Raw genomic sequence first — 56,085 nt, 5'->3', positions numbered from 1 at the left:
AATGCGTTGCATCATGAGTTATGGGCGCTGATGGAGACGACGGTCATTGTCTGGCGCCCCTTCCCTTAACGGCAATCGGCCGAAGCGGCAGAAGCAAAGGCAGTCCTGCCAAATAGAGCGTTTACAACGCCTCGATAGGCTGCGGACTGTTTTCGCCAATCGGCACGACCGCAACAGTCAAACGCGAGATGCAGCTCAGCTTGCCGTCATCCCCGTGCAGCCGTATGTCCCAAACATGGCTGGACCGTCCCAGATGAACCGGACGACAGACCGCGGTGACACGACCGCTGCGTACCGCGCGGATATGGTTGGCGTTCACTTCGAGGCCAACACAATAAAATCGGCTCGGGTCGATACATTGGTAGCTGGCCATCGACCCAACGGTCTCGGCGAGCACTACCGAAGCACCGCCGTGCAGCAACCCATAGGGCTGGTGAGTACGGGAGTCCACGACCATGCTGGCCGTGAGGCAATCCTCTTCGACGGCTTCGAAACGAATATCGAGCAGCTCGACAATGGTGTTCTGACGGTTGGCGTTGAGTTGTTCGAGGCTCGGTGGTCGCTGCCAAATGCTCACATATCGCTCCTGTCTTTCTTTGTTTTATCTGCGGCAAGTCACTTGCAGTTGCAAGCGCAGCATCGATCGTAGCTAGTTGCCGTCAGACTGGATGCCGCAGCGCAACCAGGCGCATCAACCCCGCCGCAACGTGCTCCCCTTCCAATTCGGCCAGGCTGGCGGTGGCCATCGCAATAGGCGCGTCACGGTGACCACTGACCAGCCACCCGCCGAACACACCGACAAAGGGTTGATGGGTGACCAGCAACACATGCTGTTCGCTTCGACGATCGAGATAGAGCAGCGCATCGGCCGGATCAGATTCCGGCGTCAACCAGGGTACGGTTTCTACCGATCCGGTAAAACCGAGCGCCTGCCGGACGATCTCAGCAGTCTGCTGGGCTCGCTGATAGGGACTTGCCAGAATGGCCTGCAGCGGTTGCCCTTGTAGATGCGCGGCGGCGCGCTCCACTTCGACTCGGCCCGCAGCGGTGAGGTTACGCTCGGCATCGGTCCGGTTACGGGGCTCCGCTTCGCCGTGGCGCAACAGCCACAACATCATGGCTGCGGCTCCTGTTTTGGCGGGGCCGGCTGCACAGGAGGCACCGATTCCCTGTCGGCCGGACGCGGTTTCGGCCAATCAGACATCGGCCACGGTTTGCGATCGGTATTGAACGTGCCGAAACGGCCTATCTGCGCCACGTACTGGCTGAGGCTGTCACCCAGCTCCAGCAAGCTGTCATTGGCTTTGCCATTCACCGCCTGCAGCACTAACTGCGCCACGATTACAACCAGCAGAGCCAGTTCGGCCAGCTGCCAGACAAAAAAGAAAATCAGCATCCAGAGTGCGCGCAGAATCAGCGACTCGCGCTCTGCGCTACGTTGTGATGTGTTCATTGGTAGCTCCGTTGTCGTATCAGAAACCGTCGGTGGAAATGAAATCCACGTCGGTCTTCGGTTCGCCGCGCATCAGCAGCGCAATCACCTGATCCAGCGTACGCCCCTCATACAGAATGGCATGCAGACCCGCGACCAGTGGCATGTAGACCTGTAGCTCCTCTGCCTTGGTCTTCAATACCTTGATGGTATTGACGCCTTCGGCCACTTCACCCAGCCGCGACACCGCCTCATCGAGACTCAACCCCTCACCAAGAGCATGGCCCACCTGAAAGTTGCGACTCTTCGTCGAGGTGCAGGTGACGATCAGGTCTCCCACTCCTGCCAGCCCGAGGAACGTCATCGGATTTGCGCCGAGCCTAACAGCAAAGCGAGTCATTTCAGCCAGGGCGCGCGTGATCAGCATACTGCGGGTGTTTTCGCCCATGCCGAGAGCCGCGGCCATACCAGCCATGATCGCGTAAACGTTTTTCAATGCTCCGCCAAGCTCAACGCCAAACCGGTCGGAACTGGCATAGACACGAAAGGTCCGCCCATGCAGCGCCTGCTGCACGCAACGGCAAAGCGCCTCATCGTCGCTGGCGACAACCGTCGCGGTCAGTGCATGCTCGGCTACTTCTCGCGCCAGGTTAGGTCCTGAAATCACCCCGATTCGAGCCTGTGGCGCGATTTCTTCGAGGATCTGGCTCATCAGCATGAAGCCCTGTGCCTCGATGCCTTTCGTAGTGCTGACCAACATCTTCCCCGATAGATGATCAGCGAAAGGTGATAAGGCTTGGCGCAAGGCGCTGGAAGGCAATGCTACGAAGATCAGCTGACACTCAGCCAGCGTCTGCCCTAGATCGGTGACAGGGCAGACGCCTGGCAGCAGCGTCACACCTTTCAGATAGCGCGGATTCTGGCGGTGCGTGCGAATGCTCTCGGCCTGCTCGGCATCGCGCATCCACAATCGGACGCTGTGGCCGTTCTCGGCAAGCAGGTTTGCGATAGCGGTTCCGAAGCTGCCGCCGCCAAGCACCGCAATGGGTTGCTGTTCAGTCATGGGGGATCCGTTTAGGCACCGAGTGCAATGGTCAGCATTATACGTAGCGCTCCGCACGCAACCAGTGCAAACCCTGATGGCAGCTGAATCATCCGATTACAATTTCCGATCGCGCCGAGCGATGGCGAAAGACCGTGTATCCAGGCTTGCGTTGTCAGCATCCTGGGGAGGCATTCCACAATGGTCTATAAGAGGCAGAACGTCACATGGTCGTTGTCACGGATCAGGAGTGTTAAAGTATCGGCCCGTTTCTACCATGGTCGTCTCGTGGTTGGTCGAAACGAGCGGTACCCATGTCCCTGTGCTGTGACTTTCAGCGCAAGGCGGCAGTCTATGACTAGTCTTATGACCGGACTCGCTTATTCGAGTCGGATGAACGCAGCAAGCCCTCCATAAAGGGACCATTGAGGAATACGCATGACCAAACAACAGGCCTTTACTCGGGAAGATCTGCTCCGTTGCAGCCGCGGCGAGCTGTTCGGCCCCGGTAATGCGCAACTGCCCGCGCCGAACATGCTAATGGTTGACCGCATCGTTCATATCAGCGAAGTCGGCGGCAAGTACGGCAAGGGCGAGCTGGTTGCAGAGCTGGATATCAACCCTGATCTCTGGTTCTTTGCCTGCCACTTCGAAGGTGACCCGGTCATGCCTGGCTGCCTGGGCCTCGATGCCATGTGGCAGCTGGTCGGCTTCTATTTGGGCTGGCAGGGCAACCCGGGCCGTGGTCGTGCGCTGGGTTCTGGCGAGGTCAAATTCTTCGGTCAGGTCCTGCCGACCGCCAAGAAGGTTACCTATAACATTCATATCAAACGCACCATCAGCCGCTCTCTGGTCCTCGGAATCGCCGATGGAACCGTTAGCGTGGATGGTCGCGAGATTTACAGTGCCGAAGGTTTGCGTGTCGGCCTGTTTACATCTACTGATAGCTTCTGAAGGACTTCCGCATGCGTCGCGTCGTAATCACCGGCCTGGGTATCGTTTCCTGCCTCGGCAATGACAAAGACACCGTTTCCGCCAACCTACGGGCCAGTCGCCCCGGTATTCGCTTCAATCAGGCCTATGCCGATATGGGCCTGCGTAGCCAGGTCTCCGGCTCGGTTGACCTGAACCTGGAAGAGCTGATCGACCGCAAGGTTCTGCGCTTCATGGGCGATGCGGCGGCCTACGCCTATCTGGCGATGCAACAGGCTCTGGAAGACTCAGGCCTCAGTGCTGAGGATATTTCCAATCCGCGCATCGGCCTCATTGCAGGATCCGGTGGCGCCTCTACCATCAATCAGATGGAAGCCATCGACATTCTTCGCGAAAAGGGCGTCAAGCGCATCGGCCCATACCGCGTGCCGCGCACCATGAGCAGCACGGTTTCCGCCTGTCTGGCTACGCCGTTCCGTATCAAGGGCATCAACTACTCCATCGCCTCGGCCTGCGCGACCAGTGCGCATTGCATCGGCCATGCCATGGAGCAGATTCAGATGGGCAAGCAGGACGTCGTCTTTGCCGGTGGCGGCGAGGAAGAGCACTGGAGCCAGAGCTGCCTGTTCGACGCCATGGGCGCACTGTCCAGCCAGTACAACGCGACGCCGGAAAAAGCCTCGCGTGCTTACGACGCCAAGCGTGACGGCTTCGTCATCGCGGGTGGTGGCGGCATGGTGGTAGTCGAAGAGCTGGAGCATGCGCTCAAGCGCGGCGCTAAAATCTACGCGGAAATTGTCGGCTACGGCGCTACCTCCGATGGCTACGACATGGTCGCGCCGAGCGGCGAAGGCGCGCTGCGCTGCATGCAGCAGGCGATGGCCACGGTTGAAGGTGATGTCGATTACCTGAACACCCATGGCACCTCCACTCCGGTGGGCGACGTCGCTGAGAGCAAGGCCGTACGCAACATGTTCGGTGACAAGATCCCAGCCATCAGCTCGACCAAGAGCCTGTCAGGTCACTCATTGGGCGCCGCAGGTGTTCATGAAGCGATCTATTGCATGCTGATGATGCAGGGCAACTTCATTGCCGGCTCGGCCAACATCGAAGAGCTCGATGCAGAAGTCGCTGACCTGCCGATCGTTCGCGAAACCCGCGAAGATGCCAAGATCGACACCGTCATGAGTAACAGCTTTGGCTTCGGTGGCACCAACGCAACGTTGGTACTGAAGCGCTGGAAAGGCTGATCAGCACAGCTAGTAAACGACAACGGCGCCTCAGGGCGCCGTTGTTGTTTGTGGATGTTTATATGTCGTCATCATCAGATCGCGTGACCGGACCGGAACGCGACCTGGACGAAAGCAGTAGATCAGGAGGCCTGCACCTGTCCTTCCACATCTCCATGCGCTATGCATGATGCTGCTGTAAAGAGCGCATCCGTCGAGGAGTTCAGCGCCGTCTCGGCCGAATCCTGAATTACTCCGATGATGAATCCGACTGCGACGACTTGCATCGCCAAATCGTTGGAAATCCCAAACAGGCTGCAAGCCAGCGGAATCAGCAACAGCGAACCGCCAGCGACACCAGAGGCACCGCAGGCACAAACCGCCGCAAGCAGACTGAGCAAGATCGCCGTCGGGATATCCACAACGATGCCCAGCGTGTTCACGGCTGCCAATGTCAGCACTGTAACGGTAATAGCCGCCCCACCCATATTGATGGTCGCACCAAGCGGGATCGAAACAGAGTAGGTGTCCTTATGCAGCCCGAGCCGCTCGCACAACTGCATGTTCACCGGGATGTTGGCTGCTGAGCTGCGGGTAAAGAACGCAGTGATACCGCTCTCCCGCAGGCAGGTGAACACCAGCGGGTAAGGGTTGCGGCGAATCTGCCAGAACACGATCAAGGGGTTAACCACCAGCGCCATGAACAGCATGCTGCCCACCAGCACCATCAGGAGCTGCAGGTAACCGACCAGCGCGGCAAAGCCGGACTCGGCTAAGGTCCCGGCTACCAGACCAAAGATACCCAGCGGAGCAAACCCGATGACGACCTTGACGATCAAGGTAACGCCTTCCGAGACATCGGCGATTAGATCGCGAGTGCTCTCACGCGCATGCCTAAACGCAAACCCAAGTCCAATCGCCCACGCCAGGATGCCGATGAAGTTACCTTCGATCAGCGCATGGACCGGATTATCCACGACGTTGAACAGCAACGTCTGCAAAACAGCCGCGACACCTGCTGGCGGTACGACGTCATTTGCCTGGCTGACCAACGTCAGGCTGGTCGGAAACATGAAGCTGGCGATAACGGCAACGGCTGCCGCACTGACCGTGCCCAACGCATAGAGCATCAGAATCGGGCGAATGTGCGTCGGCTGTCCGCGCTTGTGATTGGCCAGCGACGCAGTGACCAGAACAAACACCAATACCGGCGCAACCGCCTTCAATCCTGCGACGAACAGACTTCCCAGCAAGCTGACTGACGCTGCGGCCTCGGGCCACAGCCAGGCCAGAAGACAGCCAGCAACAAGCCCGACCACAATCTGCGTGACCAGACCGATACGGTTATAAGCTCGAATTAGAGGAGATGAGGGATTGGACATAGCGAAGTCTCGGCGTAGACGGCTGGATCAGGCGAGGCCCATCGCCCTGGAAGCGACAGCCGAAGCCCTGCGAAAAACGCCGGATGGTACGCATCTCCACCCGTTCTGCCCAGCTTTGGGGCAAAACGGATGGACTGACGCCTTGTAGCACAGTGCAGAACATGAAGCCCCTTGCGGGGCGTCGCCGAAACAAAGCGGGTCAGATAGGAAGTCGCGCTACCCGCTCGTTAAGATCAATCCCAGCGATGCCCGTACCTGGCTCGCCGCGCTGGCCTGAATAGCACCCAAAGATGGCTAAAAAGACAGGTCACGAATCTTGATCAATTAGCAGGAACGGACACCTCGAAATCCTGGTGTCGAGAAGGGGCGAATCAGGGGTGACGCCGGACGAGCGGCCATGGAGCCAACCCGACGCTACGCCCGTGTTTACCGCACCTCCGCCTGCCGCTTACGCGGAAGTACAGCGAGAAAATTGTCACGCGCCACTTTGCGTGCCACCGCCTCGGGCAACGCATCGAGGAAAGGATCAAAAGCGCGCATCGCCTCCCTCAAACCTTCGAAGCGCCCCACCACATCTGAACCAATCATGAAGCGTGTAGGATGCCGCTCGACCAAGGCCACCCAGTCGGGATCGGGTCCGCCTGCGCTATCCAGCAGATACGGACGAAGCATGGTCCATGACAAATCGACGTATAAATTCGGATAGTCATCGAGCAGGCGTTTGACGGTAGGTAGCAGGAAGTCCAGCTTCTTCTGGTGACGATGCAGCTCCTTGCTGGTACCAGCATGCGCCCAGATAAAGCGCGTATGCGGGTGGTTACGCAGCGGCTCTTCCAGTTCAGCCAGATAGAGCGGATTGCGCTCGCGCTTGGAGGTGATGTTTGAGTGCAGCATGACCGGCAGATCGAACTCGGCTGCCAGGTGGTAGACCCGCGTTAACGCTTCGTTGTTGGCACGGGGCGTATCGCCCTGAGTCAGAGCCGTCACATCATCATGCCGCGTGAAGATCTCACCAAGTCCCTGCCATAGACCTGGATCCATATCGAGCATCCGACGGATATGCGCATCGGCGTTCTTGTCATTCGGATTGAAGCCCGACAGAAACGGATGGAAGCGCTTGCGCTGCTCTTCGTCTAACTCCTTAAGTGCCGCAGCGACCACCACATCGGTCGCACTGTACCAGTAGACGGCCGCGTCATCGCCCGCGTAGTAGCGAGGGCGTTTGGGCTCATTCTCATGCCATTTCTTAGCAACCGGTATGCCGCTGATCATCACGTGATCGATATCGCCCTTGTCCATGGCCTTAAGCAGCTGGTCCATGCCAGCGCTTTCCTGAAAAAAGTCGACGAAGTGCAGATGGGCGTCGCTGTAGTGGTAGTCCCGTGCCTGTACCGGTGCGGCCGAGACAACCAGGCAAAACGCGGCGAGACAGTTTCGTATGTTGAGCAACCGATGTCCTCCTGATGGCACGCAGATAGACCGTCCCGTCGCTTGGCGGTTCATAACGCGGTGACGCTGTTACAAGCGAGCCGCGCTTTTAGCCTGACTTACCCTGGTTCTTTCAGCAAACGCAGCTGAACGAAAAAGGCCCGTCAGTGACGGGCCTTTTTTGCGGCAGATCAGGTTAAGCGGATAACTCAACCAGCAGCTTGTTGAGGCGCTGCACATAAGCTGCAGGGTCCTTCAAGCTGTCCCCTGCCGCCAAGGCTGCCTGATCAAAGAGGATGTGCGAAAGATCGGCGAAGCGGTCTTCATCCGGCTCGGCGTCGAGTTTTTCAATCAGCGGGTGTGCCGGATTGATCTCGAAGATCGGCTTCGATTCCGGCACCTTCTGTCCGCTGGCCTCGAGGATCTGGCGCATTTGCAAGCCCAGGTCTTGCTCACCAATCGCCAGAATTGCCGGCGAATCAGTCAGACGGTGCGATACGCGCACTTCAGCAACCTCATCGCCAAGCGCTGTCTTGAGACGCTCTACCAGGCCTTCCTTTGCTTTGGCGATATCTTCCTGAGCCTTCTTGTCCTCTTCGGAGTCCAGCTTGCCGAGGTCCAGGTCACCGCGGGCGACATCAACGAACTGCTTGCCATCGAATTCGGTCAGGTAGCTCATCAGCCACTCGTCGATACGATCGGTCAGCAGCAACACCTCGATACCCTTCTTGCGGAAGACTTCCAGATGCGGGCTGTTCTTGACCTGCGCATACGACTCGCCGGTGAGGTAGTAGACCTTGTCCTGCCCATCCTTGACACGGCCCAGATACTCAGCCAGCGACACGCTTTGCTCGCCGGAACCATCGTGGGTGGAAGCGAAACGCAGCAGACTGGCTATCTTCTCCTTGTTCGCGAAATCTTCCGCCGGGCCTTCTTTCAATACCTGACCGAACTGCTTCCAGAAGTTCTTGTAGTCCTCCGGCTTGTCCTTGGCCAGCTTGTCCAGCATGTCCAGCACGCGCTTGGTCAGCGCCGACTTCATCGAATCGATCACCGGATCCTTCTGCAGGATCTCGCGGGACACGTTCAACGATAGGTCGTTGGAATCGACTACGCCTTTGATGAAGCGCAGGTACAACGGCAGGAACTCATCGGCCTGATCCATGATGAAGACCCGCTGGACGTAAAGTTTCAGTCCTTTGGGTGCTTCTCGCTGATACAGGTCGAACGGCGCGCGGCCAGGAACGAACAACAACGACGTGTATTCGAGCTTGCCTTCAACTTTGTTATGACTCCAGGCCAACGGATTCTCGAAGTCGTGCCCGACGTGCTTGTAGAACTCCTGATATTCCTCGTCCTTCACCTCGGTGCGTGGACGGGTCCAAAGCGCACTGGCTCGGTTGACGGTTTCCCACTCGGTCTCGGCCGGCTTGTCTTTCTCCTCACCATGAAACTCTTTCGGCAATTCGATCGGCAGCGCGATGTGGTCGGAGTATTTCTTGATGATGTTGCGAAGGCGCCAACCGTCGGCAAACTCTTCTTCGCCAGACTTGAGGTGCAGAACGATGCGAGTGCCACGTTCCGGCTTCTCGATGTTCGCAACCTCGAAATCGCCCTCGCCTTTCGAGGACCAATACACGCCTTCTTCTGCAGACGTACCGGCGCGGCGGCTGAACACCTCAACCTGCTCCGCGACGATGAAGGCGGAATAGAAGCCAACGCCGAACTGACCGATCAGGTGTGAATCCTTCTTCTGGTCACCGGTCAGGTGCTTCATGAAATCAGCCGTACCCGACTTGGCGATAGTGCCCAGATGGGTGATAACGTCTTCGCGGTTCATGCCGATGCCGTTATCTTCGAGAGTGACGGTCTTGGCATCTTTATCGAAGCTGACACGAATCTTCAGATCGGCTCCGCCCTCAAGCAGCTCAGGCTTCGCCAGCGCTTCGAAGCGAAGCTTGTCGGCAGCATCCGAGGCGTTGGAAATCAGCTCGCGAAGGAAGATCTCCTTATTTGAATATAAGGAATGGATCATCAGGTGAAGCAGCTGCTTCACTTCGGTCTGGAAGCCCAGGGTTTCTTTGTTTTGAGTCTCCACACTCATCGTCTTGCAAACTCCACATCGTCAATGGCACGGACCGCAACTGCGGCGATGACAAGCAGATGGGGGCTTGGCGCTAAAATTCAAGTGCGACGCATGCCTGGTGCGATTGCGAACCTTCGTACAGCGACCTCCCCCAGGCCGACTAAGGCTCGAGTAGCTCAAGCCGAACGATATCGTCGGGGCTGAGATTGAACACTGCCTCCCCCGGCCCTTTCAGCCGTTGTCTGATAGACAGGTTGCCGTCCCGATCGAGCCCTTTGAAGCGCCCTTCCGCAACACCACCGCGCTTGGTATGGGCGCGTATTTGCAGATGTTCGTAGCGCTCTGGATTGCGCAGCAACCGCGCCAGAGAGAACCGCTGCCGGCGATCGATTCGGGCCGAAGCGGTGCTATCGGGCAGTGGTGCTGCTTGGATAGTAGTAACCTTTGGCTGGGTTTCGACTGTAGCCTTCAGCGGCGGATAGGTATCGTCGACGACCGCCCAGCCTTGGTCACCCTTGTACATATTGAGTTCGAAAAGACTCGGCGAACCTTCAACTTCGGCTTGCACCGAGAGGATCATGCTCGACGCAGGGAAGGTAACAGCAGGCAGCGCCCCGATGGTCACTGCCCGCGTCTCGAAGCGTCGCTGCAGATGATCCTTGGCCACATAAGCGAGTGTCTCAGCCGAGTCATGCGTCAGATCCACCTGGCCTGAACGATAACGCAGGTTGTCGGTGAACAGTTCGATGTGTCCACTGAGGCTCGTGTGGTAATGGGCGGGCAAGACCAGATGGAAGTCACCGGCCAGCTTGTTCGGCGGCACCGGCTGCAGATCCAGATGTAAGGTGTAGCCGCTTCGAACTCGGCGCGCCTCAGGTAGCTCTTGTTCTGGACGCATCCAGTTGATTTCGATCTCCGGGACAGCACCGGTGTCCTCGGGCAGCACATCGACCTGCACAGCTCCAGGCGGCTTTTCGCCAAGGCGAATGCTCACTTCCTGCTGGGCAAACAGCTGATCCCCTTCACGTAGTGTAAGTACGCCATCCGTGAAACTGCCAACCCTAGGCTCGAACGGCCTGCCATCGAGCTGCCCGTGCAAGCGAAAACTAAGCTGCTGGCCCTGCATCTCATCCGGCTCAAGCCATTCAAGACTGGTGATGGCTGCGATTCGCCCCGGATCGTGGTTAGCGAGCAACGTAAACCCAACTACAAGAGGGATAAAGCCCAAAGCGGACAGCCCCACCGCCTTCCGGGCGTTACTCCAGTGGCGCGCGATATAGAGCAGAGTCACCGGGGGTAGCAGACAGCCGACGCCCCACAACAAGCCCGTACCGAACGCCAGAACGATCAACCAGACCAGACCCGCTACAATCAGCAGTAGCCCACCCAGTATCAGCAACGCATCCATTCAACACCTTCGAGACAACTACAAGTGACACCGGCCAGGCCTATCAGGGCTCGTTGACCTTGAAGTGGCAACGTGCAGTAGCGATCGGTTCGGCCTGATTGGTTTGCCAGGCCGTCACGGCAACATTGGCCACACGGCGTCCCTGGCGCCAGACCTGGCAGGCGGCGAAGGTGTCACGATAGTGACCCGCTCGAAGATAATCTATCGAGAAGTCGATGATTTTGGGCAAATGTGGCGCGCCCATGAACATCAGCAGATGGAGCATTGCCGCATGCTCCATGAAGCCAGCAATCACGCCGCCGTGGATGGCTGGAAGCGTAGGGTTGCCGATGTTGTCCTGGTTCTTTGGCAGCCGAAACACCATCTCATCGCCCAGCCGCAAACACTCGATACCGATGAGCCTGGCGTACGGCACCATGTTCAGAAGCACATCGTAATCATTGCTGGCGTGAGCCTCACGGACCAGCGCGTCCAGGTCCGGAACACTCATTGCGGTGCCTCCGGCGCTTTCATTAGGCTGTTCTTGCCCATGCGCATGAAAGCACCCACAACGTGTGCAATCGGTTCGTTGATATCACGCTGATAAGCGACCCCACGGGTGAAAATGACTGTCGGTGTTACGCGGTAGCACTCAGCAAAGCCAAACACATCATGATTTGGTTCGGCGGGATGCATGTAATCAATGCGGAGATCAAGCGTGGGACAGATCTCGAGCTCAGGTAGCGCGCACGCCGTGGAGATACCGCAAGTGGTGTCCATCAATGTCGTGATCGCCCCGCCGTGGACGCGTCCAGTCTCAGGATTGCTGACGATCTTTTCGCTATAGGGAAGGCACAACGTAAGCCCCTTGGCGCTCGCATGCTCGACGCGCATGCCCAGGACCTGACAGTGGCGTAACAGGGAAAGAAACCGCTGGGTGCGCTCCAATATCAAACTATCGCTCATGCGAACTCTCGAAAGTCCAAACCACACAGTTTACCGGCTCTACTGGCTAGCCCCTCACTCCTTGGGCGGCTCGATAGGCAAGGTTGGCGTGAACACCATGACTTCAAGCACATCGGAATGAAACTCTCGGCGATACAAGACCAGTACCACCCCGGTCGTTACCGTCATGAAGAACCAAGGATGAATGAACCAGGACAAGGTAGCCATTCCGAAGTAATAAGCTCTCAGGCCGAAGTTGAACTGGTTTGCCGCCATCGAGATGACCCTAGCAGCCCGCTCGGCGAATGACTTGCGCTCAAGGTCACTCACGTTGCGCTCACCCGCCATCGGTGCCGAGGCAACCAGCACAGCAGCGAAGTTGTACTGCCGCATGCACCAGCTGAACGTGAAAAACGCATAAACGAACACCACCGCCAACGCCAACAGCTTGATTTCCGAAAGCCCACGGCTGACTGGTTGCGCGAACGGCAGATCTGCCAACAGCGAAACAGCACGCTCGGACGCGCCCAGCGCAGTCAGTATGCCAGCCAGGATGATCAAGGTGCTGGATGCGAAAAATGCCGCGTTGCGCTCCAGGTTGCCGATCACGTTGGCATCCGCGATGCGGTTATCGCGCAGCAGCATGCGTCGCATCCAGTCCTGCCGATACAAATGCAGGACGCTGGCCAGGCACGCCGTGTCCCTGCCCCGCCAGCTTGCGTAGCGGGTGTAACCGGCCCAGCACAGCACGAACCACGCGACAGCAATCAGATGAGGCAGCAAATGATTGGGAATGAGCATGTAGACCCCTCTGGACGCATGCGCCTAATTATAGCCAGCGAAACCGCTTGCTAGACGTCTCGAGAACCAATCGTGCGCCCGGGTCAACCGGCATCTGATGCGAGTCGGCGTTGACCAAGCAGCCGATCCACGGCGAACGCGATCGCCAGAGTCACCAGCACAGGAACCAGCCAGCCCATGCTCTGCGCGGCTAAGGGGAGCCTGGTAAACAACACGGGAACCAGGTCGGTGAAGCCCGCCGCAGACAACCCATCGGCAACACCGAACACCAGCGTGACGGCCATTACCGGGATAAACACCCGGCTGGGCGAAACCCAGCAGCGATCCAACAGACTCAATGCGACCAACATGATCGCCAGCGGGTAGAGCCCGACCAGCACGGGCACGGACACACTGATCAGCTGGGTCAGGCCCTGATTGGCCACCAACAGACTGAAAAGCGTGAATACCACGGCGACAGTGCGATAGCCGACGGGCATCAAGCCGCTGAAGAATTCGCCACAGGCGGTCGTCAATCCGACTGCGGTTGTCAGGCAAGCCAGCGTAATCACGACTGCAAGCAGCAGACTGCCCGTAGTACCAAAGGTGTGTTGCACGTAAGTCGTGAGGATCTGCACGCCGTTTTGCGCCTCGCCGGCAATGCCCTGACTAGTTGCGCCCAGGTAGAACAGCGCGAGGTACACCAGCGACAGACCAAGCGCGGCTATGGCGCCAGCAATCATAGAGTAACGGGTCACCAGCGCCGGCTCGGATACGCCTCGATCACGGATGGCGGTCGCGATCACAATGCCGAATACCAGCGCGCCCAAGGTATCCATGGTCAGATAGCCTTCTAGAAATCCCTTCAGCAGGGGACCGTTACGGTAGCTCTCAGCTGTGGTCCCGATGTCGCCAGCCGGCGCGAACACCGCAGCGCCGCCCAGCACCAGCAATGCAGCCAGTAATACAGGCGTGATGAACTTGCCGACCCGGTTCACCAACTGACCTGGATTTATCGCCAGGAACAATGTCGCCGAAAAAAACAGAACCGTATAAACGAAAAGGGGGATAGCTGCGTTGCCGGTAAAGGGCGCAACGCCCATTTCAAACGAAACCACTGCCGTCCGAGGCGTAGCGAACAGTGGGCCAATGGCAAGGTACACCGCTACCGCCAGCAGCGTGCCGGCGCCACGCCCCAGCGGGGCGGTCAAGCGATCCATGCCGCCGCCGACCCGTGCCAGCGCGACCACAGTCAACAAAGGCAACCCGACGCCGGTTAACAGAAATCCCAGTGCAGCAAACCAGAGCGAGTGCCCTGCAGCCAGCCCGGCACTGGGTGGAAAGATAATATTGCCTGCGCCGAGAAACAGCGCGAACGTCATGAAGCCTAGGGCCAGCAGATCAAGGCCTTTCAGTCGAATCATTGAATTATCACCACTACAGAAGGTTCTGGCACGACACGCACCAAGCGTGAACTCCCGGATACGGCTCATGCTGCGCCGCATGAAAAAAGCACGCACCTTAATCGAAATGACTAGTGAGGGCGAAGAGTCGTACTTCCCAAAACGAGATGGTGCGAGAAGACGGACGCCGCTTGGCATATTCGGTCGGACCAAGCCAGAACGCCGTTTATCATCCTGCAGAAACGAGGATGCCAGTCAGACGAGCTGACTGGCATCGGGTGACGCTAGGAGGGGATCAGGCCAGCTTGGCGTCCCAGCCAGTGACTTCCGCCAGCGCCTTGCCGATATCGGCGAGCGAACGAACAGTCTTCACGCCAGCGTCTTGCAGCGCAGCGAACTTCTCGTCCGCGGTGCCCTTGCCGCCGGAAATGATCGCACCGGCATGCCCCATGCGCTTGCCCGCCGGAGCCGTCACACCAGCAATGTAGGAGACTACCGGCTTGGTGACATTGGCCTTGATATAGGCAGCTGCCTCCTCTTCGGCGGAACCGCCGATCTCACCGATCATGACGATCGCTTCGGTCTGCGGGTCTTCCTGGAACAACTTGAGGATGTCGATGAAGGTCGATCCTGGAATAGGATCGCCGCCGATACCCACGCAGGTGGACTGACCGAAACCAGCGTCGGTGGTCTGCTTGACCGCTTCGTAGGTCAGAGTGCCCGAACGAGACACGATGCCAACCTTACCCGGCATGTGGATGTGACCCGGCTGGATACCGATCTTGCACTCGCCAGGCGTAATCACACCTGGGCAGTTCGGGCCAATCAGGCGAACACCCATTTCGTCACACTTGATCTTCACTTCGAGCATGTCGAGAGTTGGGATGCCTTCGGTGATGCAGACGATCAGCTTGATACCGCCGAACACTGCTTCAAGAATGGAGTCCTTGCAAAACGGTGCCGGAACATAGATCACTGACGCATCCGCGCCAGTCGCTTCGACTGCTTCTTTAACCGTGTTGAATACCGGCAGGCCCAGATGAGTTGTGCCGCCCTTGCCAGGAGTCACGCCACCGACCATTTTGGTGCCGTATTCGATGGCCTGCTCGGAGTGGAAGGTACCTTGCGAACCGGTGAAACCCTGGCAGATAACTTTGGTGTCTTTATTGATCAGGACGCTCATTACTTGCCCTCCGCGGCTTTGACGACTTGAATGGCCGCATCGGTCAGGCTCGTCGCACCGATGATATTCAGACCACTTTCACCCAGCATCTTGGCGCCGAGTTCAGCATTGTTGCCTTCGAGACGGACGACCACAGGAACCTTGACGCCGACTTCCTTGACCGCACCGATAATGCCTTCAGCAATCATGTCGCAACGGACGATGCCGCCGAAGATGTTAACCAGGACAGCCGCGACGTTTTCATCGGACAGGATGATTTTGAACGCTTCAGTCACGCGCTCTTCTGTAGCGCCGCCGCCGACGTCGAGGAAGTTCGCCGGCTTGCCGCCGTGCAGATTGACGATATCCATGGTGCCCATGGCCAGACCTGCACCATTGACCATGCAGCCGATGTTGCCTTCCAGTGCAACGTAGTTGAGCTCCCACTTCGCTGCGTGAGCTTCGCGCGGGTCATCCTGGGACGGGTCCTGCATACCGCGCAGCTTGGGCTGGCGATAGATCGCGTTGCTATCGATATTCAACTTGGCATCAAGGCAGTGCAGATTGCCGTCTTTCTTGACGACCAGCGGATTGACTTCGAGCAGAGCCAGATCGTAGTCGACGAACAGCTTGGCCAGGCCCACGAAAATGTGGACGAACTGCTTGACCTGATCACCCTTCAGGCCGAGCTGGAATGCCAACTCGCGGCCCTGGAACGGCTGAGCGCCGACGAGCGGATCGATGGTTGCCTTGAGGATTTTTTCCGGCGTGTCGTGAGCGACCTTTTCGATGTCGACGCCACCTTCGGTGGAGGCCATGAAGACCACCCGACGAGTAGCACGGTCAACCACGGCGCCCAAGTACAGTTCTCTATCGATGTCTGTGCAGGCTTCAACGAGAATCTTGCTGACCGGTTGTCCGTTGGCGTCGGTTTGATAGGTCACCAAGCGCTTGTCTAGCCACTGCTCGGCGAATGCGCGGGATTCGTCCTTGCTACGGACCAGCTTGACGCCACCCGCCTTGCCACGACCGCCAGCATGTACCTGAGCCTTAACTACCCACTCGGTACCGCCAATCTGATCACAGGCTTCAGCCGCTTCTTTGGGGCTGTCGATCGCATAACCCTTGGAAACCGGCAATCCGTACTCGGCAAACAGTTGCTTGCCCTGATATTCGTGAAGATTCATCTTAGCTACCGTTCGGTTTGATGTGCATCAGACGCCACATTGCAGCGGCGTCACCTCAAGTCGCTGAAAACTATCGAAGATACCTTTCAGGGACCTGTCATACCTTGCTTGAAGGTATTCGGCGGCCGCGCCAGGCCTATAAAGCCCAGCGCGAGCCGCCGCTTGTTGCTGCGCTATTAGCGCTTCTTGCGGTTGGCGATGTGAATCGCGTGACCATTCACCGCCAGCGCAGCTTCGTGCAGCGCTTCGGACATGGTCGGGTGCGAGAAGACCATCATGCCCAGATCTTCGGCGCTGGTGCCGAACTCCATGCCGATGGCGCCCTGCTGAACCAGCTCGGCTGCAGCCGGCCCCATGACATGCACACCCAGTACACGGTCGGTCTTGGCGTCAGCGATGACCTTGACCAGGCCCGCCGTATCGTTGGCAGCCATGGCACGGCCACTGGCGGCGAACGGGAAGGTGCCCACGTTGATTTCTACGCCTTCGCTTTTCAGCGCCTGCTCAGTCTTACCGACCCATGCGATTTCCGGATGGGTATAGATGACCGACGGAACCAGGTCGTAGTTCATTTGCGATTTGTGGCCCGCGATCCGCTCGGCAACCATCACACCCTCTTCCGATGCCTTATGCGCGAGCATCGCACCACGGACCACGTCACCAATGGCATAAACGCCTGGAACACTGGTCGCGCACTGATCGTCAACAAAGATGAAGCCTCGCTCATCCATGTCGACGCCCGCGTCAGCGGCCAGCAGATCGGTGGTCACAGGACGGCGACCAACTGCAACGATCAGTTTGTCGAAGGTCTGCTGCTGCTCTCCCTCAGCGTTGGTGAAGTTGACGGTGACCTCGTCACCCTTCACTTCCGAACCGGTCACACGGGCGCCCAGCAGAATATTCAGGCCCTGTTTGCTTAGGACCTTGAAGGCTTCCTTGGAAATTTGTTCGTCGGCAGCCGGCAGGAACTTGTCCATGGCTTCGAGGACGGTGACTTCTGCACCCAGGCGAGCCCAGACCGATCCCAGCTCGAGGCCGATGACACCGGCGCCGATAACGCCAAGCTTCTTCGGCACGCTCTGGAAGTCCAGAGCGCCTGTCGAGTCGACAATGATCTTCTGATCGACCGGCGCCGGCGGGATATCGACCGGCTTGGAACCGGAGGCGAGGATCACATTCTCGGCACCTAGCACCTGCGTGTTGCCATCCAGGCCAGTGACTTCGACCTGCTTGCCACTGAGAAGCTTGCCGTGACCCTCGAACACGGTCACACCGTTTGCCTTCATAAGACCGGCTACACCGCCAGTCAGGTTTTTAACGATCTGGTCCTTACGGGCCACCATGGTCGGAACGTCCATGGCCACTTCGCCAGTGCTGATGCCGTGAACCTTGAAGCTCTCGTGGGCTTCATGGAACTTGTAGGAGCTGTCCAGCAGCGCCTTGGACGGAATGCAACCGACGTTCAGACAGGTTCCGCCAAGCGCGGTCTTGCCTTCCTTGCCCTGATATTTTTCGATACAGGCGGTCTTCAGACCCAGTTGCGCTGCGCGAATGGCGGCAACATAACCGCCGGGGCCGGCACCGATCACGACGACGTCGAATTTCTGGCTCATTACGAATCCTCTTGAGTGCAGCTAAAAAATCAAAGGCCGCAGACAGCAGGCCCGGCACTTGCCTAGCCTGCCAACTGCAGCCCGTGACGCTTGTTAGATGTCCAGCAGCAAGCGGGCCGGATCTTCCAGCAGGTTCTTGATGGTCACCAGGAAGCTGACCGCTTCTTTGCCATCGATAAGGCGATGGTCGTAGGACAACGCCAGATACATCATCGGTCGGATGACCACCTGGCCATTAACGGCCATCGGACGCTGCAGAATGTTGTGCATGCCCAGGATAGCGGCTTGCGGCGGGTTGACAATCGGGGTCGACATCATCGAACCGAAAGTGCCGCCGTTAGTGATGGTGAAGGTGCCGCCAGTCATCTCATCAATCGACAGCTTGCCATCACGCGCTTTCTTGCCAAAAGTGGCGATGCCGCTTTCAACTTCGGCCAGGTTCATCAGCTCGGCATTGCGCAGTACCGGAACGACCAGACCACGATCGCTGGAGACAGCGACGCCGATGTCCTGATAGCCGTGGTAGACGATGTCGGTACCGTCGATCGACGCGTTAACCGCGGGGAAGCGCTTCAGCGCCTCGACGGAAGCCTTGACGAAGAAGGACATGAAGCCCAGACGCACGCCGTTGTGGGTCTTTTCAAACAGATCCTTGTACTTCGAGCGAAGCGCCATGACCTCGGTCATGTCGACTTCGTTGAAGGTGGTCAGCATCGCCATGTTCGACTGTGCTTCAACCAGGCGCTCGGCAACCTTGGCGCGAAGGCGCGTCATCGGCACGCGCTTCTCGGTGCGGTCACCAGCAGCAGAAACAGGTGCCGACGCTGCACTAGTGGCGGGCTTGGCGGCTGCCGGAGCCGATTTTTTGGCCTCGATGGCAGCAACCAGATCTTCTTTTGTTACCCGCCCATCCTTGCCAGTGCCCTTTACGCTGTTCGGATCGATGCCGTTTTCTTCGGCCAGCTTGCGCGCGGCAGGCGCGAGGATCGCGTCTTCTCCACCCGCTGCAGGTGCCGATGCTGGAGCGGCAGCCGGAGCGGCGGCTTCTGCAGGCGCAGCAGCTGGAGCTGAAGCCGTAGCGCCAGCGTCCAGCTTGCCAAGCAGCTCACCGCTGAGCACGGTGTCGCCTTCGTTTTTGGCGATTTCGGTCAGCACGCCATCCGCTTCGGCTAGCACTTCCATAACAACCTTGTCGGTCTCGATGTCGACAATCAGTTCGTCACGCTTTACCGCATCGCCCGGTTGCTTGTGCCAGGTCGCAACGGTGCCGTCAGCAACCGATTCCGGAAATTGAGGGGCTTTAATCTCGATAGCCATTAGCTGGGTCCTATTTGATTCGGTTTTTACATCGAGGCCGCGGTGTTCGCGGCCTCTTGCAAGAATGATTAAATGGTGAAGGCGTCCTGCAGCAGTTTTTCCTGCTGTTCGGCGTGCATGGAGGCATAACCGACTGCAGGTGCTGCAGAGGCTTCACGACCCGCGTATTGCAGGAACAGCTCCTTCTTATGCGCGACGGCAACGCGACGCATATGATGTTGGCTGCAATACCAGGCACCCTGGTTCATCGGCTCTTCCTGGCACCAGACGATGCTCTTGACGTTCTGGTAAGGCGCCAGCACCTCAGCCAGATCATCTTCCGGGAACGGATACAGCTGCTCCAGACGAACAATGGCGATGTCTTCACGGCCTTCGTTGCGACGCTTATCCAGCAGATCGTAATAGACCTTGCCGCTGCACATGACAACGCGTTCGACCTTGCTCGGATCGATCTGATCGATTTCCGGAATCACGGTCAGGAACGAACCTTGGGTCAAGTCTTCCAGGGTCGACGTCGCCAACTTGTGCCGCAACAATGACTTCGGCGTCAGCGCTACCAGAGGCTTGCGCAGCGGGCGGATCGCCTGGCGGCGCAACATGTGATAGACCTGAGCGGGCGTTGTCGGCACGCATACCTGAATGTTGTGCTCGGCGCACAGCTGAAGGTAACGCTCCAGCCGCGCGGACGAATGCTCCGGCCCCTGACCTTCGTAACCGTGCGGCAGCAGCATGGTCAATCCGCACAGACGGCCCCACTTGTGCTCGCCACTGGTGATGAATTGGTCGATGACGACCTGAGCACCATTGGCAAAGTCACCGAACTGCGCCTCCCACACTACCAGTGCGTTAGGCATGGTAGTGGCATAGCCGTACTCAAACGCCAGTACCGCCTCTTCCGACAGGAAGGAGTCGTACAGGTCGAAGCGAGGCTGCCCTTCGTAGAGATGCTGTAGCGGGATGTAAGTGCTGCCATCCTTCTGGTTGTGCAACGCCGCGTGGCGGTGCGAGAAGGTCCCGCGGCCGACGTCCTGGCCACTGATGCGAACTGGATGACCTTCGAACAGCAGGGTCGCGTAAGCCAGTGTCTCGGCATAGCCCCAGTTGATGGCAAGCGCGCCGGCACCCATCTTCTGGCGGTCTTCGAGAATTTTCGACACTTGACGTTGAACGACGAAGCCTTCCGGCACCGCCAGCATCTTGCTGGACAATTCCTGCAGCGCTTTTAGCTCGAAACGCGTGTCGTATCGAGCAGTCCAGGTATGGCCCAAGTACGGCCGCCAATCGACGAACAGCTCCTTGTTCGGCTCCTTGACCAGGCTCTTGACCACGTGAAGGCCGTTATCGAGCGCGGCTCGGTATTCGTCGACCTTGGCCTGAACCTGTTCATTGTCGAGCACGCTCGATTGCGTCAGCGCATCGGCATACAGCTCACGAGTGGTGCGTTGTTTGGCGATTTTCTGATACATGAGCGGCTGAGTGCCGCTGGGCTCGTCCGCTTCGTTGTGACCGCGACGCCGATAGCAGATCAGGTCGATGACGATGTCGCGCTTGAATTGCATCCGGTAGTCGACAGCAAGCTGGGTGACAAACAGAACTGCTTCAGGATCATCCGCGTTCACGTGGAAGATCGGCGCCTGAATCATCTTTGCGACGTCGGTCGCGTACTCGGTGGAGCGCGCGTCCTCCTGCTTGTTGGTGGTGAAGCCAACCTGGTTATTAATCACGATCCGGATGGTGCCGCCCGTGCGGTATGCACGAGTTTGGGACATCTGGAAGGTTTCCATAACTACGCCCTGCCCCGCAACGGCGGCGTCACCGTGGATGGTGACTGGCAGTACCTTGTCACCCACCGCATCGCAACGACGATCCTGACGAGCGCGAACTGAGCCCTCAACCACTGGCGACACAATTTCCAGGTGCGAAGGGTTAAACGCCATCGCCAGGTGTATTTCGCCACCCGGAGTCATGACGTTCGAAGAGAAGCCCTGGTGATACTTGACATCACCGGAGCTGAGCCCTTCAACCTTCTTGCCTTCGAACTCGTCGAATAGGTCGCGTGGGTTTTTACCGAAGGTATTGACCAGTACGTTGAGACGGCCGCGGTGGGCCATGCCAATGACGATTTCCTTAGTGCCGTAGGAGCCTGACCGCTGGATAATTTCGTCCAGCAACGGAATAAGGCTCTCACCACCTTCCAAACCAAAACGCTTGGTACCCGGATATTTGGTGCCCAAGTACTTTTCGAGCCCTTCAGCAGCAGTAAGACGCTCAAGCAGGTGGCTCTTGATTTCAGGCGAGAAGGACGGACGTCCACGAACGCTTTCGAGCCGCTGGATAAACCAAGTGCGCTGGTCTGAATCGACGATGTGGGTAAATTCAGCCCCAATAGTGCGGCAATAAGTCTCTTGCAGCGCCTGGTGAATCTCGCGCAAAGTGGCCTGATCTTTGCCCATGGCAAGGTCGCCGGTGCGGAACACCGTATCCAGATCTGCGTCGGTCAGGCCATAGTTATTGATCGCCAGATCAGCTGGAGCCGGGCGCTGTTGCAACCCAAGCGGGTCGAGCTGGGCAGTCTGATGGCCACGCATCCGATAAGCTTGGATCAGACGCAGGACTTCGACCTGTTTCTTCTCATGCTCGCTACTGACGCTAGCGGCTGAAGCAGGCTGAGCACGACGTTGGTTCTTGGCCAACAATACGAAGTGATCGCGGATTGTCGAATGCGATACATCGGCCGCAGCGCCACCGCTGACCGGCAACTTCTGGAAATAGGTGCGCCACTCTTCGGGCACAGCGTTGGGATCGTGCAGGTAGAGCTCGTAGAGCTCTTCCACATAGGCAGCGTTACCACCGGATAGGTGGGCACTGTCCCACATGCGCTGCATTACGCTTTCTTGCATGTCTGGTCACCTTCGATAAGGAGACACCACCAGCGTGGAGACCGCAGCATGACTTCCCAAGTTCTGAAGCAGCGACCCAGGTAAAGCCACTACGGACCGCGCAGATAGTTTCCGAGAACCACCCCGGATGCCCCTGCTGGTCATCAAATTTTCAGAGCGAAACCCCGGCTTTGTGAGCTGGGATTCCTACTAAGACTACGGCGCCGAGTTTGAACTCTGGCGCCGTAGGTGTCGCGGTGAAGCATTAAGGATCTGCAACTACCATCGATAGCCGCAGACACCTTGGGGGCATCAGGTAGCGCTCTGCAGCAGCATGTTCCGCACATGGCCAATGGCCTTGGTCGGATTCAGCCCTTTCGGACAGACACTCACGCAGTTCATGATACCCCGGCAGCGAAACACGCTGAATGGATCATCTAACGCAGACAGACGGTTCTCCGTCTCGGTGTCGCGGCTGTCGGCCAGAAAGCGATAGGCCTGCAGCAGCGCAGCGGGCCCGAGGAACTTATCTGGATTCCACCAGAAGGACGGGCAGCTCGTCGAACAACAAGCGCAAAGGATGCACTCGTACAGACCGTCGAGCTTCTCTCGATCTTCCGGACTCTGCAGACGTTCGATAGCCGGAGCCGGTGTATCGTTCATCAAATAAGGGCGAACCTTCTCGTACTGCTTATAGAAGATGCCCATATCCACCGCCAAGTCACGAATAACTGGCAAACCAGGTAGCGGACGAACCACAAGCTTGTTGCCTTTGACTACAGACGAGAGTGGTGTGATGCAGGCCAGCCCGTTCTTGCCGTTCAGGTTCATGCCGTCAGAACCGCAAACCCCCTCACGGCATGAACGACGATAAGAGAAGCCTTCGTCCTGTTCCTTGATGAGGGCGAGCACGTCCAGCACCATCAGGTCCTTACCATCGGTATTGACCTGAAAATCCTGCATGTAGGGCTTGGCGTCTTTATCCGGGTTATAACGATAAACGCTCACTTGCAACATATCGGCGACCTCAGTAAGTCCGAACCTTAGGTTCGAAAGTCGGAACAGTCTTCGGAGAGAAGTTCACGGCACGCTTGGCTACGCGCTTCTCACCCGGGAAGTACAGGGTGTGGCACAGCCAGTTCTCGTCATCACGCTCCTCGAAATCCTCGCGGGCATGCGCGCCGCGCGATTCTTTGCGATTCTCTGCAGCGATGGCAGTTGCTTCAGCCACTTCCAGCAAATTCTGCAGCTCCAGCGCCTCGATACGGGCGGTATTGAATGCCTGGCTCTTGTCAGAAATCTTCACATTGGCGATGCGCTGGCGGAGATCAGCAAGCTGGGCAATGCCCTTCTGCATATACTCGCCGGTACGGAATACACCGAAGTAATTCTGCATGCAGCTTTGCAGTTCTTTACGCAGCGAAGCGACGTCTTCGCCCTCGGTCCGCTCGTTCAAGCTGGCGAGACGACTCAGCGCAACGTCCAGATCGGCCTCAGTCGCACCGCGGTGCTCGATACCGTCCTTCAGAGCTTTTTCCAGATGAAGACCGGCGGCGCGACCAAATACAACGAGGTCAAGCAGAGAGTTGCCACCCAGACGGTTGGCGCCATGAACCGATACGCACGCCACTTCGCCTACCGCGAACAGCCCTTCAATGATCTTGTCATTTCCATTGGCATCCTGGGTCATTGCCTGGCCGTGGATGTTAGTGGCGACACCACCCATCATGTAGTGACAGGTCGGAACTACAGGCACCGGAGCAGTGACAGGATCAACATGCGCAAAGGTTTTCGACAGCTCGCAGATGCCCGGTAGACGACTGTGCAGCACTTCCTCACCCAGGTGATCGAGCTTCAGCATCACGTGGTCGCCATCTGGACCACAGCCGTTACCAGCCAGGATTTCTTTAACCATGGAGCGAGCAACTACGTCACGACCCGCCAGATCTTTCGCGTTCGGCGCGTAACGCTCCATAAAGCGCTCGCCGTGCTTATTGATCAGGTATCCACCTTCACCACGGCAACCTTCGGTTACCAGCACACCGGCACCAGCGATACCGGTCGGATGGAATTGCCACATCTCAATATCCTGAACCGGCACACCTGCGCGCAACGCCATGCCAATACCGTCACCGGTGTTAATCAGCGCGTTAGTGGTCGATGCGTAGATACGCCCTGCACCTCCGGTGGCCAAGACCACAGCCTTGGACCGGATGTAGACCGTTTCGCCGTTTTCGATGCAGATCGCGATGATGCCCACGATGGCGCCATCCTGATTCTTCACCAGATCCACGCCATACCATTCATTGAGGAAGGACGTGCCCGCCTTCAGGTTGGCCTGATAGAGAGTGTGCAGCAGCGCATGACCAGTACGGTCAGCGGCCGCGCAGGTGCGAGCAGCCTGCCCACCTTTGCCATAGTCCTTGGACTGGCCACCGAATGGACGCTGGTAGATGCGCCCCTGCTCGGTTCGGGAGAACGGCAAGCCCATGTGTTCCAGCTCGAAAACAGCCTCCGGACCAACGGAACACATATATTCGATAGCATCCTGGTCGCCGATGTAATCGGAGCCCTTAACGGTATCGTACATGTGCCAACGCCAATCGTCGTTCGGGTCGGCCGAAGCGATCGCACAGGTGATGCCACCTTGTGCGGATACGGTATGCGAGCGGGTCGGAAAAACCTTGGTTACCACCGCAGTTTTGTGGCCACCCTGGGCCAACTGCAGCGCGGCGCGCATGCCCGCGCCACCGCCACCAATAATGATGGCGTCATAAGAAAGAGTACGAATGCTAGCCATGGATCAGATACCCCAAAGAATCTGCACGCCCCAGACGAAGAAGGTGAACATAGCTATGCCACACACCGCCTGGAAGAGAAAACGCACGCCGGTAGCCCACTTACCGATTGCCATGTTGGTCAGGTAGTCAGTGGAAATCGTCCACATACCAACCCATGCATGAACACTGAGGGCAACGAGTGCAAGGAGACTGAAGATGCGCATCCACTGAGCGGAGAACAACGCATGCCACTGAGCGTAATCCAACCCCGGATTCGCAATGAGGTATCCGATCAGAAAGAGAAAATAAGCCGCCAGGACCACCGCTGAAACGCGCTGGGCCATCCAGTCATACAGACCCGAACGGGAAAAGTTGGTGACATTGGTTACCATATCCAAACTCCCGCCAGAACGATCAGCACCGCCGATACGGCCAAAACGATTTTCGAGCCCAGCTTCCCGCCTTCCAGCGTTTCGCCATGGCCGGTATCCATGACCAGATGGCGCACACCGGCCACCAGGTGATACAGCAACGCAGAGAGCAAAGCCCAGACCACCAGCTTCGCCAGCGGACTACCGAGATACGCCTTCACCTCTTCAAAGCCTTCGACAGACGACAAAGAGACATCAAGCGCAAGCAGCAGGACGGCCACACCAACAAACAAGATCACGCCAGAAATGCGATGAAGGATTGAGGTGTAAGCAGTGATTGGGAGTTTTATTGTCCTAAGATCTAGGTTTACAGGTCGTTGGCTTTTCACGGCTTTTTTTCACACTTGAGAGCCCCGAAACCGCAGGGCAAAGTTGTTGGGAAGAGCACGCAGCGGTACCCGCCACCCACGAGTGACAACCCACAGGAAACTGCCTGTAAGGCCCCTGCCGGTCGGTCGCCGATTATAAACAGTTAGGTCGCTAATGACAATGTGGTGAAGTGCCACTAAAGGCGGATGGCGCCTCGGTTTGTAATTCGCGTAAATAGCTTTTTCTGTGTTGCGAATTCACCCCTAACCCCCTCTACAACTGGCCGCTCGCCCAAATTGACTTTGTGATTTATCTCACTATAGTGATGCGGGCCCTGCGTGGGGGGCCATGATGATTCCAAGCATAAAACAGGAGGCCATACATGGCTGACAAAAAAGCGCAGTTGATCATCGAAGGCGCAGACGCCATCGAACTGCCCGTTCTATCCGGCACCGTAGGGCCCGACGTAATCGACGTACGAGGCTTGACCTCCACGGGTCGCTTTACCTTCGACCCCGGCTTCATGTCCACCGCCTCTTGCGAATCCAAGATCACCTATATCGACGGTGACAAAGGAGTTTTGCTTCATCGCGGCTACCCGATCGAGCAGCTGGCCGAAAAAGCCGATTACCTCGAAACCTGCTACCTCTTGCTGAACGGCGAGCTGCCTACTGCTGAGGAAAAAGCAAAGTTCATCAGCACCGTCAAGAACCACACAATGGTTCATGAACAGCTCAAGTCTTTCCTCAACGGTTTCCGTCGTGATGCGCACCCGATGGCCATCATGTGCGGTGTTGTAGGCGCGCTCTCGGCCTTCTATCACGACTCTCTGGATATTAACGACCCGCACCACCGCGAGATTTCGGCGGTTCGCCTGGTCGCGAAGATGCCAACACTGGCCGCCATGGTTTACAAGTACTCCATGGGCCAGCCGATGATGTACCCGCGTAACGATCTGAACTACGCTGAAAACTTCCTTCACATGATGTTTAACACACCTTGCGAAGTGAAGCCGATCAGCCCGGTTCTTGCAAAAGCCATGGACCGCATCTTCATTCTGCATGCGGACCACGAGCAAAACGCCTCAACGTCCACCGTACGCTTGGCCGGCTCGACCGGCGCCAACCCGTTCGCCTGCATTGCTGCTGGCATTGCAGCGCTGTGGGGCCCGGCACATGGCGGCGCCAACGAAGCCGTACTCACCATGCTGGACGAGATTGGCGACGTTTCGAACATCGAAAAATTCCTTGCCAAGGCCAAGGACAAAAACGACCCGTTCAAACTGATGGGCTTCGGCCACCGCGTCTACAAAAACTTCGACCCACGCGCCAAGGTCATGAAGCAGACCTGCGACGAAGTACTCAGCGAACTCGGCATCAACGACCCGCAGCTCGAACTTGCAATGAAGCTTGAAGAGATCGCACTAAACGATCCCTACTTCGCCGAACGCAACCTCTACCCGAACGTTGACTTCTACTCCGGCATCATTCTCAAGGCGATCGGCATTCCAACCAGTATGTTCACCGTGATCTTCGCGCTTGCACGCACTGTCGGCTGGATCTCGCACTGGAAAGAAATGATTGCGATGGGTCAGAAGATCGGTCGTCCACGCCAGCTGTACACCGGCCACCCGCAACGGGACCTGAATCGATAAGGCAACGCGAACCGCCTTACCCTGAATAGACCTACAGCTTTTTAGTGTTAGCTACCTCTCAACGCCCAGTGCAACGCACTGGGCGTTTTTATTTCTGGACCGAATCGGTCCGCACCCACCATTGTGATTTCCGATTACTCCACACCTAACTTACGAGCCGATCGAGACCGCGGTGCTGCCGAGGCAGCACCTCATTTTCGTTGACACACTCCCTCAGAACGCCCTGATGGTAGCCGCAACCCTCATCATCCATGCCGTGCAGGATGCGCTGATTTAGCTCGGCTGCACTGGCGTCCCGAGCGAGAATTAATATATAGCACGCCTGAGCCGAGGCAGGCGCCCGATAGCGGGCACGAGTGAGTGACACAAAAAATCGACGAGCAGCTTTTCCCTCCGCGCCGCTTCCTGACGCATCGCTTCGTCCAACTTGCCACCCCAGACCTTAGCGCCCCAGAACCGACTGCATTTTATGTCTTACAGCCAGCCAAGGCCGCACGCTGCCAAAAGTTGCACCAGTACAAGCATGAATCCAAGCCGGCGAAGCTTGGGGCGCTCCCTGGCACAGCCGGGCAGTAGCACGACTCGCTGACACTAAAGGAGTGAGGGCGCCTTCCTCAGCACTGGGACAATGAGGAGGGATATGATGAGGCCGCTAGCCGCAAACGACACAACACCACTGAAGAGTCGTGCGCCTAGCTACCGCAATTTTGCCGTCAGAGAGCCATACCGAAGCGACAAAACCATTACCACGCATCGCCACCCAGCAGGAGCTGCTACATTTGTAGCCGGAGCGCTCACAAACCCGGCAGACCTCAGCGGCAAGCAGAAAGCGGGAAAACTCTGAGGCATCACAAAACCTCAGACATAAAAAAATCCAGTCACCGTTAAGTGACTGGATTTTCTGGGGACTTTTGGTCGGGACGGAGTGATTCGAACACTCGACCCCTTGCACCCCATGCAAGTGCGCTACCAGGCTGCGCTACGCCCCGACTGCATCTTCAGGTTCGCTGAAAACGGAACGAACTATACATTAAGCGACTGAATATGTGAAAGTTTTTTCGTCAGCAGGGCTTAGGTTTTAAGGACCTGAAGCACGTCTTCAAGCTCAGTTATCATCTGCCTGATGAGCTGCTTGTATTGGGTAGTGTCCTCACGAGCCTCATCGCCTGACATCCGCTGGCGAGCACCGCCAATGGTAAAGCCCTGCTCGTAAAGCAACGAACGGATCTGCCGGATCATCAGCACGTCCTGACGCTGATAGTAGCGCCGGTTTCCACGACGCTTCACAGGATTCAGCTGTGGAAATTCCTGCTCCCAATAGCGCAGCACATGCGGCTTAACTGCACATAGCTCACTCACCTCACCTATAGTGAAATAGCGCTTGCCAGGTATCGTTGGCAGTTCGTCGTTATGACTTGGTTCCAGCATATGCTTCGACTCTGGCTTTTAATTTTTGGCCGGGCCGGAATGTCACGACACGACGCGCCGTGATGGGAATTTCTTCGCCGGTTTTCGGGTTACGCCCAGGACGCTGTCGCTTGTCGCGCAGGTCGAAGTTGCCGAACCCGGACAACTTCACCTGCTCATTATGCTCAAGCGCCTGGCGAATCTCCTCGAAAAAGAGCTCGACCAACTCTTTAGCTTCGCGCTTATTCAAGCCTAGCTCTTCAAATAGACGTTCCGCCATTTCAGCTTTCGTCAGAGCCCCCATACGCTATTTCCTTAACGTGGCGTTGAACCTTTCTTCCAAGGAGGAGAGGATTTGCTGCATCGCACCACTCACCTCGTCGTCGTTTAGAGTGCGCGAAGGGTGTTGCCAGGTCAAGCCGACTGCCACACTTTTGCTAAGAGGATCAATACCTTTACCCTGATAGACATCAAATAGCTTGAGGTCCGTCAGGTTCTCGCCCGCGGCCTTACGAATGCATAGCAACACATCGTCAGCCGGAACCTCACGCGCCACCAAAATCGCCAGGTCGCGACGCACCTCAGGAAAACGGGACAGCTCACTGAAACGCGGCAGCCGACCTTCGCTGATTTCGGCGACCAGCAGCTCGAACAGATAGACGGGCTGATCTATACCCAGCGTGGCGGCCAACTCAGGATGAAGACTTCCGATATAGCCGACCAGACGCCCTTCCCGCTCGATTCGAGCAGTCTGTCCAGGATGTAGAGCAGGATGCTCGGCGGCGGCGAAGCCATAGGCGGTAGCGTTACCGGCATATCCGAGTAAGGCTTCAACATCGGCTTTCATGTCATAGAAATCAGCTGCGGCTCTATCGTTGCCCCAACCCTCCGGCAAACGGCTGCCGGTGATGACACCGGCCAGCATCGGCTCCTGCTTCAACGCGCCAAGCTGGCCGACAAAACGTAGGCCGCTCTCAAACAGACGCACCCGCGTCTGTTGCCGGTTCAGGTTGTACTGCAGTGCCTTGATTAATCCTGGCCATAGCGTCGCGCGCATCGCCGCCATGTCCGAAGAGATCGGGTTCGCCAATTGCAGCGGCTCGGTGCCAGGGCTGAACAGCTCGAACATTTTTGGGTCGATGAAGCTGTAGGTGATCGCTTCCTGGTAGCCACGGGCAACCAGCAAGCGGCGCAGGGCGGGGAGTTCGGCTCGGGATTCAGGGTTGGCTTCGGGCGCCAGACGAGCCTGGGGATAACGCACCGGTAAGCGGTCGTAGCCATACAGACGCCCCAGCTCCTCGATCAGATCTACCTCTAGACTGATATCGAATCGGTGACTGGGAACGCTGACTTCCCATGACTCTTCGCCCAGTTCGGCAACTCCCAGCCCCAGAGCTGACAGCAGCGAGACGACCTGATCGCCCGCCATGTTCAACCCCAGCATCTGCTCGATTCGATCCTTGCGTAGCAGAATCGGTGCAACGCGGGGAAGATCGGCGTCGCTGACGGCTTCGACTACGGGCCCGGCGCTGCCGCCAACAATATCCAACAACAATGCAGTCGACCGCTCCATGGCCCGGCGGGCCAGCTGGGAGTCAACCCCTCGCTCGTAGCGATGCGAGGCGTCGGTATGCAGACCATAGGAGCGCGCCTTGCCGGCAAGGGCAATGGTGTCGAAGAAAGCACTTTCCAGAAACAGGTCCTGTGTCGCTGCACTCACCCCGCTGTGCTCACCACCCATGACCCCGGCGATTGCGAGGGCGCGCTGATGGTCAGCGATGATCAAGGTATCGCTGCGCAGGGTCACTTCCTGCCCATCGAGCAGGACGAGCTTTTCCTGATCCTCAGCCATTCGAACCCTGATGCCTCCCCGGATCTCGGCCAAGTCAAACGCGTGCAGTGGCTGCCCAAGTTCGAGCATTACATAGTTGGTGACATCTACCACCGCATCGATGCTGCGGATATCGGAACGACGCAACCGCTCGACCATCCACAGCGGAGTGGGTCGCGACAGGTCTACATTACGAATCACGCGTCCGAGATAACGCGGACAGGCTGCGGGTGCTAACACCTCGACCGGGCGCACCTCGTCATGGCTCGCAGCCACCGGAACGATATCGACAGGAGCGACCGTCGCGCCGTAGATGGCGCCTACCTCACGCGCTAGCCCTGCGACAGAGAGGCAGTCGCCACGGTTCGGCGTCAGGCCTATTTCGATGCTCGCGTCGTTCAGGCCGAGATACACTCGCAAATCGCTACCAACCGGGGCATCGCCAGCCAGCTCCATAAGCCCACTGTCGTCTGTACCAACCTGCAACTCGGTTTCCGAGCAGAGCATGCCGTTGGACTCGACGCCGCGAAGCTTCGCTTTCTTAATCTTGAAGTCGCCCGGCAGCTGCGCGCCGATCTGCGCAAAAGGAATCTTCAGGCCTGGACGCACGTTGGGCGCACCACAGACTACCTGAAAGGTTTCGCTGCCATTGCTGACCCGGCAGACGCGCAGCTTGTCCGCATCCGGATGTTGCTCGGCGCTCTGCACCTCGCCCACGATAACGCCACTGAACTCACCGGCCACCGGGGTGACCGCATCCACTTCGAGGCCGACCATCGACAGCCTCGCCACCAGCTCCTCACGAGAAACTTGCGGATTGACCCAAGTACGCAACCACTGCTCGCTGAATTTCATCCTGCTCTCCTAAAATTTCTTTGACTGGACTCTGGACCTAGCGAAATTGAGCCAGGAACCTCAGGTCGTTATCGAAGAACAGGCGTAAGTCGTTGACGCCATAGCGCAGCATGGCAAGCCGCTCGGCCCCCATACCGAAAGCGAAGCCCTGGTATATTTCCGGATCGATACCGGACATGCGCAGCACATTCGGATGCACCATGCCGCAGCCCATCACCTCGAGCCAGCCGGTCTGCTTGCAGACGCGACATCCCTTTCCGCCGCACATGACGCACTGCATGTCCACTTCGGCCGACGGCTCGGTAAACGGGAAGAACGAGGGCCGGAAACGTACGCCGAGAGGCTTTTCGAAGAACACCCGCAAGAACTGCTCGATTGTGCCTTTCAGATCCGCAAAGCTAATACTCTCATCGACAAGCAAGCCCTCAACCTGATGGAACATAGGCGAATGGGTGATATCCGAGTCGCATCGATAGACACGCCCCGGACAAACGATGCGGATGGGCGGCTGCTGCGACTCCATCGTGCGCACCTGAACGGGCGAGGTATGGGTACGCAACAGCATGTTGGCATTGAAATAGAAGGTGTCGTGCATCGCCCGGGCAGGATGATGGCCGGGGATATTGAGCGCTTCGAAGTTGTGGTAGTCGTCTTCGACCTCTGGCCCCTCGGCAACGCTATAGCCGATATGACTGAAGAATTGTTCGATCCGCTCTAGTGTACGCGTCACCGGATGCAGTCCGCCGGAGGCCTCTCCCCGTCCTGGCAATGTCACATCGATCCGCTCGGCAGCGAGCTTGGCGCTCAGCGCAGCTTGCTCCAGATCCGCCTTCTTGGCATTCAGCTCATCCTGAACACGGCTCTTCGCTGCGTTGATGAGCGCACCGGCCTTGGGGCGTTCATCTGCGGATAGTTTGCCCAGGGTCTGCATGACCTGGGTCAGCTCGCCTTTCTTGCCGAGATACTGAACCCGGATCTGCTCCAGGGCGTTGATGTCTTGACTATGTTGCACCGCCTCAAGCGCTTGCGAGACCAGTGCATCCAGGTTTTCCATGTACAACCTCCAGAGGTTCTTGCAGAACCGCACCAGACGATCAGCACTTAGGCTTTACGCGAGGTGCATTTTTGCAAATGCCCCTTCAGATACGAAATAGGGGAAGAGCACAAGGCTCTTCCCCTATCGGTGACGCTACGAATCCGAAGACTCGATTGTCGATGGGCTTAGGCCAGAGAAGCTTTGGCTTTTTCGACAATTGCAGCAAAAGCTGCTTTTTCATTCACTGCCAACTCGGCCAGGACCTTACGGTCGATCTCAATAGCCGCTTTTTTCAGACCAGCAATGAAACGGCTGTAGGACAGACCATTCACACGAGCGCCAGCGTTGATACGAGCGATCCACAGAGCGCGGAACTGACGCTTCCGCTGACGGCGGTCACGGTAGGCATATTGGCCAGCCTTGATAACCGCCTGCTTGGCAACACGGAACACTCGCGAACGAGCGCCATAGTAGCCTTTAGCGAGTTTCAGAATTTTCTTGTGACGGCGACGAGCGACGACGCCACGCTTAACACGAGCCATGAGTTATTCCTCTGAGTCTTGACCGAATTAACGAACGCGCAGCATGCGCTCTACTTTTGCTTTGTCAGACGGGTGCATCAGAGATGTACCACGCAGCTGACGCTTACGCTTGGTAGACATTTTGGTCAGGATGTGGCTCTTGAAAGCGTGCTTGTGCTTGTAGCCATTCGCCGTCTTTTTGAAGCGCTTTGCAGCGCCGCTTTTAGTCTTCATCTTTGGCATGTTCGGTACTCCACAGTGTGGGTGATTTCAAATAACCGCAAGGCCTGCCAGTGCCCTGGTGGTTACTTCTTTTTCTTGGGAGCGATGACCATGATCAGCTGGCGTCCTTCCATCTTTGGATGCTGTTCGACCGAACCGTACTCCACGAGATCAGCCTCGACCCGCTTCAACAGTTCCATCCCCAGCTCCTGATGCGCCATCTCACGACCGCGGAATCTCAACGATACCTTGGCCCTGTCCCCTTCACTCAGGAAACGCACCAGGTTGCGTAGCTTGACCTGGTAGTCCCCTTCTTCCGTCCCTGGACGAAACTTTATTTCTTTGACCTGAATCTGCTTCTGGTTCTTCTTCGCTGCAGCAACCTGCTTCTTCTTTTCGAAGAGGTGCTTGCCGTAATCCATGATCCGGCATACAGGAGGAACCGCATCGGCGGAAATTTCCACCAGATCCAGCTTGGCTTCTTCAGCTATACGAAGCGCTTCATCAATCGAGACGATGCCAACCTGCTCGCCATCAGCACCAATCAAACGGACCTCACGAGCCGAGATATTCTCGTTGATCGGGGCCTTGGGTGCAGCTCGTTTATCCTGTCTCATTTCACGCTTAATAGTCATTACTCCAATTCTTGGCGACCACGCCGGGAAACCGCTCGTGTCAGCAACTGCGCGAAGTCATTCAGGGGCATGGAGCCCAGATCGACGCCTTCACGGGTGCGCACAGCAACGGCTCGTGTCTCTACTTCCCTGTCCCCGATAACCAGGAGATAGGGAACCTTGAGCAAGGTATGCTCGCGGATTTTAAAGCCGATCTTTTCGTTTCTCAAGTCGGACTTGGCACGGAAGCCGCTTTGGGTAAGTGTTTTCTCCACTTCCAGCGCGAAATCAGCCTGCTTATCGGTGATATTCATAACCACAGCTTGCGTCGGAGCCAGCCAGGCCGGGAACGCGCCCTCATAGTGCTCGATCAGAATACCTATAAAGCGCTCGAACGAACCAAGGATCGCGCGGTGCAGCATGACCGGCGTCTTTCGACTGTTATCCTCCGCCACGTAACTCGCATCGAGACGCTGGGGCATGTTCGGATCGTACTGCAGGGTGCCGCACTGCCAGGAACGACCCAGGCAGTCGAGCAACGTGAATTCGATCTTCGGGCCGTAGAACGCACCCTCCCCCGGCAAATACTCCCAAGGCAATCCAGCCGCGTCCAGCGCACCTGCCAGCGCTGCTTCGGCGCGATCCCAGAACGCGTCGTCTCCGACGCGCTTCTCAGGCCGCGTTGACAACTTCAACTTGATGTCACTGAAACCGAAATCAGCATAGACCTGCATGGTCAACTTGATGAAATCAGCTGCCTCAGCACTGACCTGTTCCTCAGTGCAGAAGATGTGCGCATCATCCTGCGTAAAACCGCGGACGCGCATGATCCCGTGCAGCGCACCAGAAGGCTCATTGCGGTGGCAAGAGCCAAACTCTGCAAGACGCAGCGGCAGCTCACGGTAACTTTTGAGCCCCTGATTGAACACTTGAACGTGACAGGGACAATTCATCGGCTTGATCGCGTAATCGCGGCTTTCCGACTCAGTGGTAAACATGTTTTCAGCGTAGTTGCCCCAGTGCCCGGATTTCTCCCACAGGCTGCGATCCACAACTTGCGGTGTCTTGATCTCCTGGTAACCGTTCACACGCTGCACGCCGCGCATGTACTGCTCAAGCACTTGGTAGATGGTCCAGCCGTTCGGGTGCCAAAACACCATGCCAGGTGCCTCTTCCTGGGTATGGAAGAGATCAAGGCGCTTGCCAATCTTGCGATGATCGCGCTTTTCGGCTTCTTCAATTCGCTGAATGTAAGCTGCGAGTTGCTTCTTGTCCGCCCAGGCAGTGCCGTAGACGCGCTGAAGCTGTTCGTTCTTCGCATCGCCACGCCAGTAGGCACCGGACAGCTTGGTTAGCTTGAATGACTTGAGGAAGCGGGTATTTGGCACATGCGGACCACGGCACATGTCGACGTATTCTTCGTGGTAATAGAGACCCATGGCCTGCTCGTCAGGCATGTCATCAACCAGACGTAGCTTGTAGTCCTCACCACGCGACCTGAATACTTCGATAACCTCAGTACGAGGCGTAACCTTTTTGATCACATCGTATTCGGTATCAATCAACTGCTTCATGCGCTGCTCAATCGAAGCCATATCATCTGGCGTAAACGGTCGCTCGAAGGCAATATCGTAATAGAAACCTTCGGCGATGACTGGACCAATAACCATCTTCGCAGTTGGATAGAGCTGCTTGACAGCGTGACCAACCAGGTGAGCGCAGGAGTGGCGGATGATCTCCAGTCCCTCTTCATCCTTCGGCGTGATGATCTGCAGGCTCGCATCGCTCTCGATCAGGTCACAGGCATCAACCAGACGACCATTGACCTTACCGGCAAGAGTCGCTTTGGCTAAACCGGCACCTATGGATTGTGCCACTTCAGCAACGGAGACCGGATGATCGAACGAACGCTGACTGCCGTCAGGAAGAGTAATGGTGGGCATGGCGCCTCCTCTCCTAGTGGTGACCCCTACCAAAGGCCACATGGGTTGGGATGAGCCAGGAAAGCGACCCGCCGAATAACCTGCCGCACATTGGCAGGAGCCCTAAGGCGATCGAGACGGACCGAAGTCACTGGAAATACAGGAGCGCGGATGCTTTCAGAAAGCCGCCGCGCTGACAAGCAAGGCATAAAAAAAGGGTCGCTAGCGCGACCCTTTTCGGAATTGGTAGGCACAATTGGATTCGAACCAACGACCCCCACCATGTCAAGGTGGTGCTCTAACCAACTGAGCTATGTGCCTCCGATGGACGCGCATTCTAGAGACTCGCCTGAAAGAGTCAAGCGCTTTTTCGCTAAGCCACTGATATTTGTAATTTTTGACGTAACGAAAAGGAACCTTGCGCTGCTATAGCGCGCACAGCGCTCTCGAGATAGCATCTGCGTCAAGTATTTACAACGGGGCAACCATAATGTCGCACACCTCATACCCGGCTTCCTATTACGCAGCCTCAGCGAACCGGGCTCCAGTTCGCAGCCCCCTGAAAACCGACATTGAGACGGATGTCTGCATAATCGGCGCTGGCTATACCGGGCTGTCGACAGCGCTGTTCCTTCTCGAGCAGGGGTTTCGCGTCGTCGTACTGGAGGCCGCCAAGGTCGGCTTTGGCGCCTCCGGACGCAATGGCGGGCAGATCGTCAACAGTTACAGCCGTGATATCGACACCGTCGAGCGCACGGCCAGTACTGACGCTGCACGACTAATCGGGGCCATGGCATTCGAGGGTGGACGCATCATCCGCGAGCGGGTGGCACGTTATGGCATCGACTGTGATCTGAAAAGCGGAGGCGTATTTGCCGCATTCAATGCCAAGCAGATGCACCATCTCGAGTCGCAAAAAGCGCTCTGGGAGCGTTACGGCTACGATCAACTTGAGATGCTCGACCACGATGGCATCAGAAAGGTTGTTGCGTGCGAGCGATACACAGGCGGAATGCTGGATCACGGCGGCGGTCATATCCATCCACTCAACCTTGCACTGGGTGAAGCAGCAGCCGTCGAATCGCTGGGCGGCGTGATCCACGAACAAACCCCAGCAGTCCGTATCGATCGAGGAAGCAATCCGCGTGTCCATTCTCAGCACGGCCAAGTGACCGCGAAGTTCGTCGTCGTTGCGGGAAATGCCTATCTCGGAGGACTGATTCCGGAATTGGCGGCCAAATCCATGCCCTGCGGAACCCAAGTGATTGCTACAGAGCCCCTCGACCCTGAGTTAGCAGCTGCCCTGCTCCCACAAGACTACTGCGTAGAAGACAGCAACTATCTGCTCGACTACTTTCGGCTATCCGCTGACAAGCGGTTGATCTATGGCGGTGGGGTGGTCTACGGCGCGCGCGATCCAGCCGATATCGACTCGATCATCCGACCGAAAATGCTCAAGACCTTCCCACAACTCCAAAACATCAAGACGGAGTTTGCCTGGACCGGCAACTTTCTGATGACATTATCGCGCTTACCGCAAGTCGGTCGACTCGGCGATAACATCTATTATTCTCAGGGCTGCAGCGGTCACGGTGTCACCTATACCCATGTCGCCGGGAAGGTTATCGCCGAAGCACTACGAGGCCAGGCAGAGCGGTTCGACGCCTTTGCCAGCTTGCCGCATTACCCCTTTCCTGGTGGTCAGAAGTTCAGCGCGCCAATAAGTGCGCTCGGTGCGCTCTATTACAGCCTGCGCGACAGGATCGGCTTCTGACGCATCACTGATAGGGGCAAGCTGGAGCGGCCTCACACGCGCCCGGCTCGTCCGGCCCCCGGGGTAACTCTGCTCTCAATCGGCGGTCCTTCGGCGCCAGCTGCACCGCGCACGCATGGGCTGCAGATGCCTGAATACGGCATCCCCGCTCCGCCATCACCTGCGAAAGGTTGAACCAGGCAGGTGCGAAAGAGTTGTCACGTTGAACACTGGTCCGCAGGGCTTGCTCCGCAGCATTTCCGTCGCCTAGCGCGTACCGAGCGTTGGCCAGAACGAACCATGACAAGCCACTAGACCAATGTTGCGCAGCCGTTTCATACGCCTTCAAAGCCGCACCATTACGCCCGATTTGCTCAAGATCATTCGCAGCCTTCAGCCAGACAGTTTCCTGCGCAGTACGAGGCAACTGATCGGGCGAAACCGTCACCACAGCCCAACGCTTGCCCTTGGTCCAGCTTCGCTCGAACTGGCGAAAAGTTCCGGTCCAGCGTCGAGTAGTCCCGGAACGCAGTACGAGGGTCTGCGTCGCCAGGTCATACCCCACCACTACCGCAAAATGCCATTGAGGCCAGCGATCAAAGGCAAGGTTCTGCAGCACCAGAACAGGATTCCCGGCTGCCACTTCGGTCAGCATCGCTTCCAGCCGGGGCTCTAACGGATAAACCAACAAATCGTGAGCCCTGGCAGCCGCAACCATTTCAACCTGCAGACTGCCCTTGCGCTCCGGAAGATAAACCCGTTTGACGAGCTGCTCCGGCCGGGTAGCGATGCCACGCTGGGTAAGCATAGTCGCGAGTGCAGCAGGCCCGCATTGATAGTCTTCTTGCGGAAAGAATGGAACTTCGTCCAACTCAACCTGCTCGGGGAGACCCGCGACTCCAACCGGGACGATCGGCGCTCGCGCACACGCCCCGAGAAGGAGTACGGCAAACAGCAGTATCAGTCGCTGCATTAACGGTTGATACAGTTGACGAAGTTAAAGATATTCGTAGCGCACAGGAGGTCGGTCACGATGAAGATGACGAGAAACAGCACGATAATCCCAACCACCCCTGCACCAGCCGGCGCTTGATCCAGTTGCTGATTGAATTGCGCAAGTTCTGCAGGTGTCAGGCTGTTGATTCGCTGCTCGACCTGATCCTGCTCAACGCCCATTGAGACTAGCTTTTTCTGGACGTCTTCATTCTCAAGCATTGTCAGCAATTGCTGGCGATCTACCTGCTGCTGTTGTTCGGCAATTATCTCCGCACTGCCGATCATTGCCGCCTGGGCCAGTGGAATCTGTGCGAACAGCATGAAGTGCATCGCTGCTAGAAGGGTAGCAACACGCTTCATCACGGACGAGTTAAACATGGCGGAATTCCTTGATTTTGTTTGCGGCCAGTGCGGTGCGCAATGGGCCTTCAACGGTAAGACGGGCCGGCTGTTCCGCCAGTTCCCTTGTCCGCTGTGGTTTGCGCCAGCGACTCGACTGGATTTGCGGACTCGTGACTGTTATCAACAACGTCAAAACCGAAGGAGACCGATATGAACATCGTCCGCCTAGCTGCTCTGATGGCATGCAATGCCATCCTAACTGGCTGTCAGCCGCCATTCGGCACCGCGCAACCGGCAGGAAGCAACGCCGGTAAATGCGATGCCTCTTCTATCCAGACGCTTATTGGGGAGCAGGCCAGCCCGGCGCTTCTCGATCAGGCACGACGAAAAAGCAAGGCCGCCATTGCTCGAATCGTTCGACCGGGAGACGTTGTCACAATGGAATACAACGCTCAGCGACTAACCCTGACGACTGACGAATCGCTTGAAATTCTACGAGTCAGCTGTGGTTAAGCAAAACCGCTACTGGCCGCAAAAGATCCGAAAGCCTTTCGGATCCTGGCAGTAAAACGACACGGGGCGCAGGCAAGGCCAACCGTTACACCTGTAAATCTACCCGATCAATGTGCCATTGCCCTGCGTGTCAGCAGGCGGGTCGCGGAAAACGACTTCGGCGGAGCCAACAAGAAATACAGGTCGTACCGCTTGATGATCATCTGAGCCAGCAAGGGCGCGACAAGCCCGATCAAGGTTCCGACAATCAAATGGACAGCTATGGAGTCGATGCCCATAAAGCTGCCAAGGATCACTCGGATACCGCTCCCCGCCAGAATATGCATCAGGTAGATCGTCATGGATGAGGCGCCAATGAATAGCAGCCAGCCCATGCGAAACCGGCCGAGCCACATCGAAAGGGCGATCACGAACAGGATCGAAACAGTCGCCAGCGCAAGCACCGGCAAGCCGCCCACCTCCCAATTCAAGCCGAACGTTACGTGAAACAGGTACTGCCCAATTAGAAATGACGCCCCGAGCAACAAGGTGAGAGGGACATACCGGGTAAGAAAATACACCTTAATCTCGTTGAACCAGATACCGAGCGCAAAGAACACCGCATTGCCGAAGATAAACTTGCCGATACTGCCGACAGCCAGATCTCGACTGAGCACATAAAGCACACCGAAGACCAGCAAAAGCGGCAGAAAGTAGCGACGGTCAGTCTTGGCGTAAACCAAGGAGCAGACAACGAAGACCAGGAACAGCGCATAGAGAAACCAGAACTGAGCCCGTGGCGACCAGAGCAACGAGAACACCTCCCCTAACGTCACATCACCGTTCGTGTAGTTTGATAGCACGACCTCTACCACACCCTGCAACAAGGACCACACGATGAAGGGGTAAACAATGGTATCGACCTTGTTCACGACCAGTCCGGTTTTCCCTCGCTTAACAAGTGAGTCGTAAAAGAACAAACCCGACAGGAAAAAGAACAACGGCATGTGGAAGCTATAGATGACACTGTCGACGAGAAGATATTCGTCTTGATCCATCGGCAAACCGGCGTTGAAGACCCCACGCGCGACATGTCCGTAGACCACCAGAATGATCCCAATGGCTTTGGCGTAATCGACCCAGGCATTTCTCTCCTGCATCATATTTCTCCTTGGTTATGGGCAATACCAGACAAATCGCAGCCAGAGTTGGCAAAGATGGGAAAGGTAGACAGTAAAAAATCCGATCAGTTTGTCGCCGGCAGCGAGGGGCGACGATGTCCGACGTAATGCCTCGAGCGTTGGCGGCACGGTAGACATCGGGCCGAAGCCGATTTAGCCCTTAATAAAGGCGACTGACTGATAGCTCTCAAGACACCCATTCACGAAACTGCAGTGACGAGGGCGCCTGAAGCTAAACCCTGGCTACCCCGCCCTCCCTTTTCGCTCGATATCCAACAGAACGACGACCGATTAAGCCATCGCCTTGCCCCACCTTGAGGTTGTTGGAAAGCGCGACCGGGTGTTATAGACAGGATTTTGAAGGAGTATTCGATGATCCAGCACAGGCTCGCGAATTGTTCGATTCTGCTATTGGCGGGCGGGCGAGGACAGCGCATGGGCGGGCGAGACAAGGGGCTCGTAGACTGGAACGGCAAGCCCCTTTTGGCATGGCCGCATCGCATCGCTCGCCCCCTGACGGATGATCTCCTTATTTCCTGCAACCGCAACCAAACGCGTTACGCCGCTTTTGCCGACCGGCTGGTTAATGACGATGAGCCGGATTTTCCAGGGCCGCTTGCAGGCATACGAGCCGGGCTCGCAGCGGCTTACCACCCTTGGATGATGGTGCTGCCCTGCGACGCCCCCCTGATAGACGAAGCATTACTAAGACAACTGTACGAAACGGCACAACAGGACCCCGACACGCCTTTGATGACTCGAAGAGGCGCACAGTGGGAACCATTGTTTTGCATTATCCCGGTCAAACTCGCCCCCGCTATCGAGGCCGCCTGGCAGATGGGCGAACGAAGCAATTTGAAGGTGCTACTGACGCTGCAAGTGCGCGCCCTTGATCTCCATACAGACGACCCGCGCCTGGCCAATCTGAACTCACCGGAGCTGCTTTCGCAGCAGCTGCCTCCAAAGGGAACTTAGGCGCGTCGAACACCGTCACAGACGCAACTACAGAGGAGTTTCAACATGCGCACAATTACCGGGCCCGCTTTGGCCGCCCTGGTCGGAATGACCCTCCTTACCGGTTGCTCGAGCCCGAGTGTCATCACGCTCAACGACGGTCGCGAAATTCAAACGCTGGACCAGCCTGAATATGACGACGAAGCAGGCTTCTATGAATTTGAAGGCATTGACGGGAAACCGGGCAGAGTAAATAAGGATCAGGTTCGCACCGTCCAAGAGCTCTAGCTCACCGCTCTTTCGGGCGACGCATCATCCTTGGCACAGGTGAAAAAGCCTTCGCTAGACGCTTGTGAAGCAAAACTTTTTATGTAAAATGCGCGCCATCTTCGGAGCGTAGCGCAGCTTGGTAGCGCGTCTCGTTCGGGACGAGAAGGTCGCTGGTTCGAATCCAGTCGCTCCGACCAAAATCCCGCTCAGGCTTAATGAGCCCTGAAAAAAACCGGCCCTATGGCCGTTTTTTTTGCTTTGAAAACCATAAGGCATTGCCTAGGTTTACCTCCCTCGCCCCTTTTGATATCGATTCGTCATTACTGCCTCGAACGCATCCACCACGCGTCATCGAAGCTAGCTCCGCAAGAACCAAACGACTTGCTCTACCTCGAACGGCCAATCCAGTTCGGCGCCCGTGTCGACACGCCGGAGCACGGGTATACGAAGGCCATAATCGTCAAACCAATCCGGACGCTCCGCTATATCCAGCAGTTCAACTAGCAACCCATTCTCTACGAGCGGCAGCACTACCGCCTCGGCTTGCTCACACAGGTGGCAACCCAGCGTTCCGAACAGTTGACATTCTGGCAGATGCATAGTCAGGAGCTCATTAAGGGGCAGCGCAATTCTAGCAGGCCCGTCACGATGCAGCAGAATGCCCACAGCGTCTCGTTCTCTGGGCCTAGTCCGAATAAAAAAGTGTGACCTTGAACCCACTCAAACAACGGTTTGATTTTGCGAATCGACGCGACGCTGGCAAACGGCTAGGATGCTGCAGCCCAAGCGACCCCAGAGCCGCAGGGCTGGAGGCTTAGGCGCGTATCGGTAGTATTCCGAACCAACGTTTAGTTGGTCAGAAATCGCTACCGGAAGAGTTACCAACGCCCCCACTTAAGCCTTAAAGACTAAGGTCTAAAGGCTCAAATACTGAGGTAGTGTTTTATTACACGGCGCCAAAGAGCGACTTCAGAGCATCATCCAACGAGGAGAAATAAGAAATGCTCAAGACCCCAATCGCCCGGGGCGTGGCCCTTGCCACTCTGGGAGCAACACTAGCTATTCCAACCATGGCTCAAGCTGCGTTCGTTGAGGACAGTAAGGCTGGTTTGGAACTGCGTAACTTCTACATGAATTCTGACAACCGTTCCGTTCCTTCCTCGTCTCAATCGAAGAGTGAAGAATGGGCTCAGGGCTTTTTGCTGAGAGCAGAGTCTGGCTATACAGAAGGCACGGTCGGTTTCGGCGTAGACGCACTAGGCCTCCTGGGTGTGAAGTTGGATTCCGGACGCGGGCGTACTGGGACCGGGCTACTGCCTACTGATAACGACGGTTCTGCTCCAGATGAATATTCTGAACTGGGACTCACAGCCAAAGCTAAGATCTCCAGCACCGTATTGAAAGTCGGCACGCTTGAGCCGAAGAATATGGCAGTTGCACGGAGCGATTCTCGCTTGCTGCCGCAGACTTTCAAGGGCAGCCAGCTAATCTCGCAAGAAGTGAAAGGATTGACAGTTGACCTAGGCTATCTAACCGAAGTGAATGAGCGCAATGACTCACACTACGAGGATCTCAAAGGCGCTTTGAAAGGCGGCACCACCGCCAATGATATAGACAATTTTATCTTTGCTGGCGCTAGCTACAAGCTGTTAGACAACCTCACCGGCAGCTACTACTACAGCAATCTGGAAGAAGCCTACAAGCAGCACTCGTTCAACCTCGTTCACGTGCAGCCGCTTGGAGAAGGTCAGTCACTGAAAACTGATCTTCGTTATGCCCGTTCTAGCGATGACGGCTCTTCAACAGTTGACAACAAAGCGTTAGGTGGAATGGTGACCTACTCGGTTAGCGGCCACAGCTTCGGTCTTGCCTATCAGGAAATGAAAGGCGACACCGGCTTTGCTTACCTGAGCGGTACAGACCCATTTCTCGTCAATTACGTCATGATCGCTGCGGATTTTGCTAACGCGAATGAAGAGTCTTGGCAGGCTCGTTATGACTATAACTTCGCTGCGATCGGGATTCCTGGCCTGACCTTTATGACCCGCTATGTAACCGGCGACGACTTCGGCGCAGGTGGCAATGGTAAGGAATGGGAGCGCGATACAGATATCGCCTATGTCTTCCAGGAAGGCGCCCTGAAGAACCTGGGCGTGAAATGGCGTAACGGTACTTATCGCAGCAATAGCACTCGCGATATCGATCAGAACCGCCTGATCGTCAGCTACACTATCCCGTTGATGTAATAGCGGCTGCAGCGTGAAAACGCGGTAGAGAGGGAAACCCGCTTCGGCGGGTTTTCTTTTTCCTGGCCTTTTCTCATGCTGCGGAGCCTTCGTGAACTTCGGATAAATGGCTGCTCCAAGCGCTTTCAACCGAAACGGGAACCTTGCACCGCCTGCACGCTCGAAACCCTAAGCATCGGGCCTAACGTCCCTGCGAGACTCAAGAGGAACTGCAGATGTCTACCGAATCAACTTTCGGCACCAGCGACAACACGCCAATCCCTGACGGAACAACCGAAACCCACAGCTCATCCCTGATCGACAAGTCCGCTCATCGTCGCAATCTGCAGGCAGCTCAGAATGCGCTCATCGAAGAATTCCATACCCTGATCGGCGATACCGAGCGCCTTTTGAAACACACGCAGGATACTGCCGGCACCCAGACCGAAGAGCTCCGCGGCAAGATTAACGCCAACCTCAGCCGGGCCCGCCAGATGCTTAAGGATCAGGAAGGCACCCTGAAGGAACAGGGCCAGGCCGCCATCCAATGCACCGAGGAGTATGTTCATACTCACCCATGGCAATCGATCGGTATTGCGGCGGGAGTTGGCTTTCTCTTCGGCCTGATTACCCGCCGCTAATAATGTGGGGAACGGATCCAATGGAAACCAGACACGCTGATGACGCCCCTGCGCCGTCCATCAAAAAGATGGGCAGCGCGGTTGCTGGCCTCGTACAAGGGCATCTGGAACTCATCGGAATTGAGATTCAGGAAGAGCGGGCGCGGGTGTTCAAGCTGTTTCTTCTGGCCAGTCTCAGCTTAATCCTTGGGTTGCTGATTCTCGTTGGGCTGTCGGCGGCAATTGTGATCGCCTTTTGGGACAGCAACCCTATCGCGGCGATTCTGGTTCTCTGCGCTATCTATGCGGCTGTGCTGGCCGTTTGTATCAGCCGCGCCATACGTCTCGCCAAAGAAAGCGTCTCGCCTTTTCAAGCGACGGTCGAAGAATTGGCCCGCAACCGGGAGCGTTTACTGCCATGAGCCTTCCACTCAGCAGCTCCGGCGATCTAGCCATGCGCAAGGACCTGGTTCGCTTGCGCATGGAAATGAACCGCCAACAAGTCCTGTATCACTCACAGCCGTTAGTCCATCCTTTCCAACGAATCAAGGGAATGGTCTCGAGCCGTGGCACCACCTCGGAGCACCATAGCGGGAAAGGCCCACTGATGATTGCCGCGACTGTGGGGCTTACCCTCTTTGGCCGTCGACTGGGCAAGGTCGGCAAACTGGCCAGGGTGGGCATAATGCTCTACCCCCTAATCCGCAGGCTGCGGCACTAGCCGTAGACATGGTTTTTGTGCGTGACTCAGGTGATACGCCTCCCAGCTAAATGCTGATGGTCTCGCGGCCAGCAACTCCTGTAGGCTGGCAGCCTTCTACAGGAATGGTTATCAGGCTGCTCAGTTGTGCGTGCAGAGGAATCTGATCCGCTGAGCAAGCCGTCCCCACTGGCGACATCAAGGAGGTTGCTCTTTGGACTGGCACACGCTGCTCAATCGTGAGCGGCTCGGAAAATCTGTACGCAGCAATGAAGAGCTTGGTCGGAGTCCGTTCCACAAGGACCACGACAGGATCATCTTTTCCGGTGCGTTCCGCCGGCTTGGGCGCAAAACCCAGGTGCATCCGGTATCAAGCAACGACCATATTCACACACGCCTTACCCATTCGCTGGAGGTCAGCTGCGTTGGCCGCTCGCTCGGCATGCGCGTGGGTGAAGTGCTTCGCGATGACATGCCAGAGTGGTGCAGCCCAGCAGACCTCGGCATGGTGATCCAGTCCGCCTGTTTGGCTCATGATATCGGCAATCCACCGTTCGGCCACTCCGGAGAGGATGCCATCCGCCATTGGTTTCAACAGGCTGCCGCACGTGGTTGGCTGGATGACATGAGCAATGCCGAACGCGCTGATTTCCTCAATTTCGAGGGCAACGCCCAAGGTTTCCGGGTGCTCACCCAGCTCGAGTACCATCAGTTCGACGGCGGCACACGCCTGACCTACGCGACGCTGGGAACTTACCTCAAGTACCCCTGGACATCGCGTCATGCTGAGGCGCTTGGCTACAAGAAACACAAGTTCGGTTGCTACCAGAGCGAGCTGCCGTTACTGGAGCAGATCGCCGCTAAGCTCGGCCTTCCAAAGCTGGACGAGCAACGCTGGGCGAGACACCCCCTGGTCTATCTGATGGAGGCTGCCGACGATATTTGCTATGGGCTCATCGATCTCGAAGATGGCCTTGAGATGGACCTTCTGGAATATGGCGAGGTTGAAGCCCTACTTCTGAATCTGGTGGGCGATGACGTGCCTGAGACCTACCGGCAGCTGGGCCCAGAAGGCTCACGTCGGCGCAAGCTGGCGATCCTCAGGGGCAAGGCCATTGAGCATCTCACCAATGCCGCCGCGGAAGCTTTCGTCGAACAACAGCAGGCGTTGCTGACCGGTCAGCTTACTGGAGATTTGGTCGAGCATATGCATGGCCCAGCCAAGCAATGCGTCCTGCAGGCCAAGGCTATGGCCCGGGAAAAGATTTTCCAAGACAAGCGCAAGACACTGCACGAGATTGGCGCCTATACGACACTCGAAATACTGCTCAACGCCTTCTGTGGGGCAGCACTGGAGCAACACGGGGGGCGCACTCTATCGTTCAAGAATCGCCGCATCTTGGATCTGCTAGGAAACAACGCACCAGATCCTGACTGGCCGCTGTATCAATCGTTTGTTCGAATGATCGACTTCATCGCAGGCATGACTGACAGCTACGCGACCGAGATGGCCAGCGAAATGACCGGACGCTCGAGCCCGACGTGAGTCTGATGAAGAAGTCGCTATGGAAGTATGTCGGCTGGCAGCCTGGGCGCCCCGCCTGGGGTGCTGCCGCAGTCGCCGGTCTGGGTTGCGCCCTGCCCTTGCTGCTGGGACTGTTTAGCGGGCATCCAGGCTTCCTGTGGGCGACGGTTGGTGCATTCCAGGCAGCAAAGGCGAACCCACTCCACCGCCTCGGCATGCTGCGAATGCTGCTCTTGATTGGGCTTGGCGCCGGTAGCGCCGGGCTCGGCTTCTGGTCAGCGACACACCCCCTGATCAGTCTCGGCCTGTTTGCCTTTTACGGCCTGTTGCTCGCATGGCTGCAACGATATGGCAGCGAGGCCGGTAAGCTCGGGATAGGTCTGGCCATCTGCTTGTGTCTGGGCCAGGGCCAGCATGGCGTTGGCGATTTCAACAATCCTCAGGCGATTGCCGCGCTGTTCGCGCTGGGCGGCCTTTGGGTCACTCTTCTAGCTTTCGGTCTTCGAGGCATGCATGGCTTGCGTATGTGGCCGTATATGCCACGACTGTTGAGCTTGTTGAAAGTGTTGCGCCGCCGAGCACGGCGCACACCCATTCGACAGTGGCGGCTGCACGCGATTAGCTACGTCCTGGCAGCAGCAATTGGCGGCCTGATTGTAACCCTGGCAGATCTGCCCCGAGGCTACTGGCTGACGCTTGCGGTGTTCACCACTCTGCAGATGGACCTTCAGCGCAGCTTCGTTCGCGCCCTGCAAGCCAGCATCGGGATCTTCTGTGCAGCGGCGGTGTTGATCTATATGGGCCACAGCCTGGCCGATCCACCCATGATGGTCATGATCATGCTGCCGTTGGTAATGCTCAGCCGCGCATTCCAATCACACCACTATGGCTTATTCGTTCTGCAGACAACCTTGAGTTTCGTTCTGCTGGCCGAAACGTTGGCGCAAGATTGGGGTTTGCCACAGCTGCGTCTGATTAATGCCGCCATTGGCGTGGGCGTGGCGCTGGTTGTTACCTTACTCATGTACTTACTGCGCCGGCTGGTTACCCGGATTGCGTTGCGCAAATCCAGGCATCCAGCCGCAACCGATCAGGGCAGGGATGATTCGATCACGCCTTAGCGTTGATCTCGTTTTCCGGGTACCAAACGTCCATCAACGGGCTCACGTTGAATTCGGACAGTTCTTCGCGGCCCTTGAGCCAAGCCTCTACCTGACCGCGCTGCTCTTCATTGACCGAGCCGCGACTGGCCAGGCAGACGAAACCGTAATCTTCGCCGCCAATATAGCCCAGACCGTTGATCTCGATGGCTTCGCTCAGGAAGGCTTCCAGAAACGCATCGACCGCCTTGGCTTCGAGACCATCACGGTAGGTCAGACTGACCTCGAAACCCAATTCCTGGAATTCATCGACACAAAGTTTTTTGCGCAAACGACGCGAGCGATTGGTAGCCATTGATTCGGTCCTTACATAACGATAATAACGGCGCGCACTCTAACAGCAACGGACGGCTAGTGCGATTGCCGGGCCGGCCTGCTAGACCAATATTTCCAAAACGGCGACAGCTCGCTAAGTCTTTATTTGCAGGGAAGGGAGCCAGACGTCTACGCTTGTCGGATGAGAAGCACGACACTTCTCGGACGTGGGCATAATGGCCCGCCATTCTTCCCTGAACGCTGTAGGGAACCTCTATATGCCATTGATCTCGAGTCTGTCTGCCCCAGTCAATCGGAGCGGCGCGATTAGCCAGTTCCTCTCCCGTGTCGCCGCTGCCGCGCTAGCGCTGCCGCTGGCGTTTCCCGCCTTCGCCGAAACCGTCAATCAAACCTTACCGCCCCGCGTGGCGCAGGCGCTTAAGGCAAACAAGATCGAGAACAGCGCGCTCTCCGTCGTCATGCTGCCGCTCAATGGCAACGGATCACCGACGTTCGTTAACGCGGACGTCTCGGTTAACCCAGCCTCGACCATGAAGCTGGTCACGACGTACGCCGCATTGGAACTGCTGGGTCCTAACCACCAGTGGAAGACGGAGTTCTATGCTGACGGACCGATTGAGAACGGCACGCTAAATGGCAACCTTTACCTCAAGGGCGGCGGTGATCCGAAGCTCAACATGGAAAAGCTCTGGTTGTTGCTGCGAGACCTGCGCGCCAACGGCGTAGATACCGTTACGGGCGATCTTGTCCTCGACCGCAGCCATTTCGTGCAACCGACGTTGCCGGTCTTCGACGACGATGGCAATGACAAGAACAAGCCCTTCCTGGTCGGACCAGATGCACTCTTGGTCAACCTCAAGGCACTTCGCTTCATCGCCCGCAACGATGGCGGCAACGTCAAAGTCTTGGTCGAGCCGCCAATTGCCACCGTTCAGATCGACAATCGCATTCAGGCATTGCCAAAAGCCAAATGCCCGGGATGGCCGGACATCCGCTACAACCCGATTGAAAACGGTAATGGGGTAACCGTGGTCGTCACCGGCAAGCTGCCGGCTGGATGCAGCGGACAGACTTACCTGTCAGTACTCGACCACCAGCGCTACGCCGCCGGTGCGGTACGGGCGATCTGGAAGGAGCTTGGCGGCACTATTCTCGGCGAGGATCGAGTAGCGCCGGTGGTCAAGGATGCAAAGATGATCGCACGAGCCTACTCGCCAGATCTGGTCGAGATCATTCGCGACATCAACAAGTACAGTAACAACACCATGGCGAGGCAGTTGTTCCTGAGTTTGGGCGCCGAATTCCGTAACGAAGCGGATGCAGATGATTCCATGGCCGCGCAGCGGGTCATCCGCCAGTGGCTGGCGAAAAAGGGTTTGATTTCGCCGCACTTGGTCATCGAGAACGGATCCGGCCTGTCGCGGGCCGAACGCGTCAGCGCACGCGAACTGGCCAGCCTGCTACAAGCCGCTTGGAAAAGCCCATACGCGGCAGAGTTCATATCATCCATGCCGCTGGCCGCGGTGGACGGCACCATGCGCAAGCGCTTGCGCAATACAGGGGTTGCCGGCAAGGCGCATGTCAAGACCGGAACGCTGAACACAGTGCGCGCAATTGCAGGTTATAGCCGCGACAACGACGGCAATACCTGGGCCGTCGTCGCGATCCTCAACCATCCTCGCCCGTGGGGCGCTTCCTCGGTGCTGGATCAGGTACTGGTGAGTCTGTACAACCGTCCGGCCAACGAAAATACCGCGCAACGTTAGTCAATTCAGTGCCGGCGCCGAGAGACCGCCGCCGGCGCTGGACTTACGGCAGCAACCCTAGGTAACCGCCTCAGGCACCACTCGTGCGCTGCGCTGGGACCGCAACGCAGTAGCGCCCCACCCAGAAGTCGATCAGCGTGCCTGCAGTTTCCAGGCACGATGAATCTTGCTGTTGCGGCGAAAATCCTCGTCCAGAGTGGCGCTGGTGATTTCTTCCACGGCGTAGCGCTCGGCCACGCCCGCGTCGAGTAGGAACTTGCGGAAGTTGTTGGAAAAATACAGCGTGCCGCCAGCAGCCAATCTCGCCATCGCCAGGTCGAGCAAAGCGACATGATCGCGCTGGACATCGAACACCCCTTCCATGCGCTTCGAGTTGGAGAACGTCGGCGGGTCGATAAAGATCAGATCGTATTCGCCACGATCCTCCTCTAGCCAGGCCATAACGTCAGCCTGCTCCAGACGTTGTCGATCTGACAGACCATTCAGTGCCAGATTGCGTCGCGCCCAATCCAGATAGGTTTTCGACAGATCAACACTGGTCGTGCTGCGAGCGCCGCCCTTGGCCGCGTGAACGGTTGCAGTTGCGGTGTAGCAATACAGGTTCAAGAAACGCTTGCCAGCCGCCTCGCGCGCGATACGTTGACGCATCGGCCGATGGTCAAGAAACAACCCGGTATCGAGGTAGTCGGTGAGATTCACCAATAGCTTGACATCGCCCTCTGTGACTTCAAGAAAGGTTCCCTGACTGGCCTGACGCTCGTACTGCCGCGTTCCACTCTGGCGCTCACGACGCTTGACCACAACACGGTCCTGGGAAATGCCCAGCGCCTGAGGGATGGCGCCCAACGCGTCGTACAGTCGCGCCTGGGCTTTCTCAGGGTCAATCGAGCGCGGCGGCGCATATTCCTGCACATGCACCCAGTCGCCATATAGATCGATCGCCAGGGCATACTCGGGCATGTCGGCATCGTACAGGCGGTAGCACTGGATACCTTGCTTGCGGGCCCACTTGCCCAAGAGTTTCAAATTTTTCTGCAGCCGGTTAGCGAACATTTGGCCGCCTTCACTGAGGCGCGCCAACTCCTGCACAGGTTTGTCTTCGTTCTTTGGCTCAGTAGCGGATGGACGTTGGCCAGTGACGAACTGGTCCAGTTCGACCTTAATCAACAACAATTTGCAAGGCAGCGCACCGTTCCAGAAGGCGTATTGCTTGTGGCTGCGGATTCCCATGCGCTTGCCCAGCTCCGGTGCGGAGGTCAACACCGCCGCTTCCCAGCCGAGGCAGGCCTGTCGCAGTCGCTCACCGAGGTTCTGGTAGAGATAAACCAGACTCGCCTCATCGCCCAGACGCTCGCCATACGGAGGATTGCAGATGACGAGGCCTTTCTGATTCTGGTCAGGCCGAGGCTCGAACGTCGCCACATCACCCTGATAGACCCGGATCCAACTCGCCAGCCCCGCTCGCTCTATATTGTTCTTCGCCGGTTGGATTAGGCGTGGGTCGGCCTCGTAGCCACGTATCCATAATGGCGGTTTGGCCATGCCCGCTTCGGCACGCGCCTGTGCTTCGGCATGCAGACGGTTCCACAGTGCCGGCACATGTCCGAGCCAGGCACTGAATCCCCAACGTTCGCGGCGGAGATTAGGTGCAATATCTGCCGCCATCATTGCGCCTTCGACAAGAAAGGTGCCGACGCCACACATCGGGTCGGTTAGCGCGCCGCCAGCAGCAGCAATGCGAGGCCAGCCCGCACGAATCAGTACGGCGGCTGCGAGGTTCTCTTTCAACGGCGCCGCGCCCTGCTGGAGACGGTAGCCGCGCTGATGCAGGCTGTGTCCGGACAGATCCAGAGATAGCACCGCCTGCCCACGATCCAAACGCAGATGGACACGCAGGTCCGGATTCAACTTATCGACACTGGGGCGTTCGCCGGTCGCCGTACGGAGTCGATCGACGATGGCATCCTTGACCTTGAGCGCGCCGAAGTGAGTATTGTCGATGCCAGATCCATGACCGCTGAATTCAACCGCCAGGCTACCGGTCGCCGCGAGATGCTCTGACCAGTCGACTTGGTGCACACCTTCATACAGCGTTTCGGCGTTCACCGTGGCGAAGCGCTCGATCACCAACAGTACTCGGTTAGCCAGCCGAGACCAGAGACACAACCGATAGGCAACCTCCATGCTGGCATAGCCGCGAATTGCTGCGGTTTGCTCACGCGTCTCCTCGAGCCCGAGCTCTTTGGCTTCTTGGAGCAGCAGGCCTTCGAGTCCTTTAGGACACGTGAGGATAAGTTCGTGGCGATCAGTCATGTCATGTCCAGTCAATTATTCGATTCGGTTGGGCAGCCTTCCGAATCTCGATTCGATATATCGCGCGGTTTCCGACTGTCTTTCGTCGCGAAGCAGACGCTGCGGTACAACACCGGGAGCGCCGGGAGCGCTCCCTGCCTGCCTTATAGGCGGTGCTACGATTTGGTGACCTACTTATTACAAAACGATCATTCCCGCTTTGCAGTCATTGGGTTAGAACTCGACTCAGCCCGGCATCGCAACGATGCCGGAAGAACCCGCCACGCCGGCAGCGGGCTTCACCGGCAGTCTATCTGCCAACCTCGCCATGAGGACAACGGAAACACCAGTCAACCACTGAGGGCAATACCCAATGAGAAGACTCAAGCGTGATCCGATGGAACGAGCATTTCTACGCGGTTATCAGCATGGCATACACGGTAAATCTCGCGATCTCTGTCCTTTTTCTCATCCCGAAGTACGCCAAGCCTGGATTAACGGCTGGCGGGAGGGTCGCGGCGACAACTGGGACGGTCTGACCGGCGCGGCCGGTATCCACCGACTGAACGAACTTCACGCGGTCGGCTGACACAATCAAACCGACTTCGACTGGCACGCCCCATCCGGGCGGCGGGCTTGAAGCCCGGGGCTCCCATCGGGAGCCCCACCGAAGAACAGCTTAACGATTCGTTTCCTTCCGAGATTGCAGTGCAGCGATGGCGTCTACAGCCTCGCGAATCAGCGCTGGCCCCTTATATATAAAACCCGTGTAAAGCTGGACCAGACTTGCTCCGGCCTCGATTTTTTCTGCCGCGTGGCGCCCTTGCGTGATCCCACCAACGGCAATGATAGGCAGGCGGCCCGCCAAGGTTTCGGCCAACACCCTGACGGTGTGGGTGCTCTTTTCTCGCACCGGAGCACCGGAAAGCCCGCCCGCCTCATCGGCATGGGCAAGCCCTGCCACACCGTCACGACTCAGCGTCGTGTTGGTCGCGATAACTGCATCCATTCCGGCCTGGAATACCGCTTCGGCAACCAGCCTGGTTTCCTCGTCGGTCATATCCGGCGCGATCTTGATGGCCAGCGGCACACGCTTACCATGAAGCACTTCGAGGTCTTCGCGGCGCTGGCCTAGCGCGTCAAGCAACTGCTTGAGCGAGTCACCGAACTGCAGGCTGCGCAGCCCCGGTGTATTGGGCGAACTGACGTTCACAGTGACGTAACTCGCCTGGTGATAGACCTTGTCTAGGCACAACAGGTAATCATCCTGAGCGCGTTCGACCGGCGTGTCGAAATTCTTGCCGATGTTGATACCCAGGATGCCCTTGAAACGAGCCGCATCGACCCGCTCCAGCAAGGCATCGACGCCGTGATTGTTGAAACCCATACGATTTATGATGGCTTCGGCCTCGGGCAGCCGAAAAATGCGCGGCTTTGGATTACCAGGTTGCGGCCTTGGCGTCACAGTACCCACTTCGACAAACCCGAATCCGAGCTGCGACATCCCGCAAATCGCCTCGCCGTTCTTATCCAGTCCGGCCGCCAGTCCCACCGGGTTAGGGAAATCCAATCCCATCACCCGCACCGGCAAACTGGCCGGTGCCTTGTTCAGCATGGCGTTAAGGCCTAAACGGCCGCCCGCGCCGATAAGATCAAGCGACAGTTCATGGGACGTCTCAGGCGTAAACTTGAAAAGCAGCTGGCGGGCCAGGTTATACATACGCAGCCTAGATCCTGGAAAGTGTGGCGCGAGAGTATAGCAGGCGGGCATTACTCACAGCGGGCGCAACGTAGCGCCCTGATCTGGATCATTCAAAGAAAGACGTCTATTCGAGTCGGCGCAAACGAATCAACTTGCCTTCCGGAGCAAACTCCATCTCGAATGAACCAAACACACCGGCAGTTGTCAGAAAGGGTCGCAGATGATGTGCCGGCAAGCTGACGCTCTTTCCTTCCCGGCTTTTGATCAGGATACGATTGGCGCGCCCCTGATAGACCGCCAGCAGCTTATCGGCGGGCAGTGCAATATCCAGCAAGAGGCTTGGCATGGAGGCTCCCTCATTGATCAGCGCAGCGATTTTGCCATACCGGCTCTCTAGCAGTGACCTATCACTGCTGTTCGTTGCCGAACTCGACGTAGAAAAGCTCGGCAAATACGGTGCACAGCGTGGACGGCTCTGCCACACTTCGACCGTTGCCCTATGCGTTCATCTACCATGATGAGTCTGCCCGAGCCGATGCCGCCCGTGACTTCACGAATCGTCAGATTTGCCCAACGCCTTGGATTGACCGGCAAATCGCCGCGTCAGGTCCTCGAGCACGCCAGCCAGATCAGCTTACCCTTTGCCCCGCTCTCCGAGCCGGCGCCGAGCATCTTCTGGCACGACGGCCCTTGTCTGCAGCGATTCGCTGATCTACCGAGAAGCGCCCTATCTGGCCCGATTCAGGAAGACAAGGCCAAGGCTCACGCTGCGTTGACGCGGCTCGTGCGTCAGGAACAGAGCGCTTATCCATCGCTCGACTTACGTCAGGTTGACGGTCTCGGTGGGCAAAGTACTGACGGAGCAGTCTACCCGACCTTCGAAGCACTGGCCGCTACACCCGCTTGTCGCCAGTTACGCGTGATCAGCTACAAGGATTTCATACGGACCATCACCGCTGCGCTGCCGGGCTACAACGAACAGACCCCAATCGAGCTTCGTCAAGCCAGCTGGCTCGGCGAGCGGATTTACTGGAGTGGCGAGCACCATGCCGAGGCCTTCGCCTGTGCAATCGCTTACGCACGGCTGCGGGGGCTGGAGGTCAACCTTCCCTGCGAACTCACCGATTACCGGCTCGATGCAGCCGGTCTACAGGCCCTCGATAGTGACTACCACGCCGTCACCATGCCAGCACAAGCGTGGAGCGACCGAGGATTCATGGGGCTGCTGCTCGAAGCGAAGATTCCTTATGCGCGCTTGACGCTGCTGCGCAACGCTAATAACTCCGAACTGCTATTGCTGGACAAGGCGCAACCCGCTGCGAATGCCTTGGGAGAAGGACTCAAGCTCGCCGGCGCTCCGGATATGGTTCGCTACTTGCGCGACTTGCCGCAGATCACGCGTTTCCGCCTCGGCAACCGGACGCTACAAGCGGATTGACCTATCCGACGCAACTGCGACAGAGCTCAGGCAACCCCTCCCCGACCAGCACCATTTGCAGCTGAATAAAAAACGCCGATGCACAAGGCACCGGCGTTTCATCTCAGACGAAATCAGCCGCCAGGAAACCCGGCGGTGAATCGCACCTAGCGTCTCGCACTTTCCAGCGCGAGGTCTTGTAGCTCGCGACCGGCAACAGCGTACATGGCGTAATCCACACTGCTGGCACTGCGCAGCTCGACCAGCATTCGCCGCCAACGCTCGACCTGATATTCCCGTTGCTCCAGCCAAAGCTGAACGCGTGCATCTAGGTTTTCAGGCGCCTCGGCCATCTGCAACACCGATACCGTAATGGCGCGCTGCTGACTGTCCAAATCATCGCGGAAGCTTTCCCGAGCCAGGGCTTGCCAGTTGTTGTCCACCGGCAGACCCGTCACCTGCTGAAGGTACCAAGGCAACTCCAACGCGCCGCCGACCGCGAAGTAAGCCGCGGCAACGTCGGCAGGTGGCTGCCCGGTTTCATCAGCAGCTTCCAGGATTGGAAGCAGCGTATAGAGATGATTGGTGCCGGCCACCATTCGCGCCAACAACTCGGGGACCCCGGCG

56 protein-coding genes and 3 tRNA genes (2 of these 59 running past the window's edge) are annotated in these 56,085 nt (G+C 57.4%); 18 read left to right on the top strand and 41 right to left on the bottom strand.

Translation table 11 applies throughout. The annotated features are described in order from the left end of the window. From ACIGHL_RS03110 to ACIGHL_RS03090, 5 genes are all read right to left on the bottom strand, one after another. Positions 1–15 carry the start of an alpha/beta fold hydrolase gene (locus tag ACIGHL_RS03110; protein WP_128121158.1) on the bottom strand. Its footprint begins 792 nt before the window's first position, so 15 of the gene's 807 nt are visible here — the first part of the coding sequence; the start codon lies at positions 13–15; its stop codon lies off the left edge, out of view. Positions 16–121: 106 nt separating this feature from the next. Continuing rightward, positions 122–577: a hotdog fold thioesterase gene (locus ACIGHL_RS03105; RefSeq protein WP_128121157.1), complete on the bottom strand. Its 456-nt coding sequence runs from the start codon at positions 575–577 to the stop codon at positions 122–124. Positions 578–659: 82 nt separating this feature from the next. Continuing rightward, positions 660–1,118, bottom strand: coding sequence for a phosphohistidine phosphatase SixA (gene sixA, locus ACIGHL_RS03100; protein ID WP_128121156.1), 459 nt, complete (start codon positions 1,116–1,118; stop codon positions 660–662). Then, positions 1,115–1,453, bottom strand: coding sequence for a DUF4389 domain-containing protein (locus ACIGHL_RS03095; RefSeq protein WP_128121155.1), 339 nt, complete (start codon positions 1,451–1,453; stop codon positions 1,115–1,117). Before ACIGHL_RS03095 ends, sixA begins: the two co-directional genes overlap by 4 nt. 19 nt (positions 1,454–1,472) lie before the next feature. Then, a complete protein-coding gene (locus tag ACIGHL_RS03090; RefSeq protein ID WP_128121154.1) occupies positions 1,473–2,495 on the bottom strand; it encodes an NAD(P)H-dependent glycerol-3-phosphate dehydrogenase in 1,023 nt (340 codons plus the stop codon). Between the two features lie 417 nt (positions 2,496–2,912). Between ACIGHL_RS03090 and fabA the strand changes: the two genes are divergently transcribed. Further along, entirely contained in the window at positions 2,913–3,428 is a 516-nt protein-coding gene (gene fabA, locus ACIGHL_RS03085; protein WP_045426348.1) for a 3-hydroxyacyl-[acyl-carrier-protein] dehydratase FabA, read from the top strand. 11 nt (positions 3,429–3,439) lie between these two features. Next, positions 3,440–4,657: a beta-ketoacyl-ACP synthase I gene (gene fabB / locus ACIGHL_RS03080; protein ID WP_128121153.1), complete on the top strand. Its 1,218-nt coding sequence runs from the start codon at positions 3,440–3,442 to the stop codon at positions 4,655–4,657. A 122-nt stretch (positions 4,658–4,779) separates the two neighbouring features. Here the strand turns inward: fabB and sstT are convergent, their stop codons facing one another. The 17 genes from sstT to sdhC all read right to left on the bottom strand — a co-directional run bounded on the left by sstT (position 4,780) and on the right by sdhC (position 25,745). Beyond that, the gene (sstT, locus tag ACIGHL_RS03075; RefSeq protein ID WP_128121152.1) at positions 4,780–6,018 is read right to left on the bottom strand and encodes a serine/threonine transporter SstT; all 1,239 of its coding nucleotides are present in this window, start codon (positions 6,016–6,018) and stop codon (positions 4,780–4,782) included. Positions 6,019–6,444: 426 nt separating this feature from the next. After that, positions 6,445–7,431: an amidohydrolase family protein gene (locus ACIGHL_RS03070; protein WP_413818154.1), complete on the bottom strand. Its 987-nt coding sequence runs from the start codon at positions 7,429–7,431 to the stop codon at positions 6,445–6,447. A gap of 211 nt (positions 7,432–7,642) precedes the next feature. Next, positions 7,643–9,550, bottom strand: a complete 1,908-nt coding sequence (htpG, locus tag ACIGHL_RS03065; protein WP_128119275.1) for a molecular chaperone HtpG — start codon at positions 9,548–9,550, stop codon at positions 7,643–7,645. Positions 9,551–9,692: 142 nt separating this feature from the next. Continuing rightward, positions 9,693–10,940 (bottom strand): MFS transporter, encoded by a 1,248-nt coding sequence (locus ACIGHL_RS03060; RefSeq protein ID WP_128119274.1) that lies wholly within the window; start codon positions 10,938–10,940, stop codon positions 9,693–9,695. Between the two features lie 43 nt (positions 10,941–10,983). Further along, a complete protein-coding gene (locus ACIGHL_RS03055; protein WP_045426331.1) occupies positions 10,984–11,430 on the bottom strand; it encodes a PaaI family thioesterase in 447 nt (148 codons plus the stop codon). After that, positions 11,427–11,885, bottom strand: coding sequence for a PaaI family thioesterase (locus ACIGHL_RS03050; RefSeq protein ID WP_045426329.1), 459 nt, complete (start codon positions 11,883–11,885; stop codon positions 11,427–11,429). Before ACIGHL_RS03050 ends, ACIGHL_RS03055 begins: the two co-directional genes overlap by 4 nt. A 54-nt stretch (positions 11,886–11,939) precedes the next feature. Further along, positions 11,940–12,665, bottom strand: a complete 726-nt coding sequence (locus tag ACIGHL_RS03045) for a DUF599 domain-containing protein (RefSeq protein ID WP_128119273.1) — start codon at positions 12,663–12,665, stop codon at positions 11,940–11,942. 83 nt (positions 12,666–12,748) lie between these two features. Next, positions 12,749–14,068, bottom strand: coding sequence for a branched-chain amino acid transport system II carrier protein (brnQ, locus tag ACIGHL_RS03040; protein ID WP_128119272.1), 1,320 nt, complete (start codon positions 14,066–14,068; stop codon positions 12,749–12,751). Between the two features lie 274 nt (positions 14,069–14,342). Then, positions 14,343–15,230, bottom strand: coding sequence for a succinate--CoA ligase subunit alpha (gene sucD, locus ACIGHL_RS03035; protein WP_128119271.1), 888 nt, complete (start codon positions 15,228–15,230; stop codon positions 14,343–14,345). Further along, positions 15,230–16,396 carry an ADP-forming succinate--CoA ligase subunit beta gene (gene sucC, locus ACIGHL_RS03030; protein WP_216706796.1) on the bottom strand — a complete coding sequence of 389 codons (1,167 nt, stop codon included), beginning with the start codon at positions 16,394–16,396 and terminating at the stop codon, positions 15,230–15,232. The genes sucD and sucC overlap by 1 nt, the downstream gene beginning before the upstream one ends. Before the next feature lie 176 nt (positions 16,397–16,572). Next, positions 16,573–18,009 carry a dihydrolipoyl dehydrogenase gene (gene lpdA, locus ACIGHL_RS03025; RefSeq protein ID WP_128119270.1) on the bottom strand — a complete coding sequence of 479 codons (1,437 nt, stop codon included), beginning with the start codon at positions 18,007–18,009 and terminating at the stop codon, positions 16,573–16,575. Between the two features lie 93 nt (positions 18,010–18,102). Further along, complete coding sequence (gene odhB, locus ACIGHL_RS03020; protein ID WP_045426317.1) at positions 18,103–19,326, bottom strand: 2-oxoglutarate dehydrogenase complex dihydrolipoyllysine-residue succinyltransferase; 1,224 nt, start codon at positions 19,324–19,326, stop codon at positions 18,103–18,105. 68 nt (positions 19,327–19,394) lie between these two features. Beyond that, complete coding sequence (locus tag ACIGHL_RS03015) at positions 19,395–22,226, bottom strand: 2-oxoglutarate dehydrogenase E1 component (protein ID WP_128119269.1); 2,832 nt, start codon at positions 22,224–22,226, stop codon at positions 19,395–19,397. 291 nt (positions 22,227–22,517) lie between these two features. Then, entirely contained in the window at positions 22,518–23,222 is a 705-nt protein-coding gene (locus tag ACIGHL_RS03010) for a succinate dehydrogenase iron-sulfur subunit (RefSeq protein ID WP_045426311.1), read from the bottom strand. A gap of 10 nt (positions 23,223–23,232) precedes the next feature. Further along, entirely contained in the window at positions 23,233–25,005 is a 1,773-nt protein-coding gene (sdhA, locus tag ACIGHL_RS03005) for a succinate dehydrogenase flavoprotein subunit (RefSeq protein ID WP_045426308.1), read from the bottom strand. Positions 25,006–25,008: 3 nt separating this feature from the next. Then, positions 25,009–25,377, bottom strand: a complete 369-nt coding sequence (sdhD, locus tag ACIGHL_RS03000; RefSeq protein WP_128119268.1) for a succinate dehydrogenase, hydrophobic membrane anchor protein — start codon at positions 25,375–25,377, stop codon at positions 25,009–25,011. After that, positions 25,371–25,745 (bottom strand): succinate dehydrogenase, cytochrome b556 subunit, encoded by a 375-nt coding sequence (gene sdhC, locus ACIGHL_RS02995; protein WP_045426302.1) that lies wholly within the window; start codon positions 25,743–25,745, stop codon positions 25,371–25,373. The genes sdhD and sdhC overlap by 7 nt, the downstream gene beginning before the upstream one ends. Before the next feature lie 362 nt (positions 25,746–26,107). On the opposite strand from sdhC, the gene gltA reads away from it, so the two are divergent. After that, complete coding sequence (gltA, locus tag ACIGHL_RS02990) at positions 26,108–27,379, top strand: citrate synthase (RefSeq protein ID WP_045426299.1); 1,272 nt, start codon at positions 26,108–26,110, stop codon at positions 27,377–27,379. A 912-nt stretch (positions 27,380–28,291) separates the two neighbouring features. Here gltA and ACIGHL_RS02985 read toward each other — a convergent pair. The 10 genes from ACIGHL_RS02985 to ACIGHL_RS02940 all read right to left on the bottom strand — a co-directional run bounded on the left by ACIGHL_RS02985 (position 28,292) and on the right by ACIGHL_RS02940 (position 36,108). After that, positions 28,292–28,368, bottom strand: a tRNA-Pro gene (locus tag ACIGHL_RS02985). 82 nt (positions 28,369–28,450) lie between these two features. Further along, positions 28,451–28,807, bottom strand: coding sequence for a MerR family transcriptional regulator (locus ACIGHL_RS02980; RefSeq protein ID WP_045426295.1), 357 nt, complete (start codon positions 28,805–28,807; stop codon positions 28,451–28,453). Further along, positions 28,788–29,090 (bottom strand): integration host factor subunit alpha, encoded by a 303-nt coding sequence (ihfA, locus tag ACIGHL_RS02975; protein ID WP_045426292.1) that lies wholly within the window; start codon positions 29,088–29,090, stop codon positions 28,788–28,790. Before ihfA ends, ACIGHL_RS02980 begins: the two co-directional genes overlap by 20 nt. Positions 29,091–29,093: 3 nt before the next feature. Next, positions 29,094–31,472 (bottom strand): phenylalanine--tRNA ligase subunit beta, encoded by a 2,379-nt coding sequence (pheT, locus tag ACIGHL_RS02970; RefSeq protein ID WP_128119267.1) that lies wholly within the window; start codon positions 31,470–31,472, stop codon positions 29,094–29,096. A gap of 37 nt (positions 31,473–31,509) precedes the next feature. Beyond that, positions 31,510–32,526: a phenylalanine--tRNA ligase subunit alpha gene (gene pheS / locus ACIGHL_RS02965; protein WP_128119266.1), complete on the bottom strand. Its 1,017-nt coding sequence runs from the start codon at positions 32,524–32,526 to the stop codon at positions 31,510–31,512. Between the two features lie 167 nt (positions 32,527–32,693). Beyond that, positions 32,694–33,050: a 50S ribosomal protein L20 gene (gene rplT, locus ACIGHL_RS02960; protein WP_019339387.1), complete on the bottom strand. Its 357-nt coding sequence runs from the start codon at positions 33,048–33,050 to the stop codon at positions 32,694–32,696. Positions 33,051–33,077: 27 nt separating this feature from the next. Next, positions 33,078–33,272 carry a 50S ribosomal protein L35 gene (gene rpmI / locus ACIGHL_RS02955; RefSeq protein WP_046162144.1) on the bottom strand — a complete coding sequence of 65 codons (195 nt, stop codon included), beginning with the start codon at positions 33,270–33,272 and terminating at the stop codon, positions 33,078–33,080. Positions 33,273–33,334: 62 nt separating this feature from the next. Continuing rightward, positions 33,335–33,886 (bottom strand): translation initiation factor IF-3, encoded by a 552-nt coding sequence (gene infC, locus ACIGHL_RS02950; protein ID WP_181689948.1) that lies wholly within the window; start codon positions 33,884–33,886, stop codon positions 33,335–33,337. Then, positions 33,886–35,808, bottom strand: a complete 1,923-nt coding sequence (thrS, locus tag ACIGHL_RS02945; protein ID WP_216706781.1) for a threonine--tRNA ligase — start codon at positions 35,806–35,808, stop codon at positions 33,886–33,888. Before thrS ends, infC begins: the two co-directional genes overlap by 1 nt. Positions 35,809–36,031: 223 nt before the next feature. Beyond that, positions 36,032–36,108, bottom strand: a tRNA-Val gene (locus ACIGHL_RS02940). Positions 36,109–36,277: 169 nt separating this feature from the next. Here ACIGHL_RS02940 and ACIGHL_RS02935 point away from each other — a divergent pair. Further along, positions 36,278–37,561: an NAD(P)/FAD-dependent oxidoreductase gene (locus ACIGHL_RS02935; protein ID WP_216706780.1), complete on the top strand. Its 1,284-nt coding sequence runs from the start codon at positions 36,278–36,280 to the stop codon at positions 37,559–37,561. A 4-nt stretch (positions 37,562–37,565) separates the two neighbouring features. Here the strand turns inward: ACIGHL_RS02935 and ACIGHL_RS02930 are convergent, their stop codons facing one another. Further along, complete coding sequence (locus tag ACIGHL_RS02930; protein WP_499175715.1) at positions 37,566–38,411, bottom strand: PA2778 family cysteine peptidase; 846 nt, start codon at positions 38,409–38,411, stop codon at positions 37,566–37,568. On the opposite strand from ACIGHL_RS02930, the gene ACIGHL_RS02925 reads away from it, so the two are divergent. Beyond that, a complete protein-coding gene (locus tag ACIGHL_RS02925) occupies positions 38,385–38,516 on the top strand; it encodes a hypothetical protein (protein ID WP_499175737.1) in 132 nt (43 codons plus the stop codon). The genes ACIGHL_RS02930 and ACIGHL_RS02925 overlap by 27 nt on opposite strands. Here ACIGHL_RS02925 and ACIGHL_RS02920 read toward each other — a convergent pair. Further along, complete coding sequence (locus ACIGHL_RS02920) at positions 38,513–38,914, bottom strand: PA2779 family protein (RefSeq protein ID WP_045426272.1); 402 nt, start codon at positions 38,912–38,914, stop codon at positions 38,513–38,515. The two genes, ACIGHL_RS02925 and ACIGHL_RS02920, sit on opposite strands and share 4 nt — an antisense overlap. A gap of 174 nt (positions 38,915–39,088) precedes the next feature. On the opposite strand from ACIGHL_RS02920, the gene ACIGHL_RS02915 reads away from it, so the two are divergent. Next, positions 39,089–39,391 (top strand): I78 family peptidase inhibitor, encoded by a 303-nt coding sequence (locus ACIGHL_RS02915; RefSeq protein WP_128119264.1) that lies wholly within the window; start codon positions 39,089–39,091, stop codon positions 39,389–39,391. Positions 39,392–39,498: 107 nt separating this feature from the next. Here ACIGHL_RS02915 and ACIGHL_RS02910 read toward each other — a convergent pair whose 3' ends face one another. Beyond that, the gene (locus tag ACIGHL_RS02910) at positions 39,499–40,530 is read right to left on the bottom strand and encodes an acyltransferase family protein (RefSeq protein WP_128119302.1); all 1,032 of its coding nucleotides are present in this window, start codon (positions 40,528–40,530) and stop codon (positions 39,499–39,501) included. 393 nt (positions 40,531–40,923) lie between these two features. Between ACIGHL_RS02910 and mobA the strand changes: the two genes are divergently transcribed. The 3 genes from mobA to ACIGHL_RS02895 all read left to right on the top strand — a co-directional run bounded on the left by mobA (position 40,924) and on the right by ACIGHL_RS02895 (position 41,972). Further along, on the top strand, positions 40,924–41,526 hold the full coding sequence (mobA, locus tag ACIGHL_RS02905; protein WP_128119263.1) for a molybdenum cofactor guanylyltransferase MobA: 603 nt from the start codon (positions 40,924–40,926) through the stop codon (positions 41,524–41,526). A gap of 45 nt (positions 41,527–41,571) precedes the next feature. Then, complete coding sequence (locus ACIGHL_RS02900) at positions 41,572–41,793, top strand: YgdI/YgdR family lipoprotein (protein ID WP_045426262.1); 222 nt, start codon at positions 41,572–41,574, stop codon at positions 41,791–41,793. A 102-nt stretch (positions 41,794–41,895) separates the two neighbouring features. Beyond that, positions 41,896–41,972: transfer RNA gene (locus tag ACIGHL_RS02895), tRNA-Pro, on the top strand. 160 nt (positions 41,973–42,132) lie between these two features. Here ACIGHL_RS02895 and ACIGHL_RS02890 read toward each other — a convergent pair. Beyond that, on the bottom strand, positions 42,133–42,375 hold the full coding sequence (locus ACIGHL_RS02890) for a glutaredoxin family protein (protein WP_128119262.1): 243 nt from the start codon (positions 42,373–42,375) through the stop codon (positions 42,133–42,135). Positions 42,376–42,776: 401 nt separating this feature from the next. Between ACIGHL_RS02890 and ACIGHL_RS02885 the strand changes: the two genes are divergently transcribed. The 6 genes from ACIGHL_RS02885 (at position 42,777) to ACIGHL_RS02860 (ending at position 47,966) form a co-directional block, all read left to right on the top strand. Then, the gene (locus ACIGHL_RS02885) at positions 42,777–44,021 is read left to right on the top strand and encodes an OprD family porin (RefSeq protein WP_128119261.1); all 1,245 of its coding nucleotides are present in this window, start codon (positions 42,777–42,779) and stop codon (positions 44,019–44,021) included. A 215-nt stretch (positions 44,022–44,236) separates the two neighbouring features. Then, positions 44,237–44,641 (top strand): ElaB/YgaM/YqjD family protein, encoded by a 405-nt coding sequence (locus ACIGHL_RS02880; protein ID WP_046162154.1) that lies wholly within the window; start codon positions 44,237–44,239, stop codon positions 44,639–44,641. 20 nt (positions 44,642–44,661) lie between these two features. Continuing rightward, positions 44,662–45,042: a phage holin family protein gene (locus tag ACIGHL_RS02875; protein WP_128119301.1), complete on the top strand. Its 381-nt coding sequence runs from the start codon at positions 44,662–44,664 to the stop codon at positions 45,040–45,042. Beyond that, entirely contained in the window at positions 45,039–45,341 is a 303-nt protein-coding gene (locus ACIGHL_RS02870) for a hypothetical protein (protein ID WP_128119260.1), read from the top strand. Before ACIGHL_RS02875 ends, ACIGHL_RS02870 begins: the two co-directional genes overlap by 4 nt. A gap of 193 nt (positions 45,342–45,534) precedes the next feature. Further along, entirely contained in the window at positions 45,535–46,866 is a 1,332-nt protein-coding gene (locus tag ACIGHL_RS02865; protein ID WP_128119259.1) for a deoxyguanosinetriphosphate triphosphohydrolase, read from the top strand. A gap of 5 nt (positions 46,867–46,871) precedes the next feature. Further along, entirely contained in the window at positions 46,872–47,966 is a 1,095-nt protein-coding gene (locus ACIGHL_RS02860) for an FUSC family protein (RefSeq protein WP_128119258.1), read from the top strand. Here ACIGHL_RS02860 and ACIGHL_RS02855 read toward each other — a convergent pair. Beyond that, a complete protein-coding gene (locus ACIGHL_RS02855) occupies positions 47,956–48,300 on the bottom strand; it encodes a YggL 50S ribosome-binding family protein (protein ID WP_128119257.1) in 345 nt (114 codons plus the stop codon). The two genes, ACIGHL_RS02860 and ACIGHL_RS02855, sit on opposite strands and share 11 nt — an antisense overlap. A gap of 286 nt (positions 48,301–48,586) precedes the next feature. Here ACIGHL_RS02855 and dacB point away from each other — a divergent pair, with 286 nt between their 5' ends. Continuing rightward, a complete protein-coding gene (gene dacB, locus ACIGHL_RS02850; protein ID WP_216707270.1) occupies positions 48,587–50,047 on the top strand; it encodes a D-alanyl-D-alanine carboxypeptidase/D-alanyl-D-alanine endopeptidase in 1,461 nt (486 codons plus the stop codon). Positions 50,048–50,179: 132 nt separating this feature from the next. On the opposite strand, the gene rlmKL is transcribed toward dacB, so the two are convergent. Continuing rightward, the gene (gene rlmKL / locus ACIGHL_RS02845; protein WP_128119256.1) at positions 50,180–52,360 is read right to left on the bottom strand and encodes a bifunctional 23S rRNA (guanine(2069)-N(7))-methyltransferase RlmK/23S rRNA (guanine(2445)-N(2))-methyltransferase RlmL; all 2,181 of its coding nucleotides are present in this window, start codon (positions 52,358–52,360) and stop codon (positions 50,180–50,182) included. A 352-nt stretch (positions 52,361–52,712) separates the two neighbouring features. Here rlmKL and rmf point away from each other — a divergent pair, with 352 nt between their 5' ends. Then, entirely contained in the window at positions 52,713–52,928 is a 216-nt protein-coding gene (gene rmf / locus ACIGHL_RS02840) for a ribosome modulation factor (protein WP_082082129.1), read from the top strand. Positions 52,929–53,018: 90 nt separating this feature from the next. Here the strand turns inward: rmf and ACIGHL_RS02835 are convergent, their stop codons facing one another. Then, the gene (locus ACIGHL_RS02835; protein WP_128119255.1) at positions 53,019–54,059 is read right to left on the bottom strand and encodes a quinone-dependent dihydroorotate dehydrogenase; all 1,041 of its coding nucleotides are present in this window, start codon (positions 54,057–54,059) and stop codon (positions 53,019–53,021) included. A gap of 106 nt (positions 54,060–54,165) precedes the next feature. Continuing rightward, positions 54,166–54,387 carry a DUF2835 domain-containing protein gene (locus ACIGHL_RS02830; protein ID WP_045431722.1) on the bottom strand — a complete coding sequence of 74 codons (222 nt, stop codon included), beginning with the start codon at positions 54,385–54,387 and terminating at the stop codon, positions 54,166–54,168. A gap of 168 nt (positions 54,388–54,555) precedes the next feature. Between ACIGHL_RS02830 and ACIGHL_RS02825 the strand changes: the two genes are divergently transcribed. Then, a complete protein-coding gene (locus ACIGHL_RS02825) occupies positions 54,556–55,479 on the top strand; it encodes a DUF6685 family protein (protein WP_128119300.1) in 924 nt (307 codons plus the stop codon). A gap of 146 nt (positions 55,480–55,625) precedes the next feature. Here the strand turns inward: ACIGHL_RS02825 and ACIGHL_RS02820 are convergent, their stop codons facing one another. Beyond that, positions 55,626–56,085 carry the final stretch of an NAD-glutamate dehydrogenase gene (locus ACIGHL_RS02820; RefSeq protein WP_128119254.1) on the bottom strand. Its footprint extends 4,388 nt past the window's final position, so the window shows 460 of its 4,848 coding nt (coding positions 4,389–4,848); its start codon lies off the right edge, out of view; its stop codon occupies positions 55,626–55,628.

Origin of the sequence: Pseudomonas sp. NPDC077451 (assembly GCF_044543345.1) — a bacterium.
Taxonomy (GTDB): Bacteria; Pseudomonadota; Gammaproteobacteria; order Pseudomonadales; family Pseudomonadaceae; genus Stutzerimonas.
This window is presented reverse-complemented; position numbering and strand designations above follow the sequence as displayed.

Coding starts and splice junctions, on each gene's coding strand:
- ACIGHL_RS02890 (WP_128119262.1), bottom strand. CDS start 42,375: ATGCATCTGCCAGAATGTCAACTGTTCGGAACGCTGGGTTGCCACCTG.
- ACIGHL_RS03045 (WP_128119273.1), bottom strand. CDS start 12,665: ATGCTCATTCCCAATCATTTGCTGCCTCATCTGATTGCTGTCGCGTGG.
- ACIGHL_RS03060 (WP_128119274.1), bottom strand. CDS start 10,940: ATGGATGCGTTGCTGATACTGGGTGGGCTACTGCTGATTGTAGCGGGT.
- fabA (WP_045426348.1), top strand. CDS start 2,913: ATGACCAAACAACAGGCCTTTACTCGGGAAGATCTGCTCCGTTGCAGC.
- ACIGHL_RS02935 (WP_216706780.1), top strand. CDS start 36,278: ATGTCGCACACCTCATACCCGGCTTCCTATTACGCAGCCTCAGCGAAC.
- ihfA (WP_045426292.1), bottom strand. CDS start 29,090: ATGGGGGCTCTGACGAAAGCTGAAATGGCGGAACGTCTATTTGAAGAG.
- ACIGHL_RS02835 (WP_128119255.1), bottom strand. CDS start 54,059: ATGTATAACCTGGCCCGCCAGCTGCTTTTCAAGTTTACGCCTGAGACG.
- ACIGHL_RS02910 (WP_128119302.1), bottom strand. CDS start 40,530: ATGCAGGAGAGAAATGCCTGGGTCGATTACGCCAAAGCCATTGGGATC.
- ACIGHL_RS02915 (WP_128119264.1), top strand. CDS start 39,089: ATGAACATCGTCCGCCTAGCTGCTCTGATGGCATGCAATGCCATCCTA.
- brnQ (WP_128119272.1), bottom strand. CDS start 14,068: ATGATTCGACTGAAAGGCCTTGATCTGCTGGCCCTAGGCTTCATGACG.
- infC (WP_181689948.1), bottom strand. CDS start 33,886: ATGACTATTAAGCGTGAAATGAGACAGGATAAACGAGCTGCACCCAAG.
- thrS (WP_216706781.1), bottom strand. CDS start 35,808: ATGCCCACCATTACTCTTCCTGACGGCAGTCAGCGTTCGTTCGATCAT.
- rlmKL (WP_128119256.1), bottom strand. CDS start 52,360: ATGACTGATCGCCACGAACTTATCCTCACGTGTCCTAAAGGACTCGAA.
- htpG (WP_128119275.1), bottom strand. CDS start 9,550: ATGAGTGTGGAGACTCAAAACAAAGAAACCCTGGGCTTCCAGACCGAA.
- ACIGHL_RS02980 (WP_045426295.1), bottom strand. CDS start 28,807: ATGCTGGAACCAAGTCATAACGACGAACTGCCAACGATACCTGGCAAG.
- ACIGHL_RS03090 (WP_128121154.1), bottom strand. CDS start 2,495: ATGACTGAACAGCAACCCATTGCGGTGCTTGGCGGCGGCAGCTTCGGA.
- ACIGHL_RS02870 (WP_128119260.1), top strand. CDS start 45,039: ATGAGCCTTCCACTCAGCAGCTCCGGCGATCTAGCCATGCGCAAGGAC.
- ACIGHL_RS02875 (WP_128119301.1), top strand. CDS start 44,662: ATGGAAACCAGACACGCTGATGACGCCCCTGCGCCGTCCATCAAAAAG.
- mobA (WP_128119263.1), top strand. CDS start 40,924: ATGATCCAGCACAGGCTCGCGAATTGTTCGATTCTGCTATTGGCGGGC.
- pheT (WP_128119267.1), bottom strand. CDS start 31,472: ATGAAATTCAGCGAGCAGTGGTTGCGTACTTGGGTCAATCCGCAAGTT.
- rplT (WP_019339387.1), bottom strand. CDS start 33,050: ATGGCTCGTGTTAAGCGTGGCGTCGTCGCTCGTCGCCGTCACAAGAAA.
- sixA (WP_128121156.1), bottom strand. CDS start 1,118: ATGATGTTGTGGCTGTTGCGCCACGGCGAAGCGGAGCCCCGTAACCGG.
- ACIGHL_RS03010 (WP_045426311.1), bottom strand. CDS start 23,222: ATGTTGCAAGTGAGCGTTTATCGTTATAACCCGGATAAAGACGCCAAG.
- sucD (WP_128119271.1), bottom strand. CDS start 15,230: ATGAGCGTCCTGATCAATAAAGACACCAAAGTTATCTGCCAGGGTTTC.
- ACIGHL_RS02885 (WP_128119261.1), top strand. CDS start 42,777: ATGCTCAAGACCCCAATCGCCCGGGGCGTGGCCCTTGCCACTCTGGGA.
- odhB (WP_045426317.1), bottom strand. CDS start 19,326: ATGGCTATCGAGATTAAAGCCCCTCAATTTCCGGAATCGGTTGCTGAC.
- ACIGHL_RS03015 (WP_128119269.1), bottom strand. CDS start 22,226: ATGCAAGAAAGCGTAATGCAGCGCATGTGGGACAGTGCCCACCTATCC.
- sstT (WP_128121152.1), bottom strand. CDS start 6,018: ATGTCCAATCCCTCATCTCCTCTAATTCGAGCTTATAACCGTATCGGT.
- sucC (WP_216706796.1), bottom strand. CDS start 16,396: ATGAATCTTCACGAATATCAGGGCAAGCAACTGTTTGCCGAGTACGGA.
- fabB (WP_128121153.1), top strand. CDS start 3,440: ATGCGTCGCGTCGTAATCACCGGCCTGGGTATCGTTTCCTGCCTCGGC.
- sdhA (WP_045426308.1), bottom strand. CDS start 25,005: ATGGCTAGCATTCGTACTCTTTCTTATGACGCCATCATTATTGGTGGC.
- ACIGHL_RS02855 (WP_128119257.1), bottom strand. CDS start 48,300: ATGGCTACCAATCGCTCGCGTCGTTTGCGCAAAAAACTTTGTGTCGAT.
- rmf (WP_082082129.1), top strand. CDS start 52,713: ATGAGAAGACTCAAGCGTGATCCGATGGAACGAGCATTTCTACGCGGT.
- lpdA (WP_128119270.1), bottom strand. CDS start 18,009: ATGAGCCAGAAATTCGACGTCGTCGTGATCGGTGCCGGCCCCGGCGGT.
- ACIGHL_RS02825 (WP_128119300.1), top strand. CDS start 54,556: ATGATGAGTCTGCCCGAGCCGATGCCGCCCGTGACTTCACGAATCGTC.
- ACIGHL_RS03095 (WP_128121155.1), bottom strand. CDS start 1,453: ATGAACACATCACAACGTAGCGCAGAGCGCGAGTCGCTGATTCTGCGC.
- ACIGHL_RS02830 (WP_045431722.1), bottom strand. CDS start 54,387: ATGCCAAGCCTCTTGCTGGATATTGCACTGCCCGCCGATAAGCTGCTG.
- ACIGHL_RS02900 (WP_045426262.1), top strand. CDS start 41,572: ATGCGCACAATTACCGGGCCCGCTTTGGCCGCCCTGGTCGGAATGACC.
- sdhD (WP_128119268.1), bottom strand. CDS start 25,377: ATGGTAACCAATGTCACCAACTTTTCCCGTTCGGGTCTGTATGACTGG.
- ACIGHL_RS02860 (WP_128119258.1), top strand. CDS start 46,872: ATGAAGAAGTCGCTATGGAAGTATGTCGGCTGGCAGCCTGGGCGCCCC.
- ACIGHL_RS02920 (WP_045426272.1), bottom strand. CDS start 38,914: ATGTTTAACTCGTCCGTGATGAAGCGTGTTGCTACCCTTCTAGCAGCG.
- rpmI (WP_046162144.1), bottom strand. CDS start 33,272: ATGCCAAAGATGAAGACTAAAAGCGGCGCTGCAAAGCGCTTCAAAAAG.
- pheS (WP_128119266.1), bottom strand. CDS start 32,526: ATGGAAAACCTGGATGCACTGGTCTCGCAAGCGCTTGAGGCGGTGCAA.
- gltA (WP_045426299.1), top strand. CDS start 26,108: ATGGCTGACAAAAAAGCGCAGTTGATCATCGAAGGCGCAGACGCCATC.
- ACIGHL_RS02880 (WP_046162154.1), top strand. CDS start 44,237: ATGTCTACCGAATCAACTTTCGGCACCAGCGACAACACGCCAATCCCT.
- ACIGHL_RS03050 (WP_045426329.1), bottom strand. CDS start 11,885: ATGAGCGATAGTTTGATATTGGAGCGCACCCAGCGGTTTCTTTCCCTG.
- ACIGHL_RS03055 (WP_045426331.1), bottom strand. CDS start 11,430: ATGAGTGTTCCGGACCTGGACGCGCTGGTCCGTGAGGCTCACGCCAGC.